The sequence below is a fragment of the Nocardioides sp. NPDC000445 genome (genome assembly GCF_040300245.1).
Classification (GTDB): Bacteria; Actinomycetota; Actinomycetes; order Propionibacteriales; family Nocardioidaceae; genus Nocardioides.
Genome location: NZ_JBEPDH010000002.1, coordinates 339381 through 397051, shown reverse-complemented (window position 1 = coordinate 397051; position 57671 = coordinate 339381). Strand labels below are relative to the sequence as shown.

Annotated in this window: 50 protein-coding genes (2 of these 50 cut by a window edge); 41 read left to right on the top strand and 9 right to left on the bottom strand. The window is 69.9% G+C overall.

Annotation, left to right across the window (positions count from 1 at the left end):
• The 6 genes from ABT304_RS04400 to ABT304_RS04375 form a co-directional block, all read left to right on the top strand.
• Positions 1 to 531, top strand: the 3' portion of a protein-coding gene (locus tag ABT304_RS04400) for a redox-sensing transcriptional repressor Rex (RefSeq protein WP_350713506.1). 195 nt of this gene lie to the left of the window's left edge; only the last 531 of its 726 coding nucleotides appear in the window; its start codon lies off the left edge, out of view; it ends in the stop codon at positions 529 to 531.
• Positions 528 to 1823 (top strand): glutamyl-tRNA reductase, encoded by a 1296-nt coding sequence (locus ABT304_RS04395; RefSeq protein ID WP_350713505.1) that lies wholly within the window; start codon positions 528 to 530, stop codon positions 1821 to 1823. Before ABT304_RS04400 ends, ABT304_RS04395 begins: the two co-directional genes overlap by 4 nt.
• A complete protein-coding gene (hemC, locus tag ABT304_RS04390; protein ID WP_350713504.1) occupies positions 1820 to 2833 on the top strand; it encodes a hydroxymethylbilane synthase in 1014 nt (337 codons plus the stop codon). The genes ABT304_RS04395 and hemC overlap by 4 nt, the downstream gene beginning before the upstream one ends.
• A complete protein-coding gene (locus ABT304_RS04385) occupies positions 2830 to 4515 on the top strand; it encodes a bifunctional uroporphyrinogen-III C-methyltransferase/uroporphyrinogen-III synthase (protein ID WP_350713503.1) in 1686 nt (561 codons plus the stop codon). Before hemC ends, ABT304_RS04385 begins: the two co-directional genes overlap by 4 nt.
• Before the next feature lie 89 nt (positions 4516 to 4604).
• A complete protein-coding gene (gene hemB, locus ABT304_RS04380; RefSeq protein ID WP_350713502.1) occupies positions 4605 to 5588 on the top strand; it encodes a porphobilinogen synthase in 984 nt (327 codons plus the stop codon).
• 66 nt (positions 5589 to 5654) lie between these two features.
• On the top strand, positions 5655 to 6374 hold the full coding sequence (locus ABT304_RS04375; protein WP_350713501.1) for a TetR/AcrR family transcriptional regulator: 720 nt from the start codon (positions 5655 to 5657) through the stop codon (positions 6372 to 6374).
• Positions 6375 to 6431: 57 nt separating this feature from the next.
• Here the strand turns inward: ABT304_RS04375 and ABT304_RS04370 are convergent, their stop codons facing one another.
• Positions 6432 to 7700, bottom strand: a complete 1269-nt coding sequence (locus ABT304_RS04370) for a lytic transglycosylase domain-containing protein (protein ID WP_350713500.1) — start codon at positions 7698 to 7700, stop codon at positions 6432 to 6434.
• Positions 7701 to 8016: 316 nt separating this feature from the next.
• Between ABT304_RS04370 and ABT304_RS04365 the strand changes: the two genes are divergently transcribed.
• Genes ABT304_RS04365 through ABT304_RS04340 form a run of 6 tightly spaced genes read left to right on the top strand, consistent with a single transcriptional unit; the run spans position 8017 to position 14532 of the window.
• A complete protein-coding gene (locus tag ABT304_RS04365) occupies positions 8017 to 10095 on the top strand; it encodes a neutral/alkaline ceramidase (RefSeq protein WP_350713499.1) in 2079 nt (692 codons plus the stop codon).
• The gene (sph, locus tag ABT304_RS04360) at positions 10092 to 11033 is read left to right on the top strand and encodes a sphingomyelin phosphodiesterase (RefSeq protein ID WP_350713498.1); all 942 of its coding nucleotides are present in this window, start codon (positions 10092 to 10094) and stop codon (positions 11031 to 11033) included. The genes ABT304_RS04365 and sph overlap by 4 nt, the downstream gene beginning before the upstream one ends.
• Before the next feature lie 9 nt (positions 11034 to 11042).
• The gene (locus ABT304_RS04355; protein WP_350713497.1) at positions 11043 to 11720 is read left to right on the top strand and encodes a class II aldolase/adducin family protein; all 678 of its coding nucleotides are present in this window, start codon (positions 11043 to 11045) and stop codon (positions 11718 to 11720) included.
• Positions 11717 to 12661: a carbohydrate kinase family protein gene (locus ABT304_RS04350; protein WP_350713496.1), complete on the top strand. Its 945-nt coding sequence runs from the start codon at positions 11717 to 11719 to the stop codon at positions 12659 to 12661. The genes ABT304_RS04355 and ABT304_RS04350 overlap by 4 nt, the downstream gene beginning before the upstream one ends.
• A gap of 3 nt (positions 12662 to 12664) precedes the next feature.
• The gene (locus ABT304_RS04345) at positions 12665 to 14056 is read left to right on the top strand and encodes a flavin monoamine oxidase family protein (protein WP_350713495.1); all 1392 of its coding nucleotides are present in this window, start codon (positions 12665 to 12667) and stop codon (positions 14054 to 14056) included.
• Positions 14053 to 14532 (top strand): SRPBCC family protein, encoded by a 480-nt coding sequence (locus ABT304_RS04340; protein WP_350713494.1) that lies wholly within the window; start codon positions 14053 to 14055, stop codon positions 14530 to 14532. Before ABT304_RS04345 ends, ABT304_RS04340 begins: the two co-directional genes overlap by 4 nt.
• A 19-nt stretch (positions 14533 to 14551) precedes the next feature.
• Here the strand turns inward: ABT304_RS04340 and ABT304_RS04335 are convergent, their stop codons facing one another.
• Positions 14552 to 15886 carry a D-arabinono-1,4-lactone oxidase gene (locus ABT304_RS04335; protein ID WP_350713493.1) on the bottom strand — a complete coding sequence of 445 codons (1335 nt, stop codon included), beginning with the start codon at positions 15884 to 15886 and terminating at the stop codon, positions 14552 to 14554.
• 109 nt (positions 15887 to 15995) lie between these two features.
• Between ABT304_RS04335 and ABT304_RS04330 the strand changes: the two genes are divergently transcribed.
• From ABT304_RS04330 to ABT304_RS04320, 3 genes are read left to right on the top strand one after another with little or no spacing between them, the layout of a single operon-like run.
• Positions 15996 to 17204, top strand: coding sequence for an amino acid deaminase/aldolase (locus tag ABT304_RS04330; protein WP_350713492.1), 1209 nt, complete (start codon positions 15996 to 15998; stop codon positions 17202 to 17204).
• Positions 17201 to 18385, top strand: a complete 1185-nt coding sequence (locus tag ABT304_RS04325; RefSeq protein ID WP_350713491.1) for an MFS transporter — start codon at positions 17201 to 17203, stop codon at positions 18383 to 18385. The genes ABT304_RS04330 and ABT304_RS04325 overlap by 4 nt, the downstream gene beginning before the upstream one ends.
• Positions 18382 to 19881: an aldehyde dehydrogenase family protein gene (locus ABT304_RS04320; RefSeq protein WP_350713490.1), complete on the top strand. Its 1500-nt coding sequence runs from the start codon at positions 18382 to 18384 to the stop codon at positions 19879 to 19881. Before ABT304_RS04325 ends, ABT304_RS04320 begins: the two co-directional genes overlap by 4 nt.
• Before the next feature lie 14 nt (positions 19882 to 19895).
• Here ABT304_RS04320 and ABT304_RS04315 read toward each other — a convergent pair whose 3' ends face one another.
• Positions 19896 to 20519 carry a TetR/AcrR family transcriptional regulator gene (locus ABT304_RS04315; protein WP_350713489.1) on the bottom strand — a complete coding sequence of 208 codons (624 nt, stop codon included), beginning with the start codon at positions 20517 to 20519 and terminating at the stop codon, positions 19896 to 19898.
• A 68-nt stretch (positions 20520 to 20587) separates the two neighbouring features.
• Between ABT304_RS04315 and ABT304_RS04310 the strand changes: the two genes are divergently transcribed.
• The 3 genes from ABT304_RS04310 to ABT304_RS04300 are packed head-to-tail and all read left to right on the top strand — an operon-like array spanning position 20588 to position 24606.
• On the top strand, positions 20588 to 21964 hold the full coding sequence (locus ABT304_RS04310) for a GH1 family beta-glucosidase (protein ID WP_350713488.1): 1377 nt from the start codon (positions 20588 to 20590) through the stop codon (positions 21962 to 21964).
• Positions 21951 to 23198, top strand: a complete 1248-nt coding sequence (locus tag ABT304_RS04305) for an MFS transporter (protein ID WP_350713487.1) — start codon at positions 21951 to 21953, stop codon at positions 23196 to 23198. Before ABT304_RS04310 ends, ABT304_RS04305 begins: the two co-directional genes overlap by 14 nt.
• A gap of 10 nt (positions 23199 to 23208) precedes the next feature.
• Positions 23209 to 24606 (top strand): GH1 family beta-glucosidase, encoded by a 1398-nt coding sequence (locus ABT304_RS04300; protein WP_350713486.1) that lies wholly within the window; start codon positions 23209 to 23211, stop codon positions 24604 to 24606.
• Here the strand turns inward: ABT304_RS04300 and ABT304_RS04295 are convergent.
• Together ABT304_RS04295 and ABT304_RS04290 are read right to left on the bottom strand one after the other, a co-directional pair.
• Complete coding sequence (locus tag ABT304_RS04295; protein ID WP_350713485.1) at positions 24594 to 26630, bottom strand: galactose-binding domain-containing protein; 2037 nt, start codon at positions 26628 to 26630, stop codon at positions 24594 to 24596. The two genes, ABT304_RS04300 and ABT304_RS04295, sit on opposite strands and share 13 nt — an antisense overlap.
• Before the next feature lie 78 nt (positions 26631 to 26708).
• Complete coding sequence (locus ABT304_RS04290; RefSeq protein ID WP_160025720.1) at positions 26709 to 27305, bottom strand: TetR/AcrR family transcriptional regulator; 597 nt, start codon at positions 27303 to 27305, stop codon at positions 26709 to 26711.
• A 227-nt stretch (positions 27306 to 27532) separates the two neighbouring features.
• Here ABT304_RS04290 and ABT304_RS04285 point away from each other — a divergent pair, with 227 nt between their 5' ends.
• The 13 genes from ABT304_RS04285 (at position 27533) to ABT304_RS04225 (ending at position 41480) form a co-directional block, all read left to right on the top strand.
• The gene (locus tag ABT304_RS04285) at positions 27533 to 29314 is read left to right on the top strand and encodes a LamG-like jellyroll fold domain-containing protein (protein ID WP_350713484.1); all 1782 of its coding nucleotides are present in this window, start codon (positions 27533 to 27535) and stop codon (positions 29312 to 29314) included.
• 43 nt (positions 29315 to 29357) lie between these two features.
• Complete coding sequence (hemL, locus tag ABT304_RS04280) at positions 29358 to 30683, top strand: glutamate-1-semialdehyde 2,1-aminomutase (RefSeq protein ID WP_350713483.1); 1326 nt, start codon at positions 29358 to 29360, stop codon at positions 30681 to 30683.
• Complete coding sequence (locus ABT304_RS04275; protein WP_350713482.1) at positions 30680 to 31357, top strand: histidine phosphatase family protein; 678 nt, start codon at positions 30680 to 30682, stop codon at positions 31355 to 31357. The genes hemL and ABT304_RS04275 overlap by 4 nt, the downstream gene beginning before the upstream one ends.
• A 34-nt stretch (positions 31358 to 31391) precedes the next feature.
• A complete protein-coding gene (locus tag ABT304_RS04270) occupies positions 31392 to 31970 on the top strand; it encodes a TlpA family protein disulfide reductase (protein WP_350713481.1) in 579 nt (192 codons plus the stop codon).
• Positions 31967 to 32725: a cytochrome c biogenesis CcdA family protein gene (locus ABT304_RS04265; protein ID WP_160025716.1), complete on the top strand. Its 759-nt coding sequence runs from the start codon at positions 31967 to 31969 to the stop codon at positions 32723 to 32725. Before ABT304_RS04270 ends, ABT304_RS04265 begins: the two co-directional genes overlap by 4 nt.
• Positions 32722 to 34308 (top strand): cytochrome c biogenesis protein ResB, encoded by a 1587-nt coding sequence (gene resB, locus ABT304_RS04260; RefSeq protein WP_350713480.1) that lies wholly within the window; start codon positions 32722 to 32724, stop codon positions 34306 to 34308. Before ABT304_RS04265 ends, resB begins: the two co-directional genes overlap by 4 nt.
• The gene (ccsB, locus tag ABT304_RS04255) at positions 34305 to 35306 is read left to right on the top strand and encodes a c-type cytochrome biogenesis protein CcsB (RefSeq protein ID WP_350713479.1); all 1002 of its coding nucleotides are present in this window, start codon (positions 34305 to 34307) and stop codon (positions 35304 to 35306) included. Before resB ends, ccsB begins: the two co-directional genes overlap by 4 nt.
• Complete coding sequence (locus tag ABT304_RS04250; RefSeq protein WP_160025713.1) at positions 35303 to 35611, top strand: DUF4229 domain-containing protein; 309 nt, start codon at positions 35303 to 35305, stop codon at positions 35609 to 35611. The genes ccsB and ABT304_RS04250 overlap by 4 nt, the downstream gene beginning before the upstream one ends.
• Positions 35612 to 35628: 17 nt before the next feature.
• Complete coding sequence (locus ABT304_RS04245) at positions 35629 to 36249, top strand: maltokinase N-terminal cap-like domain-containing protein (protein ID WP_350713478.1); 621 nt, start codon at positions 35629 to 35631, stop codon at positions 36247 to 36249.
• Positions 36250 to 36508: 259 nt separating this feature from the next.
• Positions 36509 to 37573, top strand: coding sequence for a multiple monosaccharide ABC transporter substrate-binding protein (gene chvE / locus ABT304_RS04240; RefSeq protein ID WP_350713477.1), 1065 nt, complete (start codon positions 36509 to 36511; stop codon positions 37571 to 37573).
• An 80-nt stretch (positions 37574 to 37653) separates the two neighbouring features.
• A complete protein-coding gene (gene mmsA / locus ABT304_RS04235; RefSeq protein WP_160025710.1) occupies positions 37654 to 39186 on the top strand; it encodes a multiple monosaccharide ABC transporter ATP-binding protein in 1533 nt (510 codons plus the stop codon).
• Positions 39187 to 39192: 6 nt separating this feature from the next.
• Positions 39193 to 40479 (top strand): multiple monosaccharide ABC transporter permease, encoded by a 1287-nt coding sequence (gene mmsB, locus ABT304_RS04230; RefSeq protein WP_350713476.1) that lies wholly within the window; start codon positions 39193 to 39195, stop codon positions 40477 to 40479.
• Between the two features lie 125 nt (positions 40480 to 40604).
• Entirely contained in the window at positions 40605 to 41480 is an 876-nt protein-coding gene (locus tag ABT304_RS04225; RefSeq protein WP_350713475.1) for a 1,4-dihydroxy-2-naphthoate polyprenyltransferase, read from the top strand.
• A 19-nt stretch (positions 41481 to 41499) separates the two neighbouring features.
• On the opposite strand, the gene ABT304_RS04220 is transcribed toward ABT304_RS04225, so the two are convergent.
• Complete coding sequence (locus tag ABT304_RS04220; RefSeq protein ID WP_350713474.1) at positions 41500 to 42765, bottom strand: MFS transporter; 1266 nt, start codon at positions 42763 to 42765, stop codon at positions 41500 to 41502.
• 161 nt (positions 42766 to 42926) lie between these two features.
• Positions 42927 to 43100, bottom strand: a complete 174-nt coding sequence (locus ABT304_RS04215; protein ID WP_160025706.1) for a hypothetical protein — start codon at positions 43098 to 43100, stop codon at positions 42927 to 42929.
• A gap of 468 nt (positions 43101 to 43568) precedes the next feature.
• On the opposite strand from ABT304_RS04215, the gene ABT304_RS04210 reads away from it, so the two are divergent.
• The 10 genes from ABT304_RS04210 to ABT304_RS04165 all read left to right on the top strand — a co-directional run bounded on the left by ABT304_RS04210 (position 43569) and on the right by ABT304_RS04165 (position 56724).
• Positions 43569 to 43829, top strand: coding sequence for a hypothetical protein (locus ABT304_RS04210; RefSeq protein ID WP_350713473.1), 261 nt, complete (start codon positions 43569 to 43571; stop codon positions 43827 to 43829).
• Between the two features lie 39 nt (positions 43830 to 43868).
• Entirely contained in the window at positions 43869 to 45125 is a 1257-nt protein-coding gene (locus tag ABT304_RS04205) for a hypothetical protein (protein WP_350713472.1), read from the top strand.
• Positions 45122 to 47845, top strand: coding sequence for an ATP-binding protein (locus ABT304_RS04200; protein ID WP_160025703.1), 2724 nt, complete (start codon positions 45122 to 45124; stop codon positions 47843 to 47845). Before ABT304_RS04205 ends, ABT304_RS04200 begins: the two co-directional genes overlap by 4 nt.
• Entirely contained in the window at positions 47845 to 49977 is a 2133-nt protein-coding gene (locus ABT304_RS04195; RefSeq protein WP_350713471.1) for a hypothetical protein, read from the top strand. Before ABT304_RS04200 ends, ABT304_RS04195 begins: the two co-directional genes overlap by 1 nt.
• A gap of 62 nt (positions 49978 to 50039) precedes the next feature.
• On the top strand, positions 50040 to 50507 hold the full coding sequence (locus ABT304_RS04190) for a hypothetical protein (protein ID WP_350713470.1): 468 nt from the start codon (positions 50040 to 50042) through the stop codon (positions 50505 to 50507).
• Position 50508: 1 nt separating this feature from the next.
• Entirely contained in the window at positions 50509 to 52452 is a 1944-nt protein-coding gene (locus ABT304_RS04185) for a peptidoglycan DD-metalloendopeptidase family protein (protein WP_350713469.1), read from the top strand.
• Between the two features lie 179 nt (positions 52453 to 52631).
• Positions 52632 to 53675 carry an AMP-binding protein gene (locus ABT304_RS04180; protein WP_350713468.1) on the top strand — a complete coding sequence of 348 codons (1044 nt, stop codon included), beginning with the start codon at positions 52632 to 52634 and terminating at the stop codon, positions 53673 to 53675.
• Entirely contained in the window at positions 53672 to 54640 is a 969-nt protein-coding gene (locus ABT304_RS04175) for an o-succinylbenzoate synthase (RefSeq protein ID WP_350713467.1), read from the top strand. The genes ABT304_RS04180 and ABT304_RS04175 overlap by 4 nt, the downstream gene beginning before the upstream one ends.
• Positions 54641 to 54739: 99 nt before the next feature.
• Positions 54740 to 56344 (top strand): 2-succinyl-5-enolpyruvyl-6-hydroxy-3-cyclohexene-1-carboxylic-acid synthase, encoded by a 1605-nt coding sequence (gene menD, locus ABT304_RS04170; protein ID WP_350713466.1) that lies wholly within the window; start codon positions 54740 to 54742, stop codon positions 56342 to 56344.
• A 35-nt stretch (positions 56345 to 56379) separates the two neighbouring features.
• Positions 56380 to 56724: a hypothetical protein gene (locus ABT304_RS04165; RefSeq protein ID WP_350713465.1), complete on the top strand. Its 345-nt coding sequence runs from the start codon at positions 56380 to 56382 to the stop codon at positions 56722 to 56724.
• Position 56725: 1 nt separating this feature from the next.
• Here ABT304_RS04165 and ABT304_RS04160 read toward each other — a convergent pair whose 3' ends face one another.
• Positions 56726 to 57295 carry a TIGR03086 family metal-binding protein gene (locus tag ABT304_RS04160; RefSeq protein WP_350713464.1) on the bottom strand — a complete coding sequence of 190 codons (570 nt, stop codon included), beginning with the start codon at positions 57293 to 57295 and terminating at the stop codon, positions 56726 to 56728.
• Positions 57292 to 57671: the 3' portion of an SRPBCC family protein gene (locus ABT304_RS04155; protein ID WP_160025693.1), read on the bottom strand. Its footprint extends 109 nt past the window's final position; 380 of the gene's 489 nt are visible here — the last part of the coding sequence; its start codon lies beyond the right edge, outside the window — the gene reads right to left on this strand; it ends in the stop codon at positions 57292 to 57294. The genes ABT304_RS04160 and ABT304_RS04155 overlap by 4 nt, the downstream gene beginning before the upstream one ends.

The window sequence follows — 57671 nt, the reverse complement described above, 5'->3', positions numbered from 1 at the left end:
GACCTCTCCTACCTGGGCTCCTACGGCACCCGTGGGGTCGGCTACGACGTCGACTACCTGAGCTACCAGATCGCCCGCGAGATCGGCGTCACCCACGACTGGCCGGTCATCATCGTCGGTATCGGAAACCTGGGTCAGGCGCTCGCCAACTTCTCCGGCTTCAGCAGCCGCGGGTTCCGCACCGTCGCGCTCCTGGACGCGGCCGCGCCGATGCAGGGCCGTACGGTCGCCGGGCTCGAGGTCCGGCCCTTCTCCGACCTGGCCGAGATCGTGGCGGCCGAGCAGGTCTCGATCGGCGTCATCTCCGTGCCGGCGACCGCTGCCCAGGACGTCGCCGACGCGATGGTCGCGGCCGGCATCAGCAGCATCCTCAACTTCGCGCCCGCCGTCCTGAACGTGCCGCCGGGTGTCGACGTACGCAAGGTCGATCTCTCGATCGAGCTGCAGATCCTCGCGTATCACGAGTCGCGCAAGGCTGCAGAAGCTGGCGAGACGGTGGACAATGGTTCCGAGGAAGGGATCACCGCATGAGTGTCCTTGTTGTCGGCATCTCACATAACTCTGCGCCGGTCTCGCTGCTCGAAGCGGCGGCGGTGGACGCGGACGGCCTGCAGAAGCTCCTCACCGACGTGGCCGGTTGTGAGCATGTCAGCGAGGCAGCGGTCATCGCGACCTGCAACCGTCTCGAGATCTACACCGAGGTCGAGCGGTTCCACGGGTCCGTCGAGGAGCTCTCCCGCCGCATCATCGAGGGCGCCGGGCAGACGCTCGAGACGATGCTGCCGCACCTGTACGTCCACTACGACGACGGTGCCGTCTCCCACCTGTTCAAGGTGGCTGCCGGGCTCGACTCGATGGCCGTGGGCGAGGGCCAGATCCTCGGGCAGGCCCGCGCGGCCCTGCAGCTCGGCCAGGAGATGGGCACGGTCGGACCGGCGCTCAACAGCCTGTTCCAGCAGGCGCTGCGGGTCGGCAAGCGCTCGCGCGCGGAGACCGACATCGACCAGGCCGCCCCGTCGCTGGTCACCGCGTCGCTGGACCGCGCCGCACGAGCCGTGGGTGACGTACTCGGCAAGCGGGTCGCCGTCGTCGGCGCCGGTGCGATGGCCGGGCTGGCCACCGCTACCGTCTCCCGGCTGGGGGCCGCCGACGTGGTCGTGGTCAACCGCACCACGGCCAACGCCGAGCGCCTCGCCAGGGAGTACTCCGCGCGTTCCGCCTCGCTCGACACGCTGGCCGACGAGATCGCGGCCGCCGACATCGTGATCACCTGCGCGGGCGCCAGCGGTCTGCTCGTCCCGGCGGACATGGTCGGTGACCGCAGCAGCCACCCGATCGCGCTGATCGACCTGGCCCTGCCCCACGACATCGACCCCGCCGCGGGGTCGCTCCCGGGCGCCACCCTGATCGACCTGGCCGCCCTCGCCGACGAGCTGCACGCCTCGCCCGCCGGCAAGGAGGTGCTCGCGGTCCGCGACATCGTCACCCAGGAGGTCGCGGCGTTCCTGAGCGCTCGTCGCCAGTCCGCGGTGACCCCGACGGTGGTCGCGCTGCGGAGCATGGCCACCGGTGTCGTCGCCGCCGAGATGGAGCGCCTCGACAACAAGCTGCCGGGCCTCGACGAGATGACTCGTGCCGAGGTCCTCCGGACCGTACGCCGCGTGGCCGACAAGCTGCTCCACGAACCGACCGTCCGCGTCAAGGAGCTCGCCAACGAGACCGGCGCGGTGTCCTACGCCGCTGCGCTCGCCGAGCTCTTCGCGCTCGACCCCGAGGCCGTCTCCGCGGTGACCCGGGCCGACGTCCCAGGAGACCACTCATGAGAACTCTTCGTCTCGGCACCCGCCGTTCCCAGCTCGCCGTCACCCAGTCGACCCTCGTCGCGGAGATGCTCCGCGCCCAGGGCCACATCGTCGAGCTGGTCGAGATCGTCTCCGACGGTGACCGCACGCAGGCGGCGAACACCCCGCTGACCAGCGCGAACTCGACGGGCGTCTTCGTCAGTGCGCTGCGCGACGCGCTCCACGCCAAGGAGATCGACCTCGCGGTCCACTCCCTCAAGGACCTGCCGACCTACCCCGAGGACGGCGTCGAGCTGGTCGCGATCCTGCCGCGCGAGGACCCGCGCGACGTGATCGTCGCCCGCGACGGCCTGACCCTCGGTGAGCTCCCGCCGGGCTCGCGGGTCGGCACCGGCTCACCGCGACGCGTCGCCCAGATCAAGGCCCTCGGCCTCGGCCTGGAGCTGGCCGGCATCCGCGGCAACGTGGACACCCGCATCGGCAAGGTCCGTTCGGGCGAGTTCGACGCGGTCGTGCTCGCGCGTGCCGGCCTGTCCCGCATCGACCGGCTCGACGAGGTCACCGAGGTCCTCGACCCGATCCAGGTGCTGCCCGCTCCTGGTCAGGGGGCCCTGGCGGTCGAGTGCCGCGCAGGCGACGCCGATGCCGACGTACGCAAGATTCTGGCTTCCCTCGACGACTCGTCCACCCGAGCGGCTGTCGAGGCGGAACGCGCGGTGCTCGCCACCCTCGAAGGTGGCTGTGCCGCGCCCATCGGGACCCTCGCCGACGTGGTTGAGGGTGAGGAAGGACCAGAGCTGTGGGTGCGGGCAGTCGCGCTCTCGCTCGATGGCTCGCTCTCGATCCGACTCTCCGCATCCGGGCCGCTCGACGACGCCGCAGGCGTCGGGCGCCGGCTCGCCGAGGAGATGCTCGCCGAGGGTGCAGCAGACCTGACCGACGACCCCACCACTGACCCCGGACAGGCTGTCATGGACACGGGCGGTTCCCCCCAGACCGCTCCCGAGCAGGACAAGGTGCACAACGCATGACCCGAGCAAAGACCACCGAGCAGACGGCCGAGCACAGCTCGGCCACCCCACTGGGCTGGGTGTCCTTCGTCGGCAGCGGTCCTGGTGACCCTGAGCTGCTGACGGTACGGGCGATCGACCTGTTGAAGCAGGCCGATGTTGTCGTGACCGAGGCCCCCGAGCACGCTTCGATGGTGCGCGGCGTACTCGGCATCCCCGAGCCGGTCGAGCCCGCCGAGGGTGACGAGGCCCCGGAACCGGTCGGACCCGAGTTCATCGACGGCGGGTTCGGCGTCGACGGCCAGCCCCTGGCCAACGCCGCCCGTGCCAAGGCCGTCGTCAAGCAGGCGAAGCTGGGCAAGCGCGTCGTGCGCCTGATGACCGGCGACCCCTTCCTCTACGCCTCCGGCCCCGAGGAGGCGCAGTCCTGCGCCAAGGCGGGCATCGGCTTCGAGATCGTCCCCGGCGTCTCGTCCGTGTCGGCCGTTCCCGCTTACGCCGGCATCCCGCTGACGACCAAGGACCACCAAGAGGTCGCGGTCGTCACCTGCAACGAGAAGATCGACTGGAGCCAGTACGCCGACAACCGCACCCTGGTTCTCCTCTCCGGTGTCGGCATGATCGGTGACATCGCCAAGGAGCTCGTCGCGGCGGGCCGCCCGGCCAAGACCCCGGTCGCGATCACCCGCGTCGGCACCACGACCGAGCAGTCGACGGTAGAGTCGACGCTGGAGAACATCGCTGTCGACGCTCGTGCCGCACGGATGGCGCCGCCGGCGATCGTGGTGATCGGCAAGGTGGTCAACTTGCGTGAGACGCTCTCGTGGTTCGAGACGAAGCCGCTGTTCGGCTGGCGCGTGCTGGTGCCCCGCACCAAGGAACAGGCGCCTGCGCTGTCGCTGAAGCTGAAGGGCTTCGGCGCCGTGCCCGAGGAGGTGCCGACGATCTCCGTCGAGCCGCCGCGCAACCCGCAGCAGATGGACAAGGCCGTACGCGGTCTGGTCGAGGGCCGTTACAACTGGATCGCCTTCACCTCCATCAACGCGGTGCGCGCCGTACGCGAGAAGTTCGACGAGTACGGACTGGACTGCCGTGCCTTCTCCGGTCTGAAGATCGCCGCCGTCGGCGAGAAGACCGGGCAGGCGCTCGAGGCCTGGGGCCTGCGCCCCGACCTGGTGCCGAACACCGACAACCAGTCGGCCGCCGGTCTGCTCGAGGTGTGGCCGGAGTACGACGAGGACCTCGACCCGATCAACCGGGTCTTCCTCCCGCGCGCCGACATCGCCACCGAGAACCTCATCGCCGGCCTGGTCGACCTCGGCTGGGAGTGCGACGACGTGACCGCCTACCGCACCGTCCGGGCAGCCCCGCCGCCCGCGCCGACCCGCGACGCGATCAAGACGGGCAAGTTCGACGCGGTGGTCTTCACCTCCTCGTCCACGGTCCGCAACCTGGTCGGCATCGCGGGCAAGCCGCACACCTCCACGGTGATCGCGGCGATCGGTCCGGCCACCGCCAAGACCGCCGAGGAGCACGGCCTGCGGGTCGACGTGATGTCGCCCGAGCCGTCGATCGAGGCGCTCACCGAGGCGCTCGCCGCCTTCGGTGCCGCGCGTCGTGCCTCGCTGGTCGAGCAGGGCCTGCCGGTCACCAAGCCGTCCGACCGACGCCCCGCCTCGCGACGCCGTTCGCGTACGTCCTGATCATTTGAATGCCGAGTCGGCTCATCTTGACCTCCCCCGCTTCGCTCCTCCGGTCAAGATGAGCCGACTCGGCGTAGTCTGGAGATCTGATGAGCATCGAGAAGCCCGTGATCCGTCCCCGCCGGCTGCGCCGCACGCCGATCATGCGCCGGATGGTCGCGGAGACGGCCGTACGTCCCGCCAACCTGGTCCTGCCCGCGTTCGTGCGCGAGGGCATCGATGAGCCCGTCCCGCTCTCGACCATGCCCGGCGTGGTCCAGCACAGCCGGGAGTCGCTGCGGAAGGCCGCGGCCGAGGCCGCGTCCGCCGGCATCGGCGGCATCATGCTCTTCGGCGTCCCGGAGACCAAGGACGCCGTGGGCTCCGGCGCGCTGGACCCCGACGGCATCCTCAACGTCGCCATCGCCGACGTCGTCTCCGAGGTCGGCGACGCGCTCACCGTGATGAGCGACCTGTGCCTGGACGAGTTCACCGACCACGGCCACTGCGGCGTGCTCGCCGAGGACGGCTCGGTCGACAACGACGCCACCCTCGAGATCTACGCCCAGATGGCGATCGCCCACGCCGAGGCCGGCGTCCATATGGTCGGCCCGTCCGGGATGATGGACGGCCAGGTCGCGGTGACCCGCGACGCTCTCGACGGCGCGGGCCACACCGACGTCTCGATCCTCGCCTACTCCGCGAAGTACGCCTCGGCCTTCTACGGCCCGTTCCGCGAGGCCGTCGACTCCGCCCTCACGGGCGACCGGCGCACCTACCAGCAGGATCCGGCCAACGCGCTGGAGGGTGTCCGCGAGGCGCTCCTTGACGTCGCCGAGGGTGCCGATATCGTGATGGTCAAGCCCGGGCTCCCGTATCTCGACGTCCTGCAGCGAGTGCGTGAGTCTGTCGATGTTCCGGTGGCTGCCTACAACATCTCCGGGGAGTACTCGATGTTGGAAGCCGCCGCCGCGAACGGCTGGATCGACCGCGAACCGGCGATCCTGGAGACACTCACCGCCTTCAAGAGGGCGGGCGCGGACGTCATTCTGACCTACTGGGCCACCGAAGCAGCTGGTTGGCTGCGAGGCTGACGTTCTCGCTTGATCAGCCGAGCACCTCTGTGACGTGGAACATATCCTGAGAGTAGACTCGAGCCTGTGACCAATCGAGAGTTGGGCAGCACAAAGCGCACCGGTCGGCCGCGCAACAGTGGACGGAATTCGGCGAACCCGCGGGAAGAGATTCTCAAAGAGGCGTCCCGCCTCTTCACCGCTCAAGGGGTTGCGGCGACGACGATCAGCCAGATCGCCGAGTGCGTCGGACTGCGCCAGTCCTCGATGTACTACTACTACAAATCCAAGGAAGAGATCCTCTCCGCCTTGATGGAGAAGAACCGCGAGTCGCTCACGCTCGCGGAGAAGCTTCTCGAGGAGGACGGCCCGGCCGCTCCGCGGCTCTACGCCTTCCTCTACACCGACGTCCGTCAGCTGTGCACCGCCCCGCTCGACTTCTACGAGCTGGAGGTGGCCGCCCTGGCGCAGCCGCAGGTCTTCGCCGGCTTCGAGGAGGACGGCGACAAGCTGCGTGACGCGGCCGCCCAGCTCCTCGAGCTGGGTGTCGACAGCGGTGAGCTGCGTCAGACCGACCCCGCCGCCACCGCGCTGATGCTGCTCTCGCTCAACGAAGGCGCCCAGCACCGGCTCTGGCACGGCCGGCGCGACGACGAAAAGGCTGTGGCGAGCCCCGACGCCTTGGCCGAGTCGGTCGCCGACTACCACCTCAGCTCCTTGCTGGCCGACGCGTCCTCGCTGGATGCCGTCCGCGAGCTCGGGCGCGCCTTCGTCACCGAGTACGAGGACGACGAGCCCGCCGCCTGAGGCGCTCCGGACATGAGAAGGGCCCCGCCATCCGGCGGGGCCCTTCGTCGTGTCGGATCAGTTGCCGGTGAGGGCGCCGAACAGGCCGCCGAGGATGCCCTTGAGGATCAGCGTGAGCACGTTGCCGATGGTTGCGTTGACCTGCTCGATCGTCTTGCCGGCCATGGCGTTCACGCACTGGGTCAGCGCCTGGCCGGACTGGCTCGCGCTCAGGAGCGGGTACTTCGCCAGCTCACGCTGGCACGCGGAAAGAATCTGAGAGGGCGTGGCGACGATCGTCTCGACAGTCTCCTCGAGCGGCTTGGTCACCGTCTCCGCAGGACCTTCGGTGGCACCGCCGCCACCGCCGCCGGTGCCTCCACCGGTGCTCCCGCCGGGAGTCTCCCCGGAAGGAGCCTCGCTGGAGGGGCTGGAGGGAGACTGCGAGGAGCCGCCGCGCGGGCCGGCCTGCTGGCCGCCTGCTCGGAACTCGCGGTCCTTCTGCTTCGAAGACTTGGGAGCCTCCATCCGCGGGATCGCGTAGTCGACCGGGACCGTGCTGTTCGGGATCGAGGTGAAGTCGCCGGAGCGGTAGGCCTCGGCGACACCGAGCACGGTCGTGACGTACGACTGGCTGTGGTTGTAGCGGAAGACCGCTGCCCGCGCGCCCTGGTCGGTGGAGAGGTCGTCGTCGCCGGAGCAGAGGTAGACGGCGGAGGCGAGGGCGGCGTCGTTGATGTCCTGGGGGTTGCGCTTGCCGTCGCCGTCGGCGTCCACGCCGACCATCGCCCAGGTGGAGGGGATGAACTGCATCGGGCCGACCGCGCGGTCATAGCTGGTGTCACCGTCGTACTGCCCACCGTCGGTGTCGGTGATCTGGGAGACGTTGCCCTTGCCGTTGAGCGGCACCCCGTAGATGCCGGGCGTGGAGACGCCCTCGGCACTGAGCCGGTTGTCGTTGGCGCGACCGTGGTTGGACTCGACCCGCCCGATCGCGGCGATCAGCGGCCAGTCGATCTTGCAGGCGGCGTCGGCAGCGTTGATGACGGTGGCCGCGCGCTGATAGGCGGCGAGCGCGGCGGACGGGATCCCGGCGGCGCTGGCCGTCCCGGGCAGCGACTTGTCGCCCTCGTTGGTCGAGGCCGACACGCTGGCCGGCGCCTCGATCGCCTCGGTCGGGACCGACGTCCCGTCGGGCAGGCTGAACGCGTCGTCGTATCTGGGCCCTGATGCGGTGGCACTCGACTGCGTCAGACCGGTGACGTTGACCGTCCAGGCCGCGCTCAGCAGCGCGAGCGGAACGAGCGCGGTCGCCTTCTGAAGGCGGCTGTAGCGCGAAGCGGACATCGAATCTCCCCTGGTGATCACCGCACTGAAAACGTACGGAGGTCGTGCTCCCTCATGCAACGTTCAAACGAACCGTCTCACGTCAAAGTTACGCGCGTCACGTTTTACGTGAACATAGCGTTCCACTAAACGAGACGCCTGTGAGACGGATGAAAGCTCCAGTTCATGACGCCGAACCCGTCTCCGAAATATTTTGGTCCCAATATGTGGGTCAAGTGTCCAGGACGATTGACCGATCGAGTGAAAGAGGTAATCCTCATCACACTGCCCGGGCCACGGGAGGGCCGGGTGGAACTCCTCGAGAGGATCCGATCGAATGCGCCACCAGCGTTCCACCACGATGTGTGTCCGCCTGCTCGTCGCCTCAGTCGTCGCCACCGGACTCCTGTTCGGGCCGTCGCCCGGATCGGCGATGAAGAGTGCGAGCGCCGCGCCCGAGTCGGCGTACCTCGTCGGCCGCGGGATCGCCGACGTCACCGGCGAGCCGGGGGAGAACGGCATGATGGGGTACGCCGACCTCGCGCAGAGCACCACCGGCATCCACATGCGTCAGCGCGCCCGCGCCTTCGTGATCGCCGACGCGGCGAGCGGTGAGCGCGTGGTCCACGTCGTGGCCGACGTCGGGATGATCTTCCAGGGTGTGCGCGACGCCGTCCTCACCAAGCTCGAGCAGCGGTACGGCGACCGCTACAGCGAGCGCAACGTCATGCTCACCGCGACCCACACCCACGCCGGCCCGGGCGGGTTCTCGCACCACAATCTCTACAACATCACGACGCTCGGCTACCACGAGAAGACCTTCCGGGCGCTCGTCGACGGCATCGTCGCCGCGATCGCACGCGCTGACGCCGACCTCGCGCCCGCGGACCTCAGCCTCTCGACCAGCCAGCTCACCAATGCCAACGTCAACCGCTCCAAGCAGGCGTTCGACCGCAACCCGGAGGCCGACAAGGCGTACTTCCCCAATGGCGCCGACACCCGCAGCACCACGCTTCAGGTACGCCGCAAGGCCCCAGACGGGTCGACCAGTCTCGACGGGGTCATCAACTGGTTCCCCGTCCACGCCACGAGCATGTCGACGAACAACACGCTGATCAGCCCCGACAACAAGGGCTACGCGGAGTACGCCTGGGAGCGGCAGGTGCGCGGCGTCGACTACATCGACGACACCGACCCCGACTTCGTGGCGTCGTTCGCTCAGTCCAACGCCGGCGACATGTCGCCCAACCTCAACCTGCAGCCGACCGACGGCCCGACCAAGGACGAGTTCGAGAACACCCGCATCATCGGCACCCGGATGCTCGACGCGGCCCGCGAGGGACTCGGGTCCGACAAGCGGTCGCTCGAGGGCGGCATCGACTCGCGCATCGTGTACGTCGACTTCTCCGAGGTCGCCGTACGGCCGGAGTTCACCCCCGACGGCAAGCCGCACACCACCTGCTCGGCCGCGCTCGGCGCCTCCTTCGCCGCCGGCAGCACCGAGGACGGCGGTGGCGGACTGCCGATCTTCAAGGAGGGCAAGGACGGCGGCAACCCGCTGGTCGGACTGATCGCCGACGCGCTCTACACCGCGTCGCCCGAGCTGAAGGCCTGCCAGGCGCCCAAGGAGGTGCTGCTCCCCGTCGGCGACCTCGACCTGGTGCAGCAGAAGCTGCCGGTGCAGCTGATGAAGATCGGCGACTTCTACCTGGTCGGGATGCCGGCAGAGGTCACCGTCGTGTCGGGTCTGCGGATCCGACGGGCCGTCGCCGAGGCCGTCGGCACCGATCTCGAGAACGTCCTGGTCCAGGGCTACGCCAACGCCTACGCGCACTACCTGACGACCCCGGAGGAGTACGACTCCAAGGAGTACGAGGGTGCGAGCACCCTGTTCGGTCGCTATGAGCTGCCGGCGTTCATGCAGGTGGCCTCCGACCTCGGCGCGGCGATGCGCGCCGGGGTCGACGTACCGCAGGGGGAGAAGGAGGCCGACCGCAGCGTCTGGCAGATGCCGTCGCCCAGTGGCGCCGTGCTCGTCGATGCGCCACAGATCGGCCGGAGGTTCGGCGACGTGCTGACTGCGCCGGGCTCGATCTACCGTCCCGGGCAGCAGGTCAGCGTGGTCTTCGCCGGGGCGCACCCCAACAACGACCTCCATCTCGGCGGCAGCTACCTGGCCGTCGAGCGCAAGGTCGGTACGACCTGGCAGCGCGTCGCCGACGACGGCGACTGGTCGACGAAGTTCCGCTGGGCGCGCGACGGCATCGCGGCCTCCAAGGTGACGATCACGTGGGACGTCCCACCTGGCACCGCGTCAGGGAGCTACCGCATCCGCTACTTCGGCGATGCGCGCAACCTGCTCGGGACCGTCTCGCCGTTCACCGGCACCTCGCCTGTCTTCGGGGTCAGCTCGTGAGCCGGGTCGCGGGTCGGGTGCTGGGCGTCGCTCTGCTGGCGGCGTCGGGGCTCGCGCTCCCGGGGACCGCCACCGCCGCGCCCGACACGGCGGCCGCCACGCCGCGCGTGCGTGTGCTCACGCACAACGTGCAGATGCTGCCGCCGATCATCGGTGGCAAGGCCAACGCCACCCGGGCAGAGCTGATCGCGAAGGCCGACTACGTGAAGGGCCATGACGTGGTCGTCTTCGACGAGGCCTTCGACAACGGTCCGTCGGAGACCCTCAAGAGCCGGCTCGCAGCGCAGTATCCCCACCAGACGCCGGTGCTCGGGCGCTCGAGGTCGGGCTGGGACGAGACCCTCGGCGCCTACTCCTGGCTGACCCCCGAGGACGGCGGCGTGACGATCCTGAGCAAGTGGCCGATCACCCACAAGATCCAGTACGTCTACAGCGGTGGGTGCGGCGCCGACGCGCTCTCCAACAAGGGCTTCGTCTACGTGCGGCTGGATGTCGACGGCACTCCCGTCCACGTCGTCGGCACCCACGTCCAGGCGGAGGACCCGCTCTGCTTCGGTGGCGGGGCCGCCGTCCGCGCCGAGCAGTTCGCGGCGATCGACGAGTTCCTGGACGGCCTGGCGATCCCGGCCGAGGAACAGGTCATCCTGGCCGGCGACCTCAACGTCGACAAGGCCTCGCCCGAGTACGCCGACCTGCTCGCGGCCACCGACACCGTCGCCCCGACCTCGTACGCCGGGCACCCGTTCAGCTGGGACCCGACGACGAACCCGCTCGCCACGGGCGGGCAGGAGCACCTCGACTACGTGCTGCATCGCCGCGGCCACGTACGTCCGCGGACGTGGACCAACACGGTGCTCACGCCCACCTCGCCGCCCTGGGCGTACGCCGGGACGACCTACACCGACTACTCCGACCACTACCCCGTCGCAGGCAGCTGAGGAGCTCCGATGACCGTCACGTCGAACCCTCTGGCCGCCGAGCGGGAGGCGGTCGCCGATGCCTGCCGGGCGTTGGCGGCCGAAGGGCTCGTCATCGGTACGGCGGGCAACGTCAGCGTCCGCTCCGGTGACCTGGTCGCGATCACCGCGACCGGGGCGTCGTTCGCCACGATGACCGCAGACCAGGTGACCGTCCTCGACCTCGACGGGCAGGTCGTCGCGGGTGAGCTCGCGCCGACCTCCGAGGTCGACCTGCACCTCGGGCTCTACCGACGCCGGGAGACGGGCGCGATCGTCCACACGCACGCTCCGATGGCCACCGCGCTGTCGTGCGTCCTGACCGAGCTGCCGTGCGTTCACTACGGTCTGCTGGCACTTGGCGGCACGGTCCGCGTGGCTCCGTACGCGACCTTCGGCACGCCGGAGCTCGCCGAGCTGGTCATCGAGGCTCTCGAGGGCCGCGGCGGCGCGCTCATGGCCAACCACGGGGCGATCACTCATGCGGCCGACCTGGCCAAGGCGGTCGAGCTGGCCCTGCTCCTGGAGTGGGGCTGCACCGTCTACTGGCGAGCCGCCGCCATCGGCACCCCGCGCGTCCTCGACGAAGACCAACAGGCCGCGGTGATCCATGCCGCCCTGACCCGCAGCTACGGCACCACCCGCCCCTCATCACAGGAGAACTCGTGACCACTTCCCCCACCGTCGTCACCCTCGGCGCGCACGTGCTCGACACACTGGTACGCCACGTCGAGTCGATCCCCGAAGGACAGGCCGGCCAGCTGGTCGACGAGATCCGGGTCACCGCGGCCGGCCCCGCTGGTGGCACCGCGCTGGTGCTCTCCAAGCTCGGCGCGACCGTGCTCAGCGCGGGCGCCATCGGCACCGACGCGGTCGGTGACCAGCTGCTCTCGCTGCTGCGCCGCGACGGCGTGGACACCGAGCACCTGGTACGCCACGAGGACCACCAGACCTCCGCGAGCGTGCTCCCGATCCGCCCCGACGGGTCGCGGCCGGCGTTCCACGTGATCGGGGCCAACGGCGCCTACGGTGCCGACGACGCGCCGCTGGACGTGATCGCCGCGGCGGACCACCTGCACCTCGGGGGCCCGGAGTTCATGGGCGGCGACGCGGCCGCGAAGATCCTCGCCCACGCGCGCGACAACGGCGTGACCACGTCGCTCGACTCCCTCGCGCCTGGCGACCCGGGCATGTTCGAGTGGATCGCGGCCGCGTTCCCCTATGTCGACCACCTGCTGGTCAACGACGAGCAGGCCCTCGGCTGGACCGGTGCCGCCGACCTGGAGGCGGCCTGCCGCGCGCTGGTCGAGGCCGGTGCCAGCTGCGTGGCCGTGACGGCCGGCGCCCGGGGCGCGGTCGTGGTGACCGCGGACGAGACGGTCCGGGTGCCGGCGTACGACATCGAGGTCGTGGACACCACGGGTTGCGGTGACGCGTTCTCGGCGGGCTACATCCGGGGTCTCGCGCTGGGCCGGACGCCCGCCGAGGCGGCCGCGCTGGGCTGCGCGACCGCCGCCCAGGTCGCCGGCGGGCTCGGCTCCGACTTCGGCAGCTTCGACCTCGCCTCGGTCGAGAGATTCGCCGCCGACGCGGCGCTCAAGGAGGTCTGAGCAGTGCCGCGCCCAGCTCGGGTCGACGTGGCGATCGTCGGCGCCGGCCTGGCCGGGCTGACCGCCGCTCGTGCCCTGGTGGCCGCGGGCCGCAGCGTCGTCGTGCTCGAGGCGCGCGACCGGGTGGGCGGTCGCACCCTCAACCACGACCTCGGCGACGGCCAGGTCGTGGAGGCCGGCGGGCAGTTCGTCGGGCCGACCCAGAACCACATCCTCGGGCTCGCTGCCGAGCTGGACGTCAAGACGTTCCCGGCGTACTCCGAGGGCGAGGCGGTCTACGTCCGCGGCGGCCGCGCCAAGCGCTACGCAGGCGACGTACCTCCGGACCCGACGGCCCTGGCGGACGTCGCGGTGACGATGGCTCGTATCGACCGGCTCGCCCGGCGGATCCCGTTGGGCGCCCCATGGCGGGCACGCAACGCCGCGCGGCTGGACGCGGTCACCTTCGACTCGTGGATCCGCGACACCACGGTCAGCGCCGCCGGCGTCGACCTGGTCAACATCTTCTTCGGCTCGGCCTACGGCGGCACCGCGGCGGATGCCTCGGCCCTGTTCAGCCTCCACTACGTCGCCGGGATGGGCGACGAGGACAACCCCGGCTCGATCGCCCGGGGGATCGGGGTGGAGGGCGGAGCCCAGCAGGATCGCTTCGCCGGTGGCTCGCAGGCGGTCTCGCTGGCGATGGCCGAACAGCTCGGGGACCGGGTGGTGCCGAACGCTGCGGTGCGCGCGGTCGAGCAGAACGGCCGCACCGTGAAGCTGCGTACCGACGCGGGGGTGTGGCAGGCCGGGCACGCGATCGTGGCCGTCCCGCCCCCGCTCGCCGGCAAGATCTCGTGGTCGCCGTTGCTGCCCGCGCCGCAGGCGGCTCTCTTCGACCGGATGCCGATGGGCAACCTGATGAAGTGTGAGGCGGTGTTCGACGAGCCGTTCTGGCGCGCGGACGGGCTCTCCGGCCAGGCCACGTTCCGCTCGCCCGACTCCGCGATCTGCTCGATGTTCGACAACACCCCGCCGAGCGGCGGACCCGGTGTGCTGATGGGGTTCCTCGGTGGCCGTGCCTGGCGGTCGCTGGCGCACCGGCCGCCCCGCGAACGCCGGGCCGCCGTGCTGCGCACCTTCGCTCAGGTAGTCGGGCGGGAGGCGCTGCGCCCTCGCGACTACTTCGAGCAGGACTGGTCGAGCGAGGAGTGGACCCGGGGTGGGCCGACCTCGGTCCTGGCGCCCGGCGTGCTCACCGCGCTCGGCGCCTGGCGGGACCGGCCCTTCGGGCTCGTGCACTGGGCCGGCGCGGAGCACTCCGACTACTGGAACGGCTACATGGACGGCGCCGTCCGCTCCGGCCGCGACGCCGCGGCCGCCGTGATCGACGTACTGGAAGGAACTGAGAGATGAGCATGACCGAGCTGAGCGAGACCGCTGTGCTGGCCGTCCCCGTGGAGCGGGTCTGGCAGGTGGTGTCGGCGACGAACCGGTACGCCGAGTGGGTGGACGGCGTCTTCGAGGTGACCGACCATCACGGCGAGGCCGAGGTCGGCCGCACCTACGCTGAACGCAACCGCACCATCGGACCGCTGTCCACGCGGTCGACCTGGACGGTCCGGGAGATCGAGCCGCTGACGACCCGCATCGACACCGGTGAGGGCTTCGCGCCGCTGCACGAGATGACCAACGTCTTCCGGTTCCGGCCGGTCGCTGTCGACGGTGTCGACAATGCCGGCACCGAGATGACGTACGCCGTCCGTTACCGCGTCGGTCTCGGCCCGCTCGGCGCGGTGATCGACAAGGTCACCCGGCCCGGGTTGCGGAAGGCGTTCCAGCAGTCGATGCGCAACCTGGAGGACCTGATCGTCGCCGAGGGCACGGACTGATCGCCCGAGCGTCAAAGGATCAGTGCCGGATCGGCGACGCTTGGTGCTTGGTGAGGCCGAGGACCCGGTCGACGTACGGATTGGCGAAGACGCCGGTCGGGTCGAGCTCGTCGCGCAGCGCGGTGAAGTCGCCGAATCGCGGGTATCGCTCGGCGAGGTCGGCCGCGGTGAGCCGGTGAATCTTGCCCCAGTGCGGACGCCCGTCGGCGGCGCCGAGGATGTCCTCGCAGACGGAGAACCAGCGCTCGTGGGGCATCCGGTGGTACTGGTGGAAGGCGACGTACGCGACGTCGCGGTCGTAGGCCGGCGAGAGCCAGATGTCGTCGCTCCTCACGAAGCGGACCTCGAGCGGGAACGACACCTTCTCGTCATGGGTGTCGACCCACCGCCGGAGCTCGCGGAGCACGTCTGCGACCGCCGCCCGCGGGACGGCGTACTCACCTTCGCGGAAGCGCACATCGCGGTGGGAGGCGAACACGTTCGGGGCCAGGTCGGTGAAGTCCCGGGACGACACCGCGCGGGTCACGAACCGGGTGATCCCGGGTACCAGGCCGGGGAATCGGGTGCCGAGGCGCAGCAGCGCCTCGAAGCCGATGTTGGTGACGATCTTGTCGTCGATCGTTCGGGCGAGCGTGCTCATCGGGTTGAGCTCCACATCGCCCGGAAGCCGCTCGAAACGGCGTGTCAGCGCGGTGGTGGTGTGCGGGAACCAGAAGAACTCGAAGTGGTCGTTGCCCGCCACCAGCTCGTCGAGCCCGTCGAGGGTCTCGTCGAGCGGCATCGGCGCGTCGACCGCGCGCAGGGCGTAGAGCGGCACGCACTGGAGGGTGACCGTGGTGATGACGCCGAGGGATCCGATCGACACCCGTGCGGCCTCGAAGAGCTCCGGCCGCTCCTCGCGTGAGCACGTCACGACCGAGCCGTCGGCGAGCACCAGCTCGAGCGCGCGGATCTGGTTGGAGATGCTCCGAAACCTCTCGCCGCTGCCGTGGGTGCCGGTCGAGACCGCGCCGGCGACGGTCTGCCGGTCGATGTCGCCGAGGATCTCCATCGCCAGACCGTGCTGGGCGAGGATCGGGTTGAGCCGGTGCAGCGGGAGTCCGGCCCCGACGGTGACCAGGCCCGAGTCCGCGTCGACGGCGAGCACGCCGTCCAGCCGGTCCGGCCGGAGCTGCAGCCCGGGCGCGACGGCCGCGCCGGTGAAGGAGTGCCCGGATCCGATTGCGCGCACGGTCAGGCCGTCGGCGACGGCAGCCGTCACCGCGGCCGCGACCTCATCGGTCGTCGCGGGCGTGGCCACGCGTGCCGGGGTCACCTCTTCGGTGCCGGACCAGTTGCGCCATCGAGTGCTCATGCGTGGGTCCCTTCTGTGGGCAGTCGGGCCTCAGGATGACCCAGGTCACAGCAAAGGTCAATAGTCTTGGACACTTGACCTAATTCGGTGGTCGGTCCATGCTCGACGAATGCTGGATCTCACCGTCCCGACGCGCGTACGTGCCTCCTTCGACGACCTCGAAGCCGCCACCGCCGACCTCCCCACGCCGTACGCCGTGGTGGACGTGGCCGCGCTGCGCACCAACGCGGCCGACCTGGTTCGCCGTGCCGGCGGCACACCGATCCGCGTCGCGAGCAAGTCCGTGCGCTGCCGTGCCCTGATGCGGAGCACCCTGGCGATGCCGGGCTTCCAAGGCGTGCTCGCCTACACCCTGCCCGAAGCTCTCTGGCTCGCGCGTGAGGTCGAGGACGTCGTGGTCGGCTACCCGACCGCGGACACGGCCGCCATCCGGCGGCTCGCCGACGACGACCTGCTGGCCTCTCGGGTGACTTTGATGATCGACAGCGTCGAGCATCTGGAGCTGATCGCCGCCGCGGCCGGCGCCAGCGGTCCGCGGATCCGGATCTGCATCGAGCTCGACGCCTCGCTCCGCCTGGCCTCCGGCCGAGTGCACCTCGGCGCCCGGCGCTCGCCCGTGCACGCGCCCGAGCAGGCGGCCGCGCTCGCCCGGGCCGTCGTGGCGCACCCGCGCTGCGAGCTCGTCGGCGTGATGGCGTACGAAGGCCAGATCGCGGGGATGGGCGACAACCAGCCGGGCCTGTCCAAGCACGTCGTCCGGGCGCTGCAGCGGAGGTCCGTCGACGAGCTGGCCGAACGACGGGCCGCCGCTGTGGCCGCTGTGCGCCGCGTGGCGCCGCTGGAGTTCGTCAACGGCGGCGGCACCGGCAGCATCGAGACGACCGTCGCCGAGGACGCCGTGACCGAGGTGGCGGCCGGTTCGGGGCTGCTCGCTCCGCACCAGTTCGACCACTACACCCGCTTCCACCCCCAGCCCGCGGCGTACTTCGTCCTGTCGGTCGTACGCCGCCCCTCACCGCGCCACGCGACGGTTCTCGGCGGTGGCTGGATCGCCTCCGGGGCCGCCGGCAAGGACCGGCTCCCGATCCCGGTGTGGCCGCGCGGCCTGCGTCTGGTGCCGTCCGAGGGGGCGGGCGAGGTACAGACGCCGCTGACCGGTGCTGCGGCCGCCCGGCTCGGGATCGGCGACCGGGTGTGGTTCCGGCACACCAAGGCCGGCGAGCTCTGCGAGCACGTCGACGAGCTGGTGCTCGTCGACGGCGGCAGCGTCGTCGACACCGTCCCGACCTACCGCGGAGAAGGAAGGACGTTCCTGTGACCACGACCGTCACCACCGCGCCGCCCCGGGTGGCCCGCCGGGCCTGTTTCGCGGCCTTCGGGATCCAGGGTTTCACCTTCGCGTCCCTGATCACCCGGCTGCCCACGATCAAGGCCGAGCACGACCTGAGCGACTACCAGATCCTCCTGCTGTTGGGTGGCGTGGCGATCGCGTCGGCCGTCGGCAGCGTCATCACGGGGTACGCCGCCGCGCGCTTCGGCAGCGCCCGGGTCCTCAGGGCCGCGTTGGTCGGCGCGTCGGTGGCGACACTGCTGGTCGCCATCCCGGACAGCGTTGCGGGCCTGGTCGTCGCGGTGTGTGCGTACGGGCTCTTCGTCGGCCAGATCGATGCGGCCATGAACATGCAGGGCGTCGGCATCGAGGACCTCTACGGCCGCAGCATCATGGTCGGCTTCCACGGTATGTGGAGCCTCGGCGCGGTCATCGGCGGCGGCTACGCGGCGCTGACCCTGGAGCTGGGCTGGTCGCTCCTGCTGTCGTTCGCGATCGTCTGCGCGGTCGGGCTCGTGCTCAACGCCGCGCTGCTGGGCGACCTGCTGGTGGTCGACCCCATCGACGGCCATGTCGACGCCGGTGACCACGCGCCGCACGCACCGCAGGTGCCGTGGCTGCCGGTCCTGCTGCTCGCTGTACCCACCTTCGTGATGTGGTTCCTCGACTCGTCGATCTCGGCCTGGGGTGGCATCTACCTGGTCGACGGGCTGTCGTCGACGCAGAGCGCGGCGGCCCTGGCGTTCACGGCGTACCAGGCCGTGCTGCTGCTCACCCGGCTGGTCGGTGACAAGGTCGTACGCCGCATCGGGCCGGTGCGGACCGTGCGCATCAGCGGGCTCGTCGCGATCGTCTCGATGGCGCTGGTCGTCGCCGCGCCGTCGGTGTGGGTCGCGATCGTGGGCTTCGGCCTGCTCGGCGCCGGCCTGGCGATGATCCCGCCGCTGTCCTTCGTCGCGGCCGGCCACCTCGACGCCGACGGTGGCGGTCAGGCCGTCGCCCGGGTCAACGTGTCCAACTACGTCGGCTACCTCGTGGCCGCCGTCGCCATCGCCACCGTCGCCGAGCAGGTCGGCCACCGCGCGATGTTCGTGCTGCCGTTGCTGCTGAGCCCGGTCCTGCTGCTGATGGCCTCCCGGTTCGCCCCCCAGGTAAGGAGCAAGGCATGAGTGCTGTCATCGAGGTCGAGAACCCGTCGACAGGCAAGACGATCCAGAGCGTTCCCGACCTCGGTCCGGTCGAGGTCGAGGCGCTCGTCGCCACCGCCAGGGCCGCGCAGCCCGCCTGGGCGGGCCTCGGGTACGCCGGCCGCGGCCGCTACCTGCGCCGCATGCAGAAGTGGTTCCTGGACAACGCCGACCGGATCGCCGAGACGATCCACGCCGAGAACGGCAAGTCGCTCGACGAGGCCAACATCGAGGTGATGTACGGCGCCGTCGCGAGCGCGTTCTGGGCCAAGCACGCCTCGGAGTATCTCGCCGACGAGAAGATCACCAGCCGGTCGCCGTTCGTGCTCGGGCGCAAGCTGGTCGTCCGCTACCAGCCAGTGGGCGTCGTCGGCGTGATCGGGCCGTGGAACAACCCGCTCCTCAACAACTTCGGTGACGTGATCCCGGCGCTCGCGGCCGGCAACACCGCCGTGCTCAAACCGTCGGAGATCACTCCGCTCACGTCGGTGCTGATGGCCGAGATGGCCCACGAGATCGGGCTGCCCGACGGCGTCTTCAGCATCGCGACCGGGACCGGGGCGGCGGGTGCGGCGCTCGTGGAGCACGTGGATGCGGTGATGTTCACCGGCTCCACCCGGACCGGGAAGAAGGTCGCCGGGCGCTGCGGCGAGCGGCTGATCCCGTGCAGCCTCGAGCTCGGCGGCAAGGACCCGGTGATCGTGCTGGCCGATGCCGATCTCGAGCGTGCTGCGAACGTGACGCTCTTCAGCGCGATGCACAACTCCGGCCAGACCTGCACCTCCTCGGAGCGTGTGTACGTCGAGGCGCCGGTCTACGACGAGTTCGTGGCCCTGATGACCGAGCGCTTCGAGTCGCTGCGCGTGGGCGAGTCGACCGGCTTCGGCACCTCGGAGTCGGGGTCGCTGACCTTCCCGCCGCAGCTCGACACCGTCACCCGGCATGTCGAGGACGCGGTGGCCGGCGGTGCGAAGGCCCTCACCGGAGGAGGCGTACGCGAGGGCGAGGGGCGGTTCTTCGAGCCGACGCTGCTGGTCGATGTCGACCAGGACATGGCGTGCATGCGCGAGGAGACGTTCGGTCCGACACTGCCGATCATGAAGGTCGCCGACGCGGCCGAGGCCGTGCGGCTGGCCAACGACTCGGCGTACGGCCTGCAGGCAGCGGTCTACACCAAGGACCTCGCCAAGGGGCAGCGCATCGCGCGCGAGCTCCAGGCAGGCACCGTCACCGTCAACGACGCGCTGGCCAACTACTTCGCTCTCGAGCTGCCGATGGGCGGGTGGAAGGACTCCGGTCTCGGCGCCCGGCACGGGCGGGACGGCATCCGGAAGTTCACCAAGCGGCAGTCGATCCTGGTGACCCGCTTCGGCATGAAGAACGAGCTCCACGGCATGCCGTTCAAGGCCACGAACTTCCGGACGCTCACCCGGCTCATCAGGACGCTCTACGGCCACCCTCGCAACACGAAGGACTGAGCCCCCAACGTCGGTCAGTCCGTCGGACCGGGTGAAGGCCGGGCGAGGAGGGGTAGCGCCTCGAGCAGGATGTCGAAGGCTCCGAGCACGTTCGCGTCCGGGTCGAGCAGGTGCTGCAGCTGCAGGCCGTCCATGGCCGCCATCACCAGGCGCGCGACGGCCTCCAAGTCCGTGGCGGGTGCCGCGGCCGGCTCGACCTCGGCCGGTGCGGCCTCGGTCAGCGTTGCGGTGAACTCGGCGACGGTACGCCGGTAGCGGGCCACGGTGAAGTCGTGGGCCGGGTGGCTCGGGACGATCGACTCGGCGGTGACGGTGGTGAACAGCTGGGTCAGCCCGCGGTCGGCGATGGCCCGCTCGAACATGCTCCGCGCCACCTGGGCCTGCTCGTCCCAGGTGGCGCCGGAGTCCGCCTGCTGGCGCGAGGTCTGGTCGCGCTCCTCCAGCACGGCCATCAGCAGGCCCGTCTTGGAGCCGAAGTGATGCAGCACCCCGGCCTGGCTCATGCCGGCCAGGTCGGCGATCTCGCGCAGCGACGCTCCGTGGCTGCCGCGGCGCCCGAACACGTCCTGCGCCACGTCGAGGATCCGGCGCCGCTGCTCGGCGGACTTGGCGTAAGGACCACGGGCTCGGCTGGACATGCTCCGCAGTCTAGGTGGCCCAAACGAAAACCTAGCGGCTATTCGGTATTGGCGTTATCGTCATGGCCATGACCCGGCCGCTGCCCCGATTCCCTCCTGGCTTCGAGTGGGGTGTCGGCGCCTCGGCGTACCAGACCGAAGGTGCGCTCGACGCTGACGGGCGGGGACGGTCCACGTGGGACGTGTTCTGCGAGCAGCCCGGGCGGATCGCCGACGGATCGACGCCGGCGACCAGTGCCGGCTTCTACGACCGCTACCCCGAGGACATCGCGCTGGTACGCGACCTGGGCGCCGACGTCTACCGGTTCTCGATCGCCTGGCCGCGGATCCTGCCGACCGGGTCGGGCGAGGTCAACGCGAAGGGCCTGGACTTCTACGACCGGGTCGTCGACGGGCTGCTGGAGGCGGGCATCAAGCCGGCCGCGACGCTCTACCACTGGGACACCCCGCTGCCGATCGAGGAGGCCGGCGGCTGGATGAACCGAGACACCGCGCTCCGCTTCGGCGAGTACGCCGCGGTCGTGGCCGAGCGGCTGGCCGACCGCGCGGCGTACTGGATCCCGCTCAACGAGCCGGTGGTGCTCTCGTTGCTCGGCTACGCGATCGGCGGGTTCGCCCCCGGGCAGGAGCTGCTCTTCGAGTCGCTGCCGACCGTCCACCACCAGCTGCTCGCCCACGGGCTGAGCGTCCAGGCGATCCGTGCGGCCGGCGGCCGCAGCGTCGGCACCGCCAACCCGCACGCACCGACGTGGCCCGCCTCCGACAGTCCGGAGGACCTCGCCGCGGCAGCCTTCAGCGCTGACCTCACCGACTGGATCTGGGGCGACCCGATCCTCCTCGGCCGCTACCCTGAGGGGTATGCCGAGGGGATGCCCGGTCCGGTCGCCGAAGACCTCGAGGTCATCTCGACCCCGCTCGACTTCTACGGCGTCAACTACTACAGCCCGCAGCGAGTCGCAGCCCCGACCGGTGAGCCGTCGTTGATCCAGGAGCACGAGATCCCGGCGGAGATGCCGTTCCGGGCGGTCGAGGTCGACGGGCCCAAGACCGGGCTCGGCGGCGAGATCAGCCCCGACGGCCTGCGCGAGATCCTGCTGACGCTGACCGAGCGGTACGGCGAGAGCCTGCCGCCACTGATCGTCACCGAGAACGGCACCTCCCAGCAGCCCGGCACCGAGGAACCCGGTCCGGACGGCAGGATCCACGACGACGGCCGGATCGACTATCTCGACGCGCATGTGCGCGCCGTGCACCAGGCGATCGACGAGGGTGCGGACGTCCGTGGCTACTGGGTCTGGTCGCCGACCGACAACTTCGAGTGGACCCAGGGTTTCACCCAGCGCTTCGGCCTCGTGCACGTCGACTACGACACCCTGGTGCGTACGCCGAAGGACTCCTACTCCTGGTACCAGCAGCTGATCGGGGCCCAACGTGACCAGCTCTGAGCTCACTCTGTCGGCGCTGGACGAGCCGGCCGAGCCGGCCCCCACGTCCTGGGTGGCCGCGATCTCGCTGGCCAACGTCGGACTGTTCACCGCATGGTTCGGCCCGATCCTGACCCTGCTCGGGATGCAGGCGGAGCGGTTCGCCGGTGATGACAAGGAGGCCGCGCTCGCCTGGGTCGTCGGCATCGGCGCGCTCTGCTCGACGGTCGCCAACCCGGTCTTCGGTGCGCTCTCGGACCGGACGACGTCGCGCTTCGGCCGCCGCCTGCCGTGGACGGTCCTCGGCATCTGTGGCGGCGTGGCCAGCCTGGTGCTGCTGGCCTTCGCGCCGAACCTCGTCGTGGTGGCCATCGGATGGTGCCTGGCCCAGATCGCCCTCAACGCGAACTTCGCGGCGATCACCGCCGCCGTACCCGACCATGCGCCGCACCAGCAGCGCGGCACGATCGGCGGCTTCCTCGGCCTCGCCCAGACCGTCGGCGCCGTCGTCGGCGCCGGGCTCGCGGCCGCTGCGGGTGGGATCGTCGGTGGCTACCTCGCGTGCGCGGTCTTCCTGGTGATCGCGAGCGCGCCGTACGTCGCGATGCGCCGCGACCTGGTTCTCGACCCCGCCGACCGGCCGTCGTTCTCGTGGGGAACGTTCCTCCGCGGCTTCTGGATCAGCCCTCGCCTGCACCCCGACTTCGCCTGGGCGTGGCTCACCCGCTTCCTGATGAACCTCGGGTTCGCGATCGGGCTGGTCTACCTGCTCTTCTACCTCGACGACGCGGTTCACCACGAGAACCCCGAAGCCGGCGTCTTCCTGCTCTCGGCGGTCAACTCCCTCGCTCTGCTGGTCACGGTCGTCGCCGGCGGATGGCTCTCGGACCGGTTCGACCGCCGCCGGATCTTCGTGACCGTCGCCGGCGTCGTGATGGCAGCCGGCACCCTCTCGCTGGCCGGCTTCCACTCCTGGACAGCCGCGATCATCGGCGTGGCCGTCCTCGGTCTCGGCATGGGCGTGTTCACCTCGGTCGACCTCGCGCTGATGATCGACGTACTTCCCGAGGCGATCGACCGCGGCAAGGACCTCGGCGTCGTCAACATCGCCAACTCGCTGCCGCAGGTGCTCGCTCCCGTCGTGGCTGCGCCGATCGTGAGCGTGCTCGGCGGCTACTCCACCCTGTACGCCGTCGCCGCCGGAGTGACGCTGACCGGCGCCGTCCTGGTCTACCGGATCAAGTCCGTTCGATAGGAGACAACTCGTGACCACCCACCCTGAACTGCCTAGCCTGCAGCTCCCCACCGACTTCGTCTACGGCGTCTCCACCGCGTCGTACCAGATCGAAGGTGCCGTCGAGGAGGGCGGCCGCGGGCCGTCGATCTGGGACACGTTCTGCGCGGAGCCGGGCCGGATCAAGAACGGCGATACCGGGGCGGTCGCGTGCGACCACTACCACCGGTATCCCGAGGACATCGCGTTGATGAAGGACCTCGGCGTGGACGCCTACCGGTTCTCGATCGCCTGGCCGCGGATCCAGCCGACCGGCTCCGGGCCGGCCAACGCCGAGGGGCTGGCCTTCTACGACCGGCTCGTCGACGGGCTGCTGGAGGCGGGCATCAAGCCGGCCGCGACGCTCTACCACTGGGACCTGCCGCAGGCTCTGCAGGACGCCGGCGGCTGGCTCAACCGCGACACCTCGCTCCGTCTCGCCGAGTACGCCGCGATCGTCGGCGAGCGTCTCGGTGACCGGGTCTCGATGTGGATGCCGCTGAACGAGCCGGTCGTGGTCACGATGTTCGGGCACGCGCTCGGCACCCACGCTCCCGGTCAGGCGCTCGGCTTCGACGCGCTGCCGGTGGCTCATCACCTGCTGCTCGGCCACGGCCTGTCCGTCTCCGCGCTGCGGGCGGCCGGAGCGAGCAACATCGGCATCGCGTCCAACCATCAGCCCGCCCGGCCGGCGTCGGACTCGGCCGAGGACCGGGACGCGGCCGAGATGTTCGGCACGCTGACCAACTGGCTCTTCTCCGACCCGATCCTGCGCGGCGAGTACCCCGACGAGCTGATCACCTCGATGATGCCAGGACCTGTGGCGGAGGACCTGAAGGTGATCTCGGCGCCGCTCGACTGGTACGGCATCAACTACTACCAGCCGGTGCTGGTCGGCGCCCCCGGATCTGGTGGCGACCACGGCCCGGCGCTCGAGGGCGCGATCATGCCGGAGGGGCTTCCGTTCGAGCCGCGCCAGCTCGTCGGCGTACCGACCACCGACTTCGGGTGGGCGATCGTCCCCGACGGGCTCACCGAGATCCTGACCCGGTTCCACGAGCGGTACGCCGACGCGCTGCCGCCGGTCTACGTCACCGAGAGCGGATGCTCGTTCCATGACACCGTCGCCGCCGACGGCGGAGTGCACGACCAGCGCCGGATCGACTACCACGACGCGCACCTGCGGGCCGTTGCCGACGCGATCGCCGCGGGCGTGGACGTACGCGGCTACTTCGCGTGGTCGCTGCTCGACAACTTCGAGTGGGCGGAGGGGTACGCCGAGCGCTTCGGGCTCGTGCACGTCGACTACGACACGCTGCGGCGTACTCCCAAGGACTCGTTCCGCTGGTACCAGGAGCTCATTGCCGCCCTCGCGGGTCAGCGGTCGTAGACGCCGACCTCCCACAGGGAGTAGCCGTAGCGGGTGGCGCGGCTGACGCCGTGGATGCGTACGTAGCGAGCGGTGGTCGGCTCGAAGGTCGCCGTCTCGATCCCGCCCTTCCCGGTGTCGGTCGACCACACCGTGCGCCACGTCGTGCCGTCCGAGGAGACCTCGACCTTCCACGCCGCAGCACGGGCGCTCTCCCAGTCGGCGACCACGCGGCCCACGGTCCGTTCGCTGCGCAGGTCGAGGCCGAGCCACTGGTCGTCGCTCCAGTCGCTGGCCCAGCGGGTGCCGGTGTCGCCGTCGATGGCGCGGCCCGGTGCGAAGCTGGTGAAGGCGCTCCACTCCGACGAGCTCGCCGTGGCGCGCGATCCGGCCGCGAGGTTGCCCGGCGGCGTGTAGCCGGATGCGGCACCCCAGGTGTCGAGGTAGGACTGGGCTCCGCCCATCAGGTCCTGGGCGGCCTCCGTACCGCCGAGTCGGCGGATCTGCTCGATCCAGTCCGGGACCAGGCCGACGTGGGCTCCGCCGTCGGTGTTCACGTCCCAGACCCGTTCGCCGGTGACCTGCCGGTCGATCGTCGACCCGCCGTCGACACTGCGGAACGGATAGGTCACCGGGCTGGGTCCGTCGGCACCCAGGGGAGCGGGGTGGGAGCCGAGGCCGTTGAAGTCGGTGCCGATGCCGAGGCCCTTGTCGTACTCGGTGCGCAGCGCCTCGGTCCGTCCGGCGGCGCCGATGAACTCCTCGGGCCCGAACATGTACTCACCGATGAAGCCGCCTAGCCCGTAGACGCGTTCGGCCCAGCCGAGGTCGGCCCAGCTGTGGCTGGAGATGACGCCGGGGTAGTCGGCCGACTCGAGGATGTCGAGCGCGCGGCCGGTGGCCTTCACGCTCATGTGGTCGAGCTCGACGAGCATGCCGCGCTGCATCATCCCGCGCATCGCGTACTCGCCGAGTCGGGAGAGGCCGCGGGTGTTGCACTGCGCGTCGCCGTCGTACGTCGGCACCTCGGTGCCCGCGGGCAGCTTCTCCTCGATCTCGGGGACGGCTGCGTTGCCGATCGGGTTGTCGTGCTGCGGGCCGCGGCACTTCTCGGTCTGCCAGAAGGTGCCGGTCGAGAGGAACTGGCCGACGTTGATGATCGTCCCGGTCGTGCCCGAGTCGAAGCGCACGCCGCAGAGCGCGTTGTCGAACTTGTGGCACAGGAACATGCTGCGTACGCCGAGGGCGTGCAGCTCGTCGAGGCCCTGGTCGATACCCGACTTGCTGCACTGCGGGACGTCGAGCACCTGCTTGCAGCCGAACGGCTCGGAGGTCTCCACGCCGAGGATCACGGCGAGCTTGCCGTCCTCGATGACCTGCTTGGCCTGGGCGGGATCGGTGACGATCCGGAACCAGCCCTTGCCCTCGCCGCCGTACATCCTGTCGACGAAGTCCTGCAGGTCGTAGGTCTTCTCCGCCTGAAGGCGGATCGACTCCATCTCGTTGCAGCCGCGGTCGCGGTTGGGGTTGATCGAGCAGATCACGCCGTTGCTGGTCAGATCGGTGACCAGGACCCGCTGGCCGGCTCGCCAGGACCGCTCCAGCCAGGCGTAGTAGTTCTGCTGGTGCGACATCGTGCGGTACGAGGGCCAGTCCTTGAAGGTCGGCCAGCCCACCGGGACGTGCTTGCCGTCCGGCTCCGCGCCGGTCAGGTTCTCCAGCAGCGCGCCGGAGCCGTCGGGGTAGTGCGCCGAGCAGTCCTCGAGCGCGTCGGCGACCCCGGCGTCGGAGAACGGCTTGCCGCAGACCAGCTCGCCCCCGAACGCCTCGTTGGTCATCAGGTGGTTGTGGACGTCGGCGAAGCCGCGTACGTCACCCGTGGCGTCGGTGCCGGTGAACGGCCTGCCGGTGACGTTGACCTGGGAGTCGGGCACCGGCCGGTCGGCAGGCTCCCACCACTGGTCCGGCGGCGACGACCAGCCTGGCGGGGCGAACGCCACGAAGCCGATGAGGACGAGACAGAGCAGCGAGCGGATGGCGTTCACAGTGCCTCCAGGGTGCGTGACGTACGCCGCATCCTAGAGTTGGACGCATGACCGGGTCAACGGTCCAGATGCCGGTGACTACGCCGATCTGGCCATCGATGCGACGTGCGCCGCGGCGAAGTCGAGCGCGGCCCCGGCGGCCTCGGCGTCGCCCTCGTTGAGGAACAGCAGGGTGAGGCCGTCGATGTTGGCGGTGAGGTATCTCGCGAGCATGGGGATCGGCTGGTCCCACGTCACCCCGGTGGACTCGGCGAGCACGGTGAGGACCTGGGTGTTGGCCTCGAGGTAGGTCTCGTACTGACGTCGCGCGACCGTGGCCAGGCCCGGCTGACGAAGGGCGTACTGCGTCAGCTCGTAGGTCACCTGGTGCTCGTCGGGGTTGGCGATGACGTGCTGCCAGTACGCCCTGAGCGCCGCCTGGAGCTTCTCCTCGAACGACTCCTCCCCGCGCATCTCCACCAGGGCCAGCTGGAGCGTGTGCCCGGTGATCGCCTCGATGACGTTCTCCAGGAGCTCCTGCTTGGAGCGGAAGCAGTAGTGGAAGGCCCCGAGCGGCATGTCGGCCTCCGCCACGATCGAGCGCGTCGTGGTCTTGGCGACGCCGTCACGGACCATCACCCGGATCGCGGCCTCGACCAGGCGTTCGCGACGTACGTCGGCTGAGACGCGCGCCATCAGAGGTCTCTCGTCATCGGGAAGCGCATGTCGTCAGCGTACGCGACCAAGACGATTGACCAGGACGCCAGGCCCGGGGATCGTCCGGATGGGTAACCGTGGTGTCACGGATCGGGAACAGCAGGACCAAAGCAAAGAAACTTCGGCTTGGGCGTTGGTACGTTCCATGCGCTGCGCCGCCTCGGGACCGGTTCGCCCCTTTCGTTTCTCTGGAGTCAGGAGTTCCCATGCGTCGCGCGTCGTCGCTCTTCGTCACTGCTCTCGGTGCGGCACTGGTCGCCGCGTCGTTCGGTCCGGGAGCCGCGATGGCGGCGCCCCTCGACCCCGCTCCGCTGGCTCCGGTCGTGTCCAGCCTGGACTTCCCCGAATGCGACTCGGTGTGTCCCCACACCGGCAACCACGTAGGCGAGACGGGCACCTTCCGGTTCGAAGCCGCCAAGGGTGACGTCGATGTGGATGCGTACCGATGGTCCGTCGTCGGCGCCGCCGAAGGTGAGCCGTCGGGGTGGAGCGAGCCCGTCGCGACCAGGGCCGGCCAGCCTCGTTCGATCTCGTTCACGCCGGCCGCGTCCGGGCTTCGGACGGTGAGCGTCCAGGCCCACGACAAGGCCGATCTGTGGGGCTCCGTGGCGACCTATACCTTCTATGTGCCCCGCAACGCTCCCCAGGTGGACTGGTCCTTCGACGACCCGAACGCCCCCGGCGCCAACACCGGCCAGGATCCCGCGGTCGCTGATCTCAGCCTCGGAGGCGCGGCGACGTCGCCGCTCGGTCGCAACGACATCGGCCTGCGGTTCGAGGCGGGGGAGCCTGCGACTGCGACATCAGAGATCTCGACCGCCGCAGACTTCACCGTTGCGCTGTGGGCGCACGTCGATGCCGCCGAGTCGATGACCCTGGTCTCGGCGACCTCTCCGGAGGGCAACGCGCTCGAGATCGGGTACGACGCGATCACCCGCAGCTGGGTCGCCGGACGGCGCTCGGCCACGAGCGCCGAGCTCGCATCGGCCGCGGGTGGCCAGGGCACCTGGACGCACCTAGCGGCCACGTATCGGGCCTCTCTCGACGAGCTCACACTCTGGGTGAACGGGGTGGCGCGGTCCAGCGTGACGTACGCCTCGGAAGCCTGGGGCAGCGCCAGTTGGACGCTGGGCTGCGGTAGCGCGTCGACCACCGGGCCAGGTTGCGCGACGGCGATGGTGGACGAGGTCGGGATCTGGGACAACGCGGCCTCCGGTTCCGTGATCGCCGAGCGTGTGGCCCTCGAGACGAACACGGGGTACGCGACCAGCATGGCCGCCGAATGGAATCTCGGCGTGAGCGACGACACCGTCGAGTCGGGCGTGCTGACCGATCGCTCCTTCGACGCCCGGCTTCAGGTCGACGGCGCCGGCGACCAGTACCTCCCCGGTGGGGTCCTGGCACTGCCGGGCGCGCCCGAGCAGCGCCTCACACTGAGTCATCCGGTGACGGACTCGGCCGTTTCGTTCTCGGTCGCCTCCTCAGTACGCCTCACCGATCCGACGCGACCGGGAGTGATCGCCCAGCAAGCGGGCGAGAACGCGGCTGCCTGGACCCTCGGCTATCGCGTCAAGAGCGACGGTACGGGTGGGCAGTTCTACTTCCGTATGGCCGCTGGCGACAGCACCGACGCCGAGTTCGCCGAGGTGCGTGCGGACGTCTGGACGCCGGAGGAGGTCAATGTCGTGATCGGCGTCTACAACGCCGAACGTCGGCAGATCGAGATCTACCTCAACGGGTTCCCGCCGGTCTGGGGCGACGGCAGCACCGAGGGTGAGACGCCGGAAGCGTCGTTCAGCGCTCCGTGGACTGCTCGGGGCAGGTTCGAGGTCGGCAACGGGTCCACGACAGCTGATCTCGCCGGGCCGACTGCGCCGCTTGCCGGCGACCTCGTCGGGGTGTGGCAGTACGCCGGCGCGCTCGATGCCAACGACATCTTCAACGCCGATCCGGGGCTGCCCCCGGGGGCTGCAACTGCGGTCGGCTGAGGCCGAAATGGGGTTTCGGAGGCGCCTCGGAGAGAATGACCGGGTGCCTCACGACATCGCACCCCTGTCCGCAGCGGCATCCGAAGCGCTCTTCGCCCGCGCGAAGGCCGTGACGCCGGGCGGCGTGAACTCGCCCGTGCGCGCCTTCAACGCGGTGGGCGGGACGCCGCGCTTCATCCGGGAGGCGAAGGGGGCGTGGCTGACCGACGTCGACGGGAACGAGTACGTCGACCTGATCTGCTCCTGGGGCCCGATGCTCCTGGGCCACGCCCATCCGGAGGTCCAGGCCGCGGTCCTGGAGGCCGTCACCCGGGGCACGTCCTACGGGACCCCGACCACCCCCGAGGTCGAGCTGGCCGAGGCGATCGTCGAGCGGGCCCCGGTCGAGAAGGTGCGGTTCGTGAGCAGCGGTACCGAGGCGACGATGTCGGCCATCCGGCTGGCACGAGGGTTCACCGGGCGCGACGTGATCCTGAAGTTCGCCGGCAACTACCACGGCCATGTGGACTCGCTGCTCGCCAGCGCCGGCTCCGGGCTGGTCACCCACGCGATCCCCGGCACCCCGGGCGTCCCCGAGAGCAGCACCGAGCTCACCGTCGTGCTGCCGTACAACGACCGAGCCGCGGTCACCGCGGCGTTCGAGGAGTACGCCGGCCGGGTGGCCTGCCTGATCACCGAGGCCTCGCCGGGCAACATGGGCATCGTGCCGCCGGAGCCCGGGTTCAACCAGTTCCTCAGCGAGACCTGCACGAGGAACGGCGCCCTGTTCATCTCCGACGAGGTGATGACCGGGTTCCGGGCCAGCAAGCAGGGGCAGTGGGGTCTGGACGGCAAGCCCGAGGGCTGGACGCCCGACCTCGTCACCTTCGGCAAGGTGATGGGTGGCGGCTTCCCGGCGGCGGCCTTCGGCGGCCGCGCCGACGTGATGGGATCGCTCAGCCCCGACGGGCCGGTCTACCAGGCCGGCACGCTCTCCGGGAACCCGGTCGCGACGACCGCCGGCCTGACCACCCTGCGGCTGGCCACCGACGAGGTCTACGACCACATCACCAGGGCCGCCGACGTCGTGAAGGCGGCGATCGAGGAGAGCTTCACCAAGGTCGGTCTCCCGCACGTCATCCAGTCGACCGGCACGATGTTCTCGGTCTTCTTCACGGACAAGCCGGTGCGCGACTTCGACGAGGCCAAGACCACCGACGAGGCGGCGTACAAGGCCTTCTTCCACGCCATGCTCGACCAGGGCGTCTACCTGCCGCCGAGCGCCTACGAGGCCTGGTTCCTCTCCTCCGCCCACGACGAGCGGGCGATCTCCCAGATCACGGAGGCGATTCCGTACGCCGCCGAGGCTGCTGTAAAGGTGAAGGCATGACGTCCCAGGGAAATGGCATCGAGACCACGGTTCACCTGCTGCGCCACGGTGAGGTGCACAACCCGGAGGGGATCCTCTACGGGCGCCGGCCCGGGTACAACCTCTCCGAGCTCGGCCTGCGGATGGCCGAGCGGGTCGCCGACCGGATCGGCGGGCAGGACATCACCCACGTCATCTCCAGCCCGCTCGAGCGCGCTCAGCAGACCGCCGGCCCGCTGGCGAAGGCGCTCGGCGTCGACATCTCGCTCGATGAGCGGGTGCTCGAGTCGGAGAACCTCTTCGTCGGCAAGAGCTTCAAGGACGGCATGGGGCCGCTGAAGGATCCCAAGGTCTGGCCGAAGCTGCTCAACCCGCTCAAGCCGTCGTGGGGCGAGCCCTACCTGGAGATCGTGGCCAGGATGATGGCCGCGATCCACGACGCCCGGGACCAGGCGAAGGGCCACGAGGCGGTCATCGTCTCCCACCAGCTGCCGATCTGGACCACCCGGCTCCATGTGGAGGGCCGCAGCTTCCTGCACGACCCGCGCCGCCGCCAGTGCGCGCTGTGCTCGCTGACCTCGCTGCACTTCGTCGACGACGAGTTCGTCGCACTCTCCTACAGCGAGCCGGCCGGCGACATGCTGCCGGCGAAGGACAAGTACGCGCCGTTCTCGGCCGGCGACTCGGAAGATTAGAAGTCTCTCAGTTTTGTTAGGCAGAGTCCTGGGCGTGCGTTACAGGTTTGGCGGTCTTCTCCTCACCGTGGTCATGGTGGGGCTGCTTGCTGCCTGCGGGCAGACCGGCACGAACGAAGCCGGCTACATCTCCGGTGACGGCCGCACCCAGGAGATCCCCGTCGCCGATCGCGGGGAGCCGGTCGAAATCACCGGCGAGACCCTCGAGGGCAAGCCCTTCGACCTGGCCGACACCCGGGGCAAGGTCACGGTGCTCAACGTGTGGTGGACCGGCTGCGCGCCGTGCCGCAAGGAGATGCCGATGCTCCAGGCGGCCTACGAGGAGCTCGGCGACGAGGTCGCCTTCGTGGGGCTCAACACCCGGGACGCCTCGGCCGCACAGGGACTGGCCTTCGAGCGGCACTACGGCGTGGAGTACCCGTCGGTCTACTCGCCCGACGGAGCCGCCGTCCTCGCGCTGAAGGGCTCGCTGGCGCCGCGCGCCATTCCGGCCACCGCGATCCTCGACCCCGAGGGGCGCGTAGCCGCGCTGATCCGCGGCGAGATCCCGTCGGCACGTACGCTCGACGAGATGATCTCCTCGGCGGGGAAGTCAGAAGAGGGCTCCGCATGACGGACTGGTTCGCAAGCACTGCGGGGAGCGGGTCGCTGATGCTGGCCATCCCGGTCGCGCTGCTGGCCGGATTCCTCTCGTTCGTCTCACCGTGCACGCTGCCGATGCTCCCGGGCTACCTCTCCTACGCCACCGGCCTGTCTGGCGCCGACCTCGCCTCCGGTGACGTACGCCGCGGCCGCATGCTCGCGGGCGCCCTGCTCTTCGTCGCCGGGTTCTCGGTGGTCTTCGTCCTGATGGGCATCACCGTGGGCGGGATCGCCTACAAGCTGCTCGAGTTCCAGCAGACCGGCACCAAGGTCCTCGGCGTGCTCTCGATCATCATGGGGATCGCGTTCATGGGCTTCATCCCGCTGCTGCAGCGCGACCTGAAGTTCCACAAGGTCCCGGCGGTCGGCCTGGCCGCGGCGCCGCTGCTCGGCTTCCTCTTCGGGCTGGCCTGGACCCCGTGCACCGGACCGACGCTGGGCGTCATCGCGGGCCTCGCCTGGGACCAGGGCACCGCCGCCCGCGGTGGCCTGCTGCTCGCCGTCTATGCGCTCGGGCTCGGCATCCCGTTCATCCTCGTCGCGGTGATGTGGCGCAAGGCCACCGTCGCGCTCACCTGGTTCCGCCGGCACACCCGCGCGATCACGATCATCGGCGGCGTACTGATGATCCTGATCGGCGTCGCCATGCTCACCGGCTGGTGGGACAACGGCGTCCAGTGGCTGCAGGTCCAGCTCGTTCAGCGTTGGGAGGGCATCGCACTGTGAGCACCACCTCTGCTCCCGACCATGAGAAGAACGAAGCCGTACGCCGCCCGGGTGAGCTGAACGCCCGCGAGCTGGCCCGCTGGGGTTGGCGTCAGCTGACCTCGATGCGTACCGCACTGATCCTGCTTCTGCTGCTCGCGCTCGCGGCCGTCCCGGGGTCGCTGATCCCGCAGGACGGGGTCGACTCGCTCAAGGCGGACCAGTGGCGCGAGGCGCACACGACGCTGACGCCGATCTACGAGAAGCTCGGGCTCTTCAACGTCTACTCGACGCCGTGGTTCGCGGCGATCTACCTGCTGCTGATGGTCTCGCTGGTCGGCTGCATCATCCCGCGGTGCGTCGTCTACGCGCGGGCCATGCGGGCCGAGCCGCCGGCGACGCCGGCCAAGCTGACCCGGCTGCCCGACTCCACGACGTACGTCACCGACGAGGAGCCCGCCGAGGTGCTCGCCGCGGCGCGGAAGCAGCTGCGCGGCTACCGCATCCGGAAGGACGAAGACGGCGAGTCCCTCTCGGCCGAGAAGGGCTATCTGCGCGAGGCCGGCAACCTGATCTTCCACATGTCGCTGATCATCGTGCTGGTCGCGTTCGCGACCGGGAGCCTGTTCGGCTACAAGGGCGGCGTGATCGTGCTGGTGGGGGAGGAGTACGGCTTCGCCAACGAGCTGTCGCAGTACGACGACTTCAAGCCGGGCTCGCTCTTCGCCCCCGAGGACCTCGACGACTTCTCCTTCAAGATCGACGACTTCAAGGCCGAGTGGCTGAGCACCGGCGCGGGCGCTGGGACCGCGCGCGGGTTCAACTCGAAGATCCGTTACACCACGGGGTCGAGCGAGGAGAAGAGCTATGACCTCAGGGTCAACCACCCGCTGACCATCGGCGGCACCGACGTCTTCCTGCTCGCCCACGGCTATGCGCCGGTGATCACCGTGCGCGACGGCAACGGCGACGTGGCCTACTCCGGCCCGACGATCTTCCTCCCGCAGAGCCAGAACCTGCTCTCCTTCGGCGTCGTGAAGGCGCCGTACGCCTCGCCCGAGGAGCTCGGCTTCCAGGGGCTGTTCTACCCGTTCGAGGGCACGGTCGACGGTGAGCCGGTCAACCTGATGGGCGACATCGGGGACGGGTCGCACGCGATGCTCTCGCTGCAGGGCTTCCGGGGCGACCTCAACCTCGACGCCGGGCCCCAGTCGGTCTACGCGCTCGACACCTCCAAGGCCAACATGATGTCGCCCGACGAGACCGGCAAGGCGTTCAACCTGCGCCTCGGGGAGACGGCCGAGCTCCCCGACGGACTGGGGTCGATCTCCTTCGACGACGTCCAGCAGTGGAACCGGGTGCAGATCTCGAAGTCGCCCGGCAAGGAGTGGGCGCTCCTCGGCGTCTCCCTCGCCCTCGTGGGGCTGCTCGGGTCCCTCTTCATCCGCCCGCGACGGGTGTGGGTTCGCGCCCGCCGCGTCGATGGGCGCACACTGGTCGAGATCGCCGCCCTCGACCGCTCCGGCGGTGGAGACACCGCAGCCGTCGTCACCGGCCTTGCGGAGACCTTACGAGGCGCGCGAACACAGGAGGAGAACCGATGACTGACCACACCTGGGGCGTACTCAGCAACCAGGCCATCACGGCCGCCGGCGTCGTCTACTTCCTGGCGCTGCTGTGCGCGCTGGTCGAGTGGTCGGCCTGGCAGTCGCGCGCCCGGGCCGCGGTCGCGGAGAAGGAGCTCGTCGGCGCCGGTGCCCCGGCCGACGAGACCGATGCCCCGGAGAACCCCGCCGCTGCCGTACGCGAGCAGCGCGCCGCGCTCTTCGGACGCCTCAGCCTGCTGCTGACCGCGATCGCGGTGGTGTGTCACCTGCTCGCGCTGGTCGGCCGGGGGATGGCCGCCGACCCCAACCGGGTGCCGTGGGGCAACATGTACGAGTTCACGATCTCCGGCTCGTTCGTGGTGGCCGCTGCGTACGTCGCTCTCTATCGGCGGCTCAAGCTGTCCTGGATGGCGCCGTGGGTGCTCGGCTTCACCGTCGTGGTGCTGATGCTGGCCGTGGTCGGGCTCTACGAGCCGGTCGCGCCGCTGACCGAGGCGCTCAACTCCTACTGGCTCGTCATCCACGTCATCGCGGCCATCATCGCCACCGGCGGGTTCACGCTGGGCGGCATCGCCTCGGCGGCGTACCTCCTCAAGGCGCGCTTCCCCGACGCGGCTCTGCTGGCGCGGGTGCCCGACCTCGACAACCTCGACCGGGTCTCCTACCGGATCCACGCCTTCGCGTTCCCGGTGTGGACCTTCGGCGTGCTGATCTCCGGACCGATCTGGGCACACGAGGCCTGGGGCTCCTACTGGAACTGGGACCCCAAGGAGGTCTGGGCGTTCATCACCTGGGTCGTCTACGCCGGCTACCTGCACGCCCGCGCGACCGCCGGGTGGAAGGGCAAGAAGGCCGCGATCGTCGCGCTGATCGGGCTGGCCACGCTGTGGTTCAACTTCATCGGCATCAACTACTTCTCCTCGACCTCGCAGCACTCGTACGCTGCGCCCGCAGCCCCGGCGGTCGTCGAGCTCACCGAGGGAGCCTCACGATGAAAGAGTTCTGGATCTACACCGGCCTGCGGCTGCTGTCGCTGGTCGCCACCTTCGGCATCGTCGCGGGCATCTGGTCGCTCGTCGCGGGCGAGGTCGACATCTTCTTCTCGGTGATCCTGGCGTTCGTGATCAGCGGCGTGCTCTCCTTCTTCGTGCTCGACCCGCAGCGGCGGGCCTTCGCCGAGAAGGTCGAGGCCCGGGCCGCGAAGGCGGTCGAGGCCGCTCGCGCCAAGGAGGACGCCGAGATCGACTCCGAGACCGACACCACCTCGAACGGCGAAGGCGATAGCCACAAGGTGTCCTGAACTGGTAGATAACGGTCATGTCGATCGTTCACAAGGCCACGCTCACCCCATCGAAGAAAGAGATCTTCGGCGCCTGGCTCGCCACCCGGACGTGGTGCGAGGGTGACCTGACCGGCACGATCGGCTCCTACCGGTTCGACGACCCGGCCGGACGGGTCGGGATCGAGTGTGTGCTCCTCGAGGTCGGCGAGTCCGTCGTCCACCTCCCGGTCTCCTACCGCGAGGCGCCCCTCGACGGCGCCGAGGACTTTCTGATGGCGACCACCGAGCACTCGGCGCTGGGCACGCGCTACGTCTACGACGCCACCGCCGACGCGGTGGCGGTCCGGGCCCTGCTGACGGCCGCGCTCACCGGCGCGACCCAGGAGCCGATGGACGTCTACGACCGGGGACGCCTGGTGGATCGTCGCGAGAGCGTCGTGACCGCGACCGGCACCGGCTCGTGGTCGCGCAACGCGGTGCCGCACTTCGACGGCGTCACCATCCGCTCCCACGGTGCCGACACCCGTGTGGACGCGGGCAGCTTCGCGATCGTCGTGAAGCGGGTCGTCGACGGCTCCGACGCCGACGGCGCGGAGTCGATCCAGGTCACCTGGCCAGACGGCGCTGGGGCGCTGGTCGGCGTACGTCACCTGTGACGGGACGGCCTCCGGGCTTGTCTGTGAGTCCGCTGTGTAGCGCAGATGATCAACGGAGCCTCCCGTAAGTCACGAGTCGGAAACATCGGCGTCCTGCACTTGACGCATTCGGACATGACGAGGCACATTGTCTCGATGTGAGCGTTCACATCTGTGATGTCACTCACCTGGGAGCCGGCCCGTGCGCCGATCTCCCGGCACCCCCCGACAGCGGCGCGTAGGCCTACCGACGCGGCCGTAGATGAAATGGAGCAGGTAAGTGCGCAAGGTACTCACCACGATCACCGCGGCAGCGCTTGCGCTCGGCCTCGCGGCATGCGGCGGCGGCGACGGCGGCGAGGGCGACAAGGGCACCGTCGGCGTAGCCATGCCGACCAAGTCCTCGGAGCGCTGGATCGCAGACGGCAACAACATCAAGAAGCAGCTCGAGGCCGAGGGCTACAAGGTCGACCTGCAGTACGCCGAGGACGACATCCCGACCCAGGTCTCCCAGGTCGAGAACATGGTCACCAAGGGCGTCGACGTCCTGGTGGTCGCGGCCATCGACGGCACCGCGCTCGGCGAGGTCCTCGAGACCGCTGAGTCGCAGGACATCCCGGTGATCAGCTACGACCGCCTCATCCGCGACACCGAGGCCGTCGACTACTACTCGACCTTCGACAACTTCCAGGTCGGCGTGCAGCAGGCCACCTCGCTCGTCGAGGGCCTGAAGGCCAAGGGCGAGGGCCCCTACAACGTCGAGCTCTTCGGTGGTTCGCCGGACGACAACAACGCCACCTTCTTCTGGGACGGTGCCATGTCGGTGCTCGAGCCGCTGATCAAGTCGGGCGAGATCGTCATCCCCTCCGGTCAGACGGACTTCAAGCAGGCCGCGATCCTGCGCTGGGACCCCGCCACCGCGCAGAAGCGCATGGAGGACATCCTCACCAAGACGTACGCCTCCAAGAAGGTCCAGGGCGTGCTCTCGCCCTACGACGGCCTCTCGCTCGGCATCATCGCCGCGCTCAAGGGCAACGGCTACACCACCGCCGACCTCCCGGTCGTGACCGGTCAGGACGCCGAGGTGCAGTCGGTGAAGTCGATCAACGCCGGTGAGCAGTACTCCACGATCTTCAAGGACACCCGCGAGCTCGCCAAGGTGACCGTCGACATGATCGTCGCCGTCGGTGCGGGCGAGGAGCCCGAGGTCAACGACACCGAGACCTACGACAACGGCGAGAAGGTCGTTCCGTCCTACCTCCTCGACCCGGTCGTGGTCACCAAGGACGACGTCACCAAGGTGCTCGTCGACTCCGAGTACTACACCGCCGACGAGATCAAGTAGCGCCCACGTACGCGGCGTGGGCCCGGGTCCCTCCGGACCGGGCCCACGCCGTCACCTGGCCAGATAGCAGGAACCACCACATGACCTCACCGATCCTGGAGATGCGCGGCATCACCAAGGAGTTCCCCGGCGTCAAGGCGCTCGCCGACGTCAACCTCGTCGTCAACCGCGGTGAGATCCACGCGATCTGCGGTGAGAACGGCGCCGGCAAGAGCACCCTGATGAAGGTGCTCAGCGGGGTCTACCCCCACGGCACCTACAGCGGCGACATCGTCTTCGAGGGCGAGACCGCCAAGTTCGCCAACATCCGGCAGAGCGAAGCCGCCGGCATCGTGATCATCCACCAGGAGCTCGCCCTCATCCCCGAGCTCTCGATCGCGGAGAACATCTTCCTCGGCAACGAGACCGCCAAGCGCGGCATCATCGACTGGGGCCGCGCCAACCGCGAGGCGATCGACCTGCTCGCGCGGGTCGGCCTGCGGGAGAACCCGCTGACGCCGGTGAAGAACCTCGGCATCGGCAAGCAGCAGCTGGTCGAGATCGCCAAGGCGCTCTCGAAGGAGGTCAAGCTGCTCATCCTCGACGAGCCGACCGCCGCCCTCAACGACGACGACTCCCAGCACCTCCTCGCGCTCCTGGAGGGGCTGAAGGAGAAGGGGATCACCTCGATCATGATCAGCCACAAGCTGAACGAGATCGAGCAGATCGCCGACGAGATCACCATCATCCGCGACGGCCAGAGCATCGAGACCCTGTCCGTCGCCAGCGGTGGCGTCGACGAGGACCGGATCATCCGCGGGATGGTCGGCCGCGACCTCGAGAACCGCTTCCCCGATCACACCCCCTCCATCGGGGACGTCCTCTTCGAGGTGCGCGACTGGACCGTCATGCATCCGCAGGACAGCCACCGTGAGGTCATCCGCCAGGCCAACCTGTCCGTGCGGGCCGGCGAGATCGTCGGCATCGCGGGGATGATGGGCGCGGGTCGTACGGAGCTCGCGCGGTCGATCTTCGGACGCTCCTACGGCTCCCGGACCTCCGGCTCGCTGGTGCTGGACGGCGAGGAGCTGCAGCTCAACACGGTCACCCAGGCGATCGATGCCGGCATCGCGTACGTCAGTGAGGACCGCAAGGGCCTGGGGCTCAACCTCATCGACGACATCAAGACCTCGGTCACCGCGGCGGCGCTGAAGAAGCTGCGCTCCGGGCTCGTCGTCGACGAGCACAAGGAGGTCGTGGTCGCCGAGGGCTACCGCAAGAACCTCAACATCAAGGCGCCCTCGATCACCGCCGGGGTCGGCAAGCTCTCCGGCGGCAACCAGCAGAAGGTGGTGCTGTCCAAGTGGATGTACACCGACCCGAAGCTGCTGATCCTCGACGAGCCGACCCGAGGCATCGACGTCGGCGCCAAGTACGAGATCTACGGGATCATCCAGGAGCTCGCCCGCAGCGGTCGCGGCGTACTGGTGATCTCCTCCGAGCTGCCCGAGCTGCTCGGACTGTGTGATCGCATCTACACGCTCGCCGAGGGCGTGATCACCCATGAGTTCGACCGCTCAGAGGCCACCCAGGAGTCCCTGATGCGCTACATGACCGCGGACGCGAGGAAGTAACCCCCGATGAATGCCCTGCTCAACACGCTGCGCGGGAACGTCCGCCAGTACGGGATGATCATCGCTCTGGCGGCGATCGTCATCCTCTTCCAGATCTCGACCGAGGGCGTGCTGCTCAAGCCGCTCAACGTCTCCAACCTGGTGGTCCAGAACGCCCAGATCCTGATCCTCGCCATCGGCATGGTGATCGTGATCGTGGCGCGTCACATCGACCTCTCGGTCGGCTCCGTGGCCGCCTTCGTGGGCGCCGCCGCGGCGATCATGATGACCCAGTACGACTTCCCCTGGTGGGTCGCCGTCTTCCTGGGGCTCTTGATCGGCACTGCCATCGGCGCCTGGCACGGGTTCTGGGTGGCGTACGTCGGGATCCCGGCGTTCATCGTCACGCTGGCCTCGATGCTGCTCTTCCGCGGTCTGACGCTGGTCGTGCTCAAGGGCGCGACCGTCGGCGGTCTGCCGGAGCAGTTCAAGGCCATCGGCAACGGCTTCCTGCCCGAGGTCGGCCCGGACACCGGGTTCCACAACCTGACGCTCCTCATCGCGGTGGCCGCCGTCGGTGTGCTGATCTTCCTCGAGGTGCGTCGCCGCAACGCCCAGATGGCGTACAACTTCGACGTCCTGCCCTTCCCGCTCTTCGTGGTGAAGCTGGCGCTGCTGACGATCGTGATCATGTACTTCGCGTACCTGCTCGCCGACGCGCGCGGGCTGCCGATCGTCGGGCTGATCCTGGCCGGGCTGATCGTGGTCTACACGTTCATCATGAACAAGACCGTCTTCGGCCGGCACGTCTACGCGATCGGTGGCAACGTCGACGCGGCCACGATGTCCGGCGTCAACACCAAGCGTGTCGACTTCCTGGTCATGATGAACATGGGGCTGCTGTCGGGTCTCGCGGGCCTGGTCACGACCGCCCGCCTGACCGCGGCCAACCCCAAGGCCGGCGTCAACTTCGAGCTCGACGCGATCGCCGCCGCCTTCATCGGTGGCGCGGCCGTCACCGGTGGTGTCGGCACCGTCGTCGGCGCGATCATCGGTGGTCTCGTCATGGGTGTCCTCAACAACGGCATGTCGCTGCTCGGTGTCTCCATCGACTGGCAGCAGGCCATCAAGGGCCTCGTGCTCCTGCTCGCCGTCGCCTTCGACGTGTGGAACAAGCGCCGTACGGCCGGCTCCGGTGGTGCCGGCGCCGAGGCTGCCGAGCCCAGCGCTCCGCCGCCCGACAAGCTGGCCGAGGAGATCGAGGCCATGGAGGCCGAGCTGAGCGTCGACTCCAACGATCCCCCGAAGACCTGATCCATCCCCCACCCCCACCCCGCGACCCCTGCCTCCCCCCGGGCAGGGGTCGCTGGGTTTTCGGGGGCGGCGTGGGGTCACATCCCCGCGACACCTGCAACGAGCCGTCGGTGTTGAATAGCGGGGTGGCAAACACCGCTCAGTGGCTCCAGGGAGCCCGTCCTCGCACCCTCCCCGCGGCGCTCGCGCCGGTCATCGCCGGCACAGGAGTGGCTGCGTACGCCGGTGGGTTGGTGTGGTGGAAGGCGCTGCTCGCCCTCGTGGTGGCCCTGGCGCTGCAGGTCGCGGTCAACTACGCCAACGACTACTCCGACGGGATCCGCGGGACCGACGACGAGCGCGTGGGGCCGCTGCGGCTGACCGGCTCCGGCCTCGCGACGCCGGCCGCGGTCAAGCGCGCCGCGTTCATCGCGTTCGGGATCGCCGCGGTCGCCGGCCTGGTGCTGGCGGTGACGTCCGCCTGGTGGCTGGTGGTCGTGGGCCTGGTCTGCATGATCGCCGCCTGGTACTACACCGGCGGATCCCACCCCTACGGCTACGCCGGCCTCGGCGAGGTCATGGTCTTCGTCTTCTTCGGACTCGTCGCGGTCATCGGCACGACTTTCGTTCAGACGCAGACCTGGGAGTGGGGCGCGTGGTGGGCCGGCGTGGGGATCGGCGCGATCACCTCCGCCCTCCTCGTCGCCAACAACCTCCGCGACATCCCCGGCGACACCGAGTCGGGGAAGATCACCCTCGCCGTACGCCTCGGCGACGCGCGCACCCGCTGGCTCTACGTCGCCCTCGTGGCCGTCGCCGCAGTCTCGGTCGTGCTCGTGGCCCTGACGACGTCCTGGTGGGCGCTGCTCGGTCTCGGGTTCGTCGCCGTCGCCGCTCAGGGAGTACGCACCGTCCTCGACCGCGCCAACCTCGGCCCGCGCCTCATCCCCGTCCTCCAGCAGACCGGGCTGGCCACGCTGGTGTGGGGCCTGCTCGTCGGCGTACCTCTGCTGTTCGTCTGAGCGCCCTCCGGCGACGGCGCTACGCCGACGCGGGGACGGGCTGGGTCCGTCGGGCGAGGTAGCGCTCGGCGGCGCGGGCGGAGGGGTGGACGCCGATCGCGGCGATGACGATGATCCCGGCGATGATGGCCCAGCCGAGGTGGCCGAGCTCCATGGCCAGGAAGGTGTACGCCGCGGGGGCCCAGACGGTGCCGAGGGTGTAGCCGACCTGGGCGGCACCCTGGTAGTCGCCACGGTGCTCTGGGTCGGAGAGGTCGGCGATGAGGCCCCACTCGCCGGCGGACTGGAAGAGCTCGGCGCCGGTGACGGTCACGTGGCCGATCCAGACGAGGGCGATCGTGATCAGGCCGACGGTGTCGTGGGTGACCGCGATGATCGCGCAGGAGGCCAGGAAGCAGAGCGCGCCGCGGCGCTGGGCCTTGAGGGATGTCGTCACGTCGGTGACGCCACGGGCGGCGATGACCTGCAGCCCGACGGCCATGACGGTGTTGGTGCCGAACAGCCATGCCAGCAGCACCCGTGGAGCGTCGGTCTCCTGGACCAGCCACAGCGGGATGACGACGTTGAGCAGGACCTGATGGGTGCCGAGCACGCCGTCGAAGAAGGTCGTCGCGAGGAACGCGCGGTTGCGCAGGGCGCCGAGGCGGTCGCGTACGTCCGGCTTCAGGTCGCCGGGCGAGGCAGCGGTGGCGAGACGGGGGAGGCGGGAGATCCAGTACGCGTTGACCAGCAGCACCACGGCGGTCAGCACCGGGATGGCCTTGATCAGGGTGTTCGAGTCGGCGGCCAGGGCGAGACCGCTGGCCAGCGCGCCGAGCGTGTAGCCGACGTTGCGGGCGGCACGCATGTAGGCGAACGAGCGGACCCGGGTCGCTGCGGGGAAGACCGAGATCCGGTAGGCGTCACGGCCCGACTTCTGCCAGGAGGACGCGAGCGCGAGGAGCACCTCGACGGCGACGTACGCGGCGAAGTTGCCGACCAGCACCCAGGCACCGAACAGCAGCGCCTGGAGCACGGCACCGGCGATCCAGCTGAACCGGGTGCCGAGGCGATCCGCGAGTCGGCCCAGGGGGACGGCGAACAAGAAGGTTGCAGCGCCCGCGATCGTGAGACCGAGGCCGACCTGTGCGGCGGAGAGGCCGACGATCTGGGTGAAGAAGACCGCCGAACCGGTGAGAAAGGTGCCTTCGGCGAAGGCCGAGAGCACCGACTGGTACGACATCGCCCGGATGAGCGGGTCGTCTGAGAGGACCTTGTCCCTCAACCGGATGAAGTGAGGGGACAAGACGACTCCAAACTATCTTGACATCGAGACAAGCGCAGTCTTGTCATCGCCTGGTTCGACGTCAAACAGTTTTCTGTGCTGAACGGTCCCCAAACCGGGCAGCGAGGAAAAAGGAGTCCATCGCGCCGACGCCCGTGCGTCGACGGAGGTTGCGGCCGAGGTCAGCGGGTGGAGCCCTCGATCGTGCCGATCACGCCGCCGAAGACGTCGGTGGTGACGCCCCAGATGCCGCCGGCGATTGCGGAGATCGTGCTGGTCAGCCCTTGCGGATCGGTGAACAGCCAGAACCCGACGAACAGGGCGCCGATGACGATGAAGATCTTCTTCTTGTCCATGTGAGCTCGTCCTCCCGAGAAATCCGATTGAATGTGGAGTGAATTCGCGAATCCGGACGCAAGCGCGCGAAACTCGCGAGGTTGCTCCGGGATATAGATTCCCCGAAGTTAGCCTCCCCTCGCAAGATTACGGCGAAGGAGACCGCTGAGCGGGACAGTGTCGTGCGCAGCGGTCCGGTAGGCGGCATGACGGCCGGGTGACGCGGTCCATCGAGTGCTGGTACGCGCGCGGTGTGCACGTGTCGTCAGGTGGAACGAGGTGCGCTACGGCGGTCTGGCGACTACGCTCGTCTCACATGGCGGTGGCGTTTGTCCAGAATGCCGATGCCCGGGAGTTTGCGTCAGCCCGCGGGAGGGGCAAGGCGCCCCCACCCACCGGTGCCGCATGGGGCTGCGCCGGCCGGGACAACCGAATACTTCCGGACGGATCCGGCAACCACACCTCACCTCGGGAAAGGGAGCAGAACAATGGCACCGCACCAGTTGATTCAGACACAAGCCGCCGAGTATGGCACCGGCGGCTTGGCAGAGTGGATCACCGACAACATCATCACGCTCGTCGTCCTGATCTTGGGCGTCACGGTCCTGTGGGCTGCCCGCAGCGGCAACATCTCCAAGGCCGTCACCATCGTCGGTGGCCTGATCATCGGTCTCGGCGTCCTCGGCCTGGCCGTGGGCAACAACGCCACGGACCTCGGTCAGTGGATGGCTGGTCTCTTCAAGGGGTGAACCCGGTCCCGTTAGCTAACCCAGGGAGGGATCTCGGGGATGAGGCTGCCTGACGACGACGAGCTGTACGAGGTCGACCAGACCTATCTCGGTCCCCCTCGTCGCTACATCGGGGAGATGCGTTATCGCACCATCTTCCTCTTTCTGGTGATCGCACCTTTGACGCTTGTGCTGCTGCGCAAGCTCGGCATGCCGGTGACGCTGCTCAGCATGGGGCTGTGGCTGATCGGCGCCTCCTTCCTCTCGATGAAGGCCTCCGACTACATCAGCTCGGAGAGCTCGGCCGGCGCCTGGCTGATGACCTTCTGGCACGAGCTGACCACGCCGCGCGTGGAGACCAGTGCCCAGTACGCAGGCGGCGCGGCGGTCGCCTTCCGGCACGCCACGAGCCCTCGCGGCGGCTGGGCGAAGGCCATGCGACGGCCCGGCCGGCGGTTCGCGCAGCAGCCGGGCGCCACATCCTCGCCGAGGTTGCTGGAGGCGACGGTCGTCGCCTCGACCCCGAGCGTCCAGACCCGCGTCCAGACCCAGCCGGTGCGCGGCAAGGCCGCGCCCGTGCGGCCGGTGATCGAGGCGAAGGTCGTCGAGGAGCCGCTCCCGGCCCATCTCTCGGTCCAGCCCGAGGCTCAGCCTGCGAGGCAGCAGCAGGTCACCGGCGTACGTCCGGCGAAGGGTGGCTGGTCGAGCCGGCCGTCCTCCTCGCCGCGTGAGCCCCGCGACGTTCCGTGGAAGGGCGGCGCGCCGTGGCAGGCCCGGCAGGAGCCGGAGCAGCCCGTGTCGCGCCCGCAGCCGTCCCCCGAGCCGACCGAGCCGAAGACCCAGGCCGCGCCGGCCGCTCCACCCGCGCCCCCGGCTCCGGCTGCCGAGACCTCCGCTGCACCGCCGCCTCCGCCCCCGGCGCAGTCGCCACCGCCCACTGCGCCACCCTCGCCACCTCCTCCGCCACCGCCTGCGGCGGCCCCGGCGGCGCCGGCGGCCCAACAGCCTGCCCCGACGGCCGAACCGAAGACCGAACCGAAGCCTGCGCCGGAGCCGGCACCCAAGCCCGCCCGGCTGCCGCTCTCGCACGCGGTCAGGCCGGCAGTGGTGATCGCACCGGAGCCACGGTTCGACGACGTCGACGAGTGGGACGGTGCCGACGAATGGGACGACTTCGACGATGCGCCCTCGGGAGGTACCCGTCCCAGGGACAATCAGGACGAGCGGGCGGTGCCTGACGGGCGCCCGCAGAGTGTGGACGACTACCGCAAGCGCCTCGACGGCGACGACGCACCCAACGACGGAGGAACCGCATGAGGCGGCCGCGAACGGAGCGGGCCTACGGGCCTGGCTTCGAGAAGCCCAAGCCGGGACGCAAGAGCGTCTTCGGCCGGGGCGGCGACGACTCGAAGGGCGTCCGTGAGCCCAGAGGCGACAAGTGGGCGCTGGAGGAGGTGCGCGGTCACCTGACCTTCACCAGCGACCGCATCATCGCCTGGTACCTCGCCGAGCCGCAGACCTGGTCGTTCCGCGCCCACTCCGACCTCGAGGCCCTGATCACCGACCAGGCGAGCCAGCTGGCCGACCTGGTCGGCAACACGGTCCACGGCCGGGTCACCACCCGCCCCTATCCCGTACGTCACTGGGCGCACGCCGCGTTCGCCAACGCTCCCGACCCGCAGCCCGGGTTCGAGGAGATGATGGCGCGCAACCAGGCCCACATGGCCGCCCACAGCCAGGCCGACAAGCTCGTCTACTACGGCGTCGACCTCGGCCGCCGCGACGCGACGGTGAGGACGCTGGCGAAGTTCTCCGCCGGCGCCGCCGAGCGTGAGATGGCTGCGATCAGCGAGCGCCTCGACACGGTCAACCGGGTGATGTCGCGCCCGGGCTTCTCGGCGCGGCCGGCGGTCGGTCACGACATGGAGTGGATGATCGCCCGTTCGCTCTCCCTGGGCGCCAAGATCCCGGTGCCCGAGCCGGGCGAGGCCCAGCAGAACTTCCTCGACACCGACGATATGGCCGAGTGGTTCGAGTCGGTCGCCTGGTCCGCAGAGCCGCTGGCACCGACCGTGCAGGTCACCAGCAGCATCGGCGGCCGCCAGGAGACCAGCCACGTGTGCGTGCTGACGGTCTCCCGGATCGGCGACATCGAGGTCCCGGAGACCCACGCGCCGTGGATGGCGAAGACCGACGCCCTCGGCTTCCCGGTGGAGTGGTCGTTCCGGGTCGAGCCCCGCTCGCCGGAGGACGTCTCCCGCGAGATGGCGTCCCTGACCCGCCGCATCGACGGCCAGGTCAGCCACTGGTCCGAGGACCACGGCAAGCGGCCTCCGAAGCAGCTCTCCCGTCAGGCCGGCCGGGCCGCCGACGTCGAGGACGAGATGCGCTCGGAGTTCACGGGCCTGTCCACCCGCACCAGGGGCTGGTACCGGATCGCCGTCACCGGCCGCAGCGAGGCTGAGGCGCTCGACAAGGCGCAGAAGGTGGTCGACCTCTATCGGCCCCAGATCAAGATCACCCGCCAGCTGGGGCAGTATCACCTGGCTCGCGAGTTCGTCCCGGGCGAGCCGCTCGCCTCGACCGCTCATGCCCGGAAGTTCCCGGTGCTCAAGGTCGCCGCCGGGCTGCCGGCGGTCACCGCCGAGGTCGGCGACAAGCGCGGGTTCTACCTCGGCGAGACCTCCGCGATGGCGTCCCGGGCCGTGCTGATGGACCCGTGGTACCTCACCGAGGTCATGGAGCAGGCCGGCCTGATCCCGCTCGTCGGCACGCCCGGATCCGGAAAGTCGACCCTGATGGGTGTCGTCATCTACATGTCGATCCTGTCCGGCATCCACGGCGTCGCCATGGACCCGGCGGGACGACTGCAGCGGCTGATGACGCTGCCCGAGATCGGCGGCGGAATCTTCAACGGCCAGCAGGTGCCGGCACGCGCCCGCAGCGTGGACGTCCTAGGCGGCCGTCCGGGAAGCCTGTCGCCGTACGCAGTCGTCCCCGACCCCAACCCGGAGCTGATCCGGGCCGAGGCGATGTCGGACCACGAGTTCGCCGAGCGGCTCCACCGGGAGCGGTCGGCCGCCGTGCAACAGCGCCGCGATCTGACCGTCTCGGTGCTCCGCTCCTGCCTTCCGGTCGGCCTGGCCAACAACGAAGAGGTGCTCAAGCGCATCCGCGCCCGCGTCATGGAGGCGCAGGCCGACCGCGGCGCCGACACCTCGACGATCGTGAAGATGCTCTTCGAGGGCGACGGTGGCGACCACGAGATCGGCCGCGAGCTCGCCGCCGCCCGCGAGCGCGAGCTCGGCCGCCTCTTCTTCGGCAACGACTTCCTCCAGTCCGACGAGGAGCTGAAGGGCACGCCGTTCACCTTCTACAACCTCAAGGGACTCAACACCCCGCCCGAGCACGTGCCACGCGAGGAGTGGAGCGCCGAGGAGCAGATGGCGCGTCCGATCATGACGCTCGCCGCCTGGTCCGCGCTGCACCTGATCTACCGCAGCGACCCCAACGAGCGGAAGCTGTTCGCGCTCGACGAGGCCCACGAGGTCACCCAGGCCTCCGGCGGCACCGGTCGCGCCCTCGTCCACAAGCTCTCCAGCGACTCCCGCAAGAACAACTGCGCCGCGCTGGTCTCGACCCAGAACGCCTCCGCGATCCTGGGCTCCGACATCAACAACTTCGTCGGGGCGGCCTTCGTGGGACGTACGCAGGACGAGAGCGCCCAGCGTGACGCGCTCAAGCTGCTCGGCAAGCCCGAGGGGCTCGGCTACGAGTCGATCCTGGCGCGGCTCTCACCGCGCACCAGGCGCGGCGACGAGCAGCTCGGCTACCGCGAGTTCATCTACCGCGACGGCCTCGGTGGCGACACCGGTCACGGCGGTATGGAGATCATCAAGGTCACCCTCAACCACCACCCGGGTCTGCAGGAGGCGCTCAACACCACCGCCGACCCCACCCGCCGCGTCAGTCGAGCCATCGGCGGCGAGCCGGTCGATCTCGCCACGTCTGAGATTTCCGGGGATGGGATCGGCTGATGCAGCCGCGCTCCGCTCACCACAGGACACCCCTGCGCCGTAGGGCGGCTGCCCTCGTCGTACTCGTGGTTGCTCTGCTGTCCGTCGCCGGGCCGGCGGCGGCTGCGGGGCCGAAGGGGATCGACATCCCGATCCCGTTCGATCCGACGGGTGGTCTCTCGGGTGTGAGCGATGCGTGCAACAACCTGGACGCGCCGATGCCGGCCTCTCCTTACGGGGATGGCAGCTTCATCGTGCGGATGACGGCGTTGGGGGCGGCGTCGAAGGCGGGCACCGAGCTGAACGACCCGAAGGAGATCGACGACGAGCTGGATCCGTTCCGCAACAAGGACGAGGTCTCGCTGGAGTCGGCCTACGGGACCACGCCGCAGTGGTGGACGTACGACAACGGGTGCACGGGGCAGTTCGTCGCGGGGGCGGGGACCTCGATCGGCAACATCATGTTGGAGATCTCGGGGATCCTGCCGAACTGGTCGCATGCGTTGTTGAACGCGGTGATCGGTGAGAACTCCTTCCTCAAGGCGTTGGACGATCCGATCGTGGCGGCCTCGGAGGCGGTCACGAACGGGGTGTGGGCGCCGTGGGTGAGCGTGGTGTTGCTGCTGGTGGCGGCGACGGTGATGATCCGGGCGCGTGATGGCCGGTTCGCGCGGGCGGTCACGGCGGCGGGTTGGGCGCTGGGCGTGCTGGTGGTGACCTCGTGGCTGATCCAGTATCCGGTGGAGTCGACCAAGCTGGTCGATGACGGGGTCCGGTCGGCGACGGGGATGATCGCGACCGGGTTCAACGACGGTCGTACGGTGCCCGGGGTCAACGACGACAAGTTCGGTGAGACCGATGCGGTCGAGGCCGTGGACGGCCAGATGGACGAGGTGGTGCGCTCGACGCAGTACCGCACCTGGCTGGCCGGTGCCTTCGGTGATCCGGACTCGGCTACCGCGAAGACGTACGGTCCACGGGTGTTCCGGTCCACGCACTTCTCCTGGCAGGAGTACGACACCTACCGCAAGGACCCCAACGGCGAGGGCAAGAAGGTCCTGGAGGCCAAGCAGGACGCCTTCAAGGAGCACGCGGAGGCGGTCAAGAAGTCCGATCCGGTGGCGTATGAGTACTTCAAGGGTGAGCACTGGTCGCAGCGGGCGACCACGGCGTTGGTGAACCTGGCCGTGGTCGTGGTGGTGTGTGGGTTCTTGCTGGTGGCCGGGCTGGCGATCTTGTTGTCGTTCGCGTTGATCCGGTTGATCGTGCCGTTCGCGCCGGCGGCGGGGGTGTTGTTCATGCTGGACCACACCCGGGACGCGGCGGTGGCGATGCTGAAGCGGGTGGTGGGTCCGTTGGTGATGGGCCCGATCTACTTCCTGGTCGCGTTGTTGCTGCTGCGGCTGGACTCGGCGATCTTGACCTCGACGATGTGGTTCGTGCTGAAGCTGGGGCTGATCGCGGTGCTGACCGTGCTGGCCTGGCGCCTGACCCGACCGGCCGCCTACGGGATCCCGCTGCCGGGCATGGGCCGGCTCACCTCGATGCTCTCCTCGTACGTCGGCACCCGGGCGGGCGCCGAGGCCGGGGTCAGCGACGCGAACGCCGACCGGCCGCCCGTCCCCAGCGGTGGCCCGGCAGGCACCGGATCGGTCTCGAGCCCCGGCGGTGTCTACATGCCCGGACACGAGCTGACCGGCAGGCGACCGACGATGGTCGCCGAGCAGGTGCCCAACCAGGCTCCGGTGTCGGCCGCCGGAGCGCTGGGCGCCGGGGCGAGCGCGAGCGCCACACCGACGTACGCCCTGGGGTCCTCGATGAGCGGCGAGGAAGGCGAGCGGGTGGCCGGCCAGTGGTTCGACTCGCGCTCCGTCGAGCGCGACGAGCCGTCCTTCCGCGACGAGGCCCGCCCTGGGTTCGCCGCCGGGCAGGTCTACAACAACGACCGTCCCGAGGCGCCGAGCCCGGTCGACTACACCGCAGGCGCCTACGCCGACCGCGAGCCGGAGCCACCGCGACAGTCGCCGGTGGCGGAGGCCAACGTGGACTACGACGCCGACGGCAACGCGGTCTTCGTCATCTACTCACCGAACGGGAACCGCTCGGTGCCCGTCGACAACGGTCCGAGCTGGTCTGAAGGAGGAGCCCGGTAGTGCGGTCGACAACGACGCGTGGTGTGCTGTGGGAGGTCATCGCGCCGGTGCTGAGGTGGCCCATGAGGTCGCCGTTCCGGTTCTTCTCGGTGGTTGTCGGCATCGTCTTCGTCATCTGGCTCATCGCCCAGTGGAGCGACGCTCCCGACGCCGAGCCGGCCGCCCAGCCCGAGAGGGGTTCCGCGTCGGCGCAGCAGAGCGCCTCCGCGACCGGCTCGCCGGCACCCGTCCCGGACCCGACCCCTTTGGCGACCAAGTTCGTCGCCGCCTGGGCCCGCCCCGACCTGACCACCGACGAATGGTGGGCCGGGATCAACGCCGCCCGCCCCGACGAGTCGCTCGCCCAGGCCCTGGGCACCACCGACCCGGCGACCGTGCCGGCGACCAAGGTGGTCGGCGCCGCGAAGGTGCTCGAGCAGACCGACGGTGAGGCACGCGTCGAGGTCACGACGGATGGCCCCAAGGTCATCGTCTACCTGACGCTGGTCGACAACGTCTGGTACGTCGCCAACATCCTCCCCGGCGGCTGACATGTGGATCTTCAAGGCGCGTCTGATCTGGGGGATCGTGGCCGCGGCGGCCACGCTCGTCCTGGTGGTCACGGGAGCCTTGGTGATCCTCATCGGTGGCCTGGCGAGCACCGAGCAGAGCACCCAGGACCAGGCCGAGTCGGGCTGTGTCGGCGGGACCAACGCGATCCCGGCCGGCAACCTCGGGCCGGACGGTGAGATCCCCGAGGGCAGCATCGCCGGGTTCGACACCGAGCAGATCCAGAACGCCCGGACGATCGTGGCGGTCGGCAAGCAGTCCGGCGTGCCCGCCTACGGGTGGGTGATCGCGCTCGCGACCGCCATGCAGGAGAGCACTCTGCGCAACCTCAACTACGGCGACCGCGACTCGCAGGGTCTCTTCCAGCAGCGTCCGGTCTCCGGATGGGGCTCGGTCGCCGACATCACGAACCCGGTCAAGTCCGCCCAGGCGTTCTACGGCGTGGCCGCCCACACCGGCAACACCGGCCTCCTCGACATCCCGGGCTGGCGCAAGATGCAGGTCACCGCGGCGGCGCAGGCGGTGCAGCGCTCGGCGTTCCCGTTGGCGTACGCCCAGCACGAGGACGAGGCGCGAGCCCTCGTCGCCGCGCTCGCCGACGGGGTCTCGGCCGCCGACCTGACCGCCACCGCGACCGACGTGGCCTGCACGATCGGCATGGCCGGGATCAGCACCAGCGTCGTACGTCCCATCCAGGCCGGCCTCGCGGTCGACAACGACAACTACGGCAACTCCGGCTCCAACTGGGCCAACATGCACACCGGCAACGACTACTCCTCGCCGTGCGGCACGCCCGTGCAGGCGGCCCACGGCGGCACCATCGTGATCGAGTCGGGCGGCAGCTGGGGCTGGTCGGGACGCTGGCTGGTGAAGGTGCAGACAGCGCCCGGCAACCTGACCACGTGGTACGGCCACATGCAGTCGCTCTCGGTGGCCGCGGGGCAGACGGTGAAGGCCGGGCAGGTCATCGGGCAGGTCGGCAGCGAGGGCAACTCGACCGGCTGCCACCTCCACTTCGAGGTGCACCCGCACGGCGGCGGCTACCTGCAGGACCAGGTAGACCCGGCGGCCTGGCTGGACAAGAACATCGGCAAGACCCTCGAGACGACCAAGCAGGTCGCCGGGCTGCCCGGTGCGGGGCAGGTCGGCGCCTCCCCGGCCGCCGTCTCCGGCCCGCAGGTGCGCCTGGCGCAGGCCAACATCAAGGTCTCCATGTCCAGCTCGAGATACCGCTCCGACCTGGCCGAGGTCATGAAGCACGGACCCGACTTCGTCTCCCTGAACGAGGCCCAGTCACGGTCGGTCTCCGACCTCTCGGTGCGCGGCTACGGCACCTATCGCGCCTCGGCGGACGAGTACGGCACCCGGAGCCAGGCTCTCAGCCCGGTCGTCATGTGGCGTACCGACCGCTGGGTGGCGGTCGACAAGGGCACCGTCCAGCTCACCAAGCCGGTCACCGGCGTCAAGAACGACAACAGGTACGCCACCTGGGTGGTCCTCGCCAGCAGCGACGGCTCCGGGCGCATCTCGGTGATCTCGACCCACACGATGACCTCGCCGGCCAACAGCGCGCAGGCGCGTAAGAACGAGGCCCAGCGCGGCTTCGCGAAGCTCGCCGGGCTGGCCCAGGGGCTGCAGAAGTACGGCCCTGTCCTCGTCGCCGGCGACCTCAACTCGCCCTACCCGCGCAACGGCGGTGACGGGGATCCGTGGGGCCCGAAGCCGTTGATGACCAAGGCGGGGATGACCTCCTCCTTCGAGACCCTGGGCGCGCCTCCGCAGGGCTGGGCCACCCACGACGGCGGCGGCACCATCGACTGGCTCCTCGGCTCGAGCGCCACCGCCACTCCCACCCGCCACGCCACGTTCAAGCTGGAGTCCGACCACCACGGCCTCGTCGGCGACTTCAACATCCGCGGCCAATAACTGCCGAGGCGTCAGTTACGTGGGTCGAGGCGTCACTTGCGTCGGCCGAGTTGGCGCGACCTTGCGCACTCGGATCAGCTGACGCTTCGGGCGACGGGGCTGACGCTTCGCGCGACGGGGCTGACGCCTCGGCTGGGTCCGACAGAGGCCGCGCAGCGCGTGGGGATAGCGTTGGGGGCATGAACGAGGCGGCCGAAGGGAGGGAAGCGGCCGTCGCATTGATGGGCGAGTGGCTCGCGGGCGACGAGCCCGATCCATGGATCGTCGAGACATCCGGATCCACCGGGACGCCGAAGCGGGTCATGTTGTCCCGAGCAGCGGTGAAGGCATCCGCGGACGCCTCGGCGCGGCGCCTCGGCGCGAGCGGGCAGTGGCTGCTGATGCTGCCGGAGACGTACGTCGCCGGGGCCAACGTGATCGCCCGCTCACTGCTCGCCGGGCACGAGCCGGTGGTCTTCTCGCCGCGCTTCGCGACGTTCGCGGATGCGGTCGCGGCGATGGTGGACGGGCCGCGGTTCGTCTCGATGGTGCCGACCCAGCTGCACCGGTTTCTCGAGGCCGGTGGTGAGGACCTCGCCGCGATCTCCGAGTTCAACACCGTGCTGCTCGGTGGCGGCCCGATCGACCCGTCACTACGGTCCCGGGCCAGGGAGGCCGGGGTCAACGTCGTCGCCACCTATGGGTCCGCCGAGACCTGTGGCGGGTGCGTCTACGACGCGATGCCGCTGGACGGGGTCGGGATCGCGATCGGCACCGACGGCCGGGTCCGGATCAGCGGACCGATGCTCTTCGACGGCTATCAGGACGACCCCGAGCAGACCGCGAACTCCCTGGTGGACGGCTGGTTCCTCACCTCCGACGCCGGCACCCTGGACGAGGACGGCCGGCTCCGGATCCTCGGCCGCATCGACGACATGGTCATCACCGGCGGCGTGAAGGTCCCGGCGGCGCTCGTCGCCAGGCGGCTCCGCGAACACCCGGACGTCGAGGCCGCGGAGGCCCTCGGCACCCCCGACGAGGAGTGGGGCCAGCGCCTGGTCGCCTTCGTCGTCGGCGACATCGACGCCGGCACCGTGCGCGAGTGGGTCGCCGCTGAGCATCCGCGCTCCTGGGCGCCGCGACAGGTCGTCGTGCTCGACGAGATCCCGCTCCTCGGCAACGGCAAGCCCCACCGGCAGGCTCTGCTCGCGCTGGCGACGACCGACGACGCGGAGGCACGATGACCGCCCAGGGCCACGTCTTCGCCCTGCCGATGACGACTCGCTTCCGGGGGATCACGGAGCGCGAGGGCCTCGTCTTCGAGGGCTCCGGGGGATGGGGCGAGTGGTCGCCGTTCCTCGACTACGACACCCCTGAGATCGAGCCCTGGCTGCGCTGCGCCGAGGAGGCGGCCGCGGGGGAATGGCCGACGCCCGTACGTGAGAGCGTGCCCGTCAACGCGACCGTGCCGGCGGTCGGTCCGGAGCGCGCCCACGAGATCGTGACCCGCTCCGGGTGCGCGACCGCCAAGGTCAAGGTCGCCGACCCAGGCCAGAGCCTGGCCGACGACATCGCCCGCGTCGAGGCGGTCCGGGATGCCCTCGGCCCCGCCGGCAAGGTGCGGATCGATGTCAACGGTCTCTGGACGGTCGACGAGGCGCTCGCCGCGATCGGCGTGCTCGACAGGGCCGCGGGCGGGCTCGAGTACGTCGAGCAGCCCTGCGCCACCGTCGAGGAGCTCGCTGACGTACGTCGCAAGGTCGGTGTCCCGATCGCCGCGGACGAGTCGATCCGGCGGGCCGCGGACCCCTATCGCGTACGCGACCTCGAGGCCGCCGACGTGGCGGTGCTGAAGGTGCAGCCGCTGGGCGGCGTACGCGCCTGTCTGCGGATCGCCGAGGACATCGGGCTGCCATGCGTGGTCTCCTCGGCGCTGGAGACCTCGGTCGGGATGGCCGCCGGGGTCGCCCTCGCGGCGGCACTGCCTGAGCTGCCCTACGCCTGCGGGCTCGGCACGGTCTCGATGTTCACCGAGGACATCGCCGCGACGCCGCTCCTCCCGCACGGCGGGGTGCTGCCGGTGCTCCCGGCGTCGCCCTCGCCCGAGCGCCTGCTCGCCGATCGGGCGCTGCAGGCGACCTCGGTGCGCGCGGAGTTCTGGCGCCAGCGCCTGGCCGACGTGCGTGCCTACCGGGGAACGCTTCGGTGAGTCGACCACTTTCCCGCCATGGCGGGATTCTGCGCGGTGCCCGTCGCCCTGGTTGCCGCATTTCCCCGCCATGGCGGGAAAATGCCCCGAGGAGGATGAATGCCAACAGCTACTGAGCTCGCCCGGGCGGTCGTCACCGCGCTCCTCGAGGCGCGCGTCACCGACATCGTCATCGCGCCCGGATCGCGCAACGCACCGCTGTCGTTCGCCGTTCTCGACGCGTCGCGAGCGGGGCTGGTACGTCTCCACACCCGGATCGATGAGCGCTCCGCCGGCTTCTTCGCACTCGGCCTGACCAAGGTCGGCTCGCGCGCGGCGGTGATGTGCACCTCCGGCACCGCGGTCGCCAACCTGCATCCGTCGGTGCTCGAGGCCGCTCATGCCGGGGCGCCCCTGGCTGTCGTCACGGCCGACCGGCCGGCGCGGCTCCGGGAGACTGGCGCCAACCAGGTCACCGACCAGGTCGGCATCTTCGGCCGGCTGGTGGAGACCCGCGACCTGGTCGACGCACCCGACGAGAACGACATCGCGGCGCTCGACTCCGCACGCGGCCCGGTCCACTGGAACATCCAGCTCGACGACCCGCTGACCCCGCCCGACCGCTGGCAGCCGGGGACCATCGAGGCCCGCCCGGCCCCGCCGCGCCCCGAGCTGATGATCCACGAGTCGATCCCGACCGGCCCCGGGACGCCGCGCACGGTCGTCGTCGCCGGTGACGACGCCGGCCCGCCGTCGCGGATCCTCGCCCAGGACGGCGGCTGGCCGCTGCTCGCCGAGCCCTCCTCGGGCGCGCGCACCGGCGATAACGCGCTGCGCTCCTACCGGCTGCTGCTCGAGTCACCGCTCGCCGAACGGATCGAGCGGGTCGTCGTCTACGGCCACCCGACCCTCTCCCGGCCGGTCACCAACCTGCTCGCCCGCGCCGACATCGAGATCATCGCGGCCCCCGTCGAGGGGGTCTGGCCCGCGCGCCCGTTCCGGGTCGACCGCACGATCCGCACCCGGCTCCACGTCGAGGGTGAGCCCGACCCGGCGTGGCTGGAGGAGTGGCGCGAGGCCGACCGCGCCCTCGGTCGCCAGGTGGACCGGCTGCTCCACGAGCAGCAGCAGATGACGGCGTACGACGTCGCCGGCTGCGTCGCTCGCGCTCTGCCCGACGGTGGGCTGCTGATGCTCGGCCCCTCGAATCCCGTACGCGACCTGGACCTGATGATGCGGCCCAACCGCGTCGGCGGGCGCCGGAAGGTGCTGGCCAACCGTGGCCTGGCCGGCATCGACGGCATCGTCTCCACCGCGATCGGTGCCGCCGTCGGCCGCGAGTCCTCGACGCGCGCGCTCGCGCTGATGGGCGACGTCACCTTCCTGCACGACGCCGGTGGTCTCCTGCTCGGTCCCGAGGAGGTCCGCCCGGACCTCACCATCGTCGTCGCCAACGACGACGGCGGCTCGATCTTCGCCTCCCTCGAGCAGGGCGCCGACGACTACGCCGACAGCTTCGAGCGCCTCTTCGGCACCCCGCACGGGACCTCGCTGGAGTCGCTTTGCGCCGCCCACCGCATCCCGCACCTCGCGGTCACCTCAGCGCCCGAGCTCGAGGCCGCCCTCGCCTCCCCGAACGGCGGCATCGAGGTCGTCGAGGCGGTCGTCTCCCGGGACGGCCGTCGAGAGCTCGACCTGGCGATCCGCGCGCTCGCCCGCTCCTGAGCCACTGACTCGATCGGCCATGGCACAGTGTGCCCGTGACCGAACAGCCACAGTGGCCGGGCGTGGTGCCCTACGTCGAGTACTACACCGGCGCGAAGCGCATCCTGGTGCTCCACCTGACCAGCGGAAACAAGATGCTGGCCAACAATCCCGGCAAGCTGCCGCCGATTGCGAGCATCGACGGCCGGCAGTACGTCGTCTACTGGGGCACCGTCTCCTTCGAGATCCCCGCCGAGCGGGCCTGCCACGTCAGCGTCCACGTCGAGGGTGACTACATCCAGCAGGCCGCCACGATCCTGCTCTCACCCGGCGCGGAGGCGGTCCAGCTGACGTACGCGACCCACTACACCTCCGGCGTCGGCTCGCTGACGCTGTCCTGACTCAGGCCCGCCAGTACGGGTCTCGGCCGATGAAGCCGAGGAGCTGCTCCTGCGGAGTCGCATCGGCCGGGACGTCGACGCGAGGACCGAACTGGCCCGAGGCGCGCATGGCGTCCTCCATGGTCGCAGCGGCGGCCAGCATCGCCGCGGCACGCTCGGCGCCGAGGTCGAAGTCGCGCCCCAGGGCGCGGGACAGGTCCCAGGAGTGCATCCAGATGTCGGGGGTGTAGATCTCCGAGAGCGCCATGTCGAGCGGCTTGTCGCCCATGTGCGGGTTGGAGACCATCCGGCCGGCGGGGTCGTCGAAGAGCCCTTGGATGTCGGCGGTGTGGGTCTTCCAGGCGGCGACCGGGTCCGCAGCGATGTCGAGCGGCGCAAGATCCACCCCGGCCGATCCGCGGAGGAAGTCGCGTGGCCACTCGACCAGGTGAGTGACGACATCGAGCGCGGTCCAGGCCGCCACCGGGCTGGGGCGGGCCCAGGCCTCGGGGGCGGCGGAGCCGACGATCGTGGCGAACCGGGCCGCGTCGTACGCGTGCTGCTCGCTCCTGCTCAGATCGGGGGAGCTCACGAGAGCTCCGCGAGGAGCTCGTCGAGCTGCTCGTAGCCCTGGAGGACACCCTTCTCCATGCCGCTGGCCATGATCGCGGCCTGGGTCTCGAAGGACTCCACGACGCTGAGGCCGGTCAGCCGGGTGCGGCCGCCGGGGAGCGGCTCGAGGGTGAGGTACTCCAGCGAGGCCCCGTCGGGTGCGCCGCGCCAGGTGAAGGTCTGCACGATGCGCTCGTTCTCGCGCACCTCGTGGAAGCTGCCGAAGAACTGGGTGAACTCGTCACCGTCGCGCTCTGCGGAGTAGGCCCAGGAGCCGCCGGTGCGGAAGTCCCAGGTGGTGATGTGCATGCCGACGTCGCGCGGGCCGAGCCACTTGGCGTACAGCTCCTTCTCGG

Excerpts from the sequence above, each read along its gene's own strand:
- ABT304_RS04395 (WP_350713505.1), top strand. The coding sequence starts at position 528 with ATGAGTGTCCTTGTTGTCGGCATCTCACATAACTCTGCGCCGGTCTCG.
- ABT304_RS04250 (WP_160025713.1), top strand. The coding sequence starts at position 35,303 with ATGAAAGAGTTCTGGATCTACACCGGCCTGCGGCTGCTGTCGCTGGTC.
- ABT304_RS04180 (WP_350713468.1), top strand. The coding sequence starts at position 52,632 with ATGAACGAGGCGGCCGAAGGGAGGGAAGCGGCCGTCGCATTGATGGGC.
- ABT304_RS04200 (WP_160025703.1), top strand. The coding sequence starts at position 45,122 with ATGAGGCGGCCGCGAACGGAGCGGGCCTACGGGCCTGGCTTCGAGAAG.
- mmsB (WP_350713476.1), top strand. The coding sequence starts at position 39,193 with ATGAATGCCCTGCTCAACACGCTGCGCGGGAACGTCCGCCAGTACGGG.
- ABT304_RS04335 (WP_350713493.1), bottom strand. The coding sequence starts at position 15,886 with ATGAGCACTCGATGGCGCAACTGGTCCGGCACCGAAGAGGTGACCCCG.
- ABT304_RS04275 (WP_350713482.1), top strand. The coding sequence starts at position 30,680 with ATGACGTCCCAGGGAAATGGCATCGAGACCACGGTTCACCTGCTGCGC.
- ABT304_RS04265 (WP_160025716.1), top strand. The coding sequence starts at position 31,967 with ATGACGGACTGGTTCGCAAGCACTGCGGGGAGCGGGTCGCTGATGCTG.
- ABT304_RS04365 (WP_350713499.1), top strand. The coding sequence starts at position 8,017 with ATGCGCCACCAGCGTTCCACCACGATGTGTGTCCGCCTGCTCGTCGCC.
- ABT304_RS04340 (WP_350713494.1), top strand. The coding sequence starts at position 14,053 with ATGAGCATGACCGAGCTGAGCGAGACCGCTGTGCTGGCCGTCCCCGTG.
- ABT304_RS04185 (WP_350713469.1), top strand. The coding sequence starts at position 50,509 with ATGTGGATCTTCAAGGCGCGTCTGATCTGGGGGATCGTGGCCGCGGCG.
- ABT304_RS04175 (WP_350713467.1), top strand. The coding sequence starts at position 53,672 with ATGACCGCCCAGGGCCACGTCTTCGCCCTGCCGATGACGACTCGCTTC.
- ccsB (WP_350713479.1), top strand. The coding sequence starts at position 34,305 with ATGACTGACCACACCTGGGGCGTACTCAGCAACCAGGCCATCACGGCC.
- ABT304_RS04205 (WP_350713472.1), top strand. The coding sequence starts at position 43,869 with ATGAGGCTGCCTGACGACGACGAGCTGTACGAGGTCGACCAGACCTAT.
- ABT304_RS04285 (WP_350713484.1), top strand. The coding sequence starts at position 27,533 with ATGCGTCGCGCGTCGTCGCTCTTCGTCACTGCTCTCGGTGCGGCACTG.
- mmsA (WP_160025710.1), top strand. The coding sequence starts at position 37,654 with ATGACCTCACCGATCCTGGAGATGCGCGGCATCACCAAGGAGTTCCCC.
- ABT304_RS04195 (WP_350713471.1), top strand. The coding sequence starts at position 47,845 with ATGCAGCCGCGCTCCGCTCACCACAGGACACCCCTGCGCCGTAGGGCG.
- ABT304_RS04290 (WP_160025720.1), bottom strand. The coding sequence starts at position 27,305 with ATGGCGCGCGTCTCAGCCGACGTACGTCGCGAACGCCTGGTCGAGGCC.
- ABT304_RS04210 (WP_350713473.1), top strand. The coding sequence starts at position 43,569 with ATGGCACCGCACCAGTTGATTCAGACACAAGCCGCCGAGTATGGCACC.
- ABT304_RS04190 (WP_350713470.1), top strand. The coding sequence starts at position 50,040 with ATGAGGTCGCCGTTCCGGTTCTTCTCGGTGGTTGTCGGCATCGTCTTC.
- menD (WP_350713466.1), top strand. The coding sequence starts at position 54,740 with ATGCCAACAGCTACTGAGCTCGCCCGGGCGGTCGTCACCGCGCTCCTC.
- ABT304_RS04245 (WP_350713478.1), top strand. The coding sequence starts at position 35,629 with ATGTCGATCGTTCACAAGGCCACGCTCACCCCATCGAAGAAAGAGATC.
- ABT304_RS04330 (WP_350713492.1), top strand. The coding sequence starts at position 15,996 with ATGCTGGATCTCACCGTCCCGACGCGCGTACGTGCCTCCTTCGACGAC.
- ABT304_RS04370 (WP_350713500.1), bottom strand. The coding sequence starts at position 7,700 with ATGTCCGCTTCGCGCTACAGCCGCCTTCAGAAGGCGACCGCGCTCGTT.
- hemC (WP_350713504.1), top strand. The coding sequence starts at position 1,820 with ATGAGAACTCTTCGTCTCGGCACCCGCCGTTCCCAGCTCGCCGTCACC.
- ABT304_RS04315 (WP_350713489.1), bottom strand. The coding sequence starts at position 20,519 with ATGTCCAGCCGAGCCCGTGGTCCTTACGCCAAGTCCGCCGAGCAGCGG.
- ABT304_RS04215 (WP_160025706.1), bottom strand. The coding sequence starts at position 43,100 with ATGGACAAGAAGAAGATCTTCATCGTCATCGGCGCCCTGTTCGTCGGG.
- ABT304_RS04385 (WP_350713503.1), top strand. The coding sequence starts at position 2,830 with ATGACCCGAGCAAAGACCACCGAGCAGACGGCCGAGCACAGCTCGGCC.
- ABT304_RS04310 (WP_350713488.1), top strand. The coding sequence starts at position 20,588 with ATGACCCGGCCGCTGCCCCGATTCCCTCCTGGCTTCGAGTGGGGTGTC.
- ABT304_RS04320 (WP_350713490.1), top strand. The coding sequence starts at position 18,382 with ATGAGTGCTGTCATCGAGGTCGAGAACCCGTCGACAGGCAAGACGATC.
- ABT304_RS04355 (WP_350713497.1), top strand. The coding sequence starts at position 11,043 with ATGACCGTCACGTCGAACCCTCTGGCCGCCGAGCGGGAGGCGGTCGCC.
- hemB (WP_350713502.1), top strand. The coding sequence starts at position 4,605 with ATGAGCATCGAGAAGCCCGTGATCCGTCCCCGCCGGCTGCGCCGCACG.